Genomic DNA, 56,627 nt, shown 5'->3' on the forward strand with positions numbered 1-56,627 from the left:
TGCACCTCGGCGTAGAAACGTGGCCAGTCGCGGCCCTGGCGCTCGAACAGGCGCTCGAAATCGCCGACCTGCGCGTTGTAGGCCGCCAGCACGCCGATGCGGGCGTTGTTGATGCCGGCAAACCAGCCGTCGTAGCCGGCAAAACCGCCCCACGCGCCGGCCTTCAGCGCGGCATGTTCGGCGCGCGCGCGCTCGATCAGCTCGGCCTTGCGGCGGCGCTTCTCGTCGTCGCCGATCGGGCTGCGGTACATCGCGTCGAGGTCCTGGCGCAGCGCCATCGTGAGGCGCCGGAAGTCGTCGCGCCGCGCGTCCGCCTGCGCGCTCTGGGTGCGGATGCGCTCCTGCTGCGCCGCCGGCTGTTCGGCCAGCCAGCGGGCGCTGCCGATGCGCTCGACCGCGGTGGCGAACGACTCGTTGAAGGTGGTGTCGCCCGACGCATACGCCACCTGGTGCGACAGCTCGTGGAAGATCAGCCGCGCCAGCTCGATCTCGCTGTAGCTGGTGACAAAGGTGTTGAGCAGCGGATCGGCAAAGAAACGGCCCGGGATCTTGCCGAGCGTCGAATACGCGGGCACGCCGTAGACCATCGTTTCAAGGCCCTGCGCCTTCAACTCATCAGCCTCGACCTGCGCATCAGCCTGGGCGTAATAACCGCGGTAGCCGACGCAGCCCACCACCGGGAAACACCAGGTCTTGAGCTGCAGGCTCAGCTCGGGCGCGGCCACCACGTTCCAGACCGCGGCGCTGCGGCCGAGATCGGCGTAGCGGCGGTAGCTGGCGTTGTCGGGCAGGTGCAGCGCGGTGACGGCGTAATCGCGCAGGCGCTGGCTGAGTTCGAGCCGCTCGCGCAGGGCCGGCGCCAGGCCGGGCTCGGCCAGCACCTCGTCGACCGGCTTGGCGGCGTTCAGCAGCTTGAGGTGGCCGCCGGTCGACTGCCACAGATAGCCGATCTGCGCGCAGCCGCTCAAAGCCACGGCGGCAACTACGACCAATGCGACCCGGGCGGCACGCGCACTCATGCCGCCTCGACCTCCACCAGCACGTCGTAGAAACACGGCGCCGCGCCGATGTCGGTCAGGCGCTGGTGCGTCAGCTCGTTGACGTTGGTGCCGCGTGGCCCGAGCTTGCGCCACCACACGCCCAGGCCGTTGACCACGCCCGGCCGCGCCCGGTTGCTGATGCGCGCGGCGCAGTGGTAGCTGCCGCGGTCGTTGAACACCCGCACCAACGCGCCGTCGACCAGGCGGCGTGCGACCGCGTCATCGGGATGGATCTCGACGATCGGCTCGCCCTCGATGTCGCGCAGGCTCTTGACGTTGACGAAGCTGGAGTTGAGGAAGTTGCGCGCCGGCGGCGAGATCATCGCCAGCGGGAAACGCTGCGCCAGCTCCGGCGCCGAGGCCGCGCTTTCGTAGGGCGGCAGATGTGTCGGCAGGCCGAGGCCGGGCACGCTGACCTGGACGCGGCCGTCGGCGGTCGGGAAACCGCCGTCGGCAAACGGCGCCAGCGCGATCGGCAGGCGCTGCCAGCCGTGGCGGCGCAGCGCGTCGAAGTCGATGCTGTCGACGAAAGCCTGGCGGGCGAGCTGCTCGTCGCTGTCGGTGAAACACGCGTCATCGAAACCCATCGCGGCGGCCAGGCGGCGGAAGATCTCGGTGTTGGGCAGCGCCTCGCCGAGCGGCGCGATCGCCCGCTCGTTGATCAGCACGTCGGTGTGGCCGTAGCTGGTGTGCACGTCGAGGTGTTCGAGCTGCGTGGTGGCGGGCAGCACGTAGTCGGCGTGGTCGGCGGTGTCGGTCAGGAAGTGTTCGAGCACGACGGTGAACAGGTCCTCGCGCGCAAAGCCCGCCACCACCTCGCGCGACTGCGGCGCCACCGCCACCGGGTTGCTGTTGTAGACGATCAGCGCCTCGATCTGCGGGCCGAAATCCGGCGACGACGGGCGCTGCAGATCGGCGCCGATGGTGCTCATGTTGATGGTGCGCGGGCGGCGGCCGGCGAGCAGGTCGGGGCGCTGCAGCGCGGCGTCGTTGCGCACGTTGCGATACCAGCCCGAGCTCGACAACAGCAGGCCGCCGGCCGGCTCGCGCCACGCGCCGGTCAGGCACGGCAGCAGCGCGATCAGCCGCACCGCGTTGCCGCCTCCGCGCACGCGCTGCATGCCGTAGTTGAGACGGATCGCGGCCGGGCGCGTCTGGCCGTAATCGGCGGCGAGCTGGCGGATCTGTTCGACCGGCAGGCCGCAGACCTGCGCCGCACGCTCGGGCGGCCATTGCAGCGCCTGCGCGCGCAGCGCCTCCCAGCCGTCGGGGCCGGCCTGCACGTGGCGGGCGATGTAGTCGGCGTCGAGCCAGTCGTTGACGATCAGCTCGTGCATCAGCGCCAGCGCGAGTGCGGCGTCGGTGCCGGGCAAGAGCGCGAGGTGCTCGTGGCAGCGGTCGGCGGTGTCGGTGCGGCGCGGATCGATGCAGACCAGCCGGGCGCCGGCCCGTTTGGCGCGCTGGGCGTAGGTCCAGAAATGCAGGTTCGACGCGATCGAGTTGCTGCCCCAGATCACGATCAGCCGGGCGTGCTCGAACTGCTGCACGTGCATGCCGACCTTGGCGCCGTAGGTGGCGGCGAGTGCGGCGCCACCGGCCGAGGCGCAGATGGTGCGGTCGAGCAGCGAGGCGCCCAGCTTGTGGAAGAACCGCGCCGCCATGCTCTCGCCCTGCAGCAGGCCCATCGTGCCGGCGTAGCTGTAGGGCACGATGGCCTGCGGGTCTCGCGCGGCGATCTCGCGCAGGCGGTTGGCGATGTCGGCCAGCGCCTCGTCCCAGCCCACGCGCACGAACTGGCCGCTGCCTTTGGGGCCGACACGCTTGAGCGGATGCAGCACCCGCTCGGCGTGATGCGTGCGCTCGGCGTAACGAGAGACCTTGGTGCACAGCGCGCCGTGGGTGGTCTCGTGTTCGTGCCAGCCCTGCACGTGGATGACACGCTCGGCGCCCGGCTCGCCCTGCACCGTGACCTTGAGGGCGCAGGTGTCGGGGCAGTCGTGCGGGCAGGCGCCATGCACGATGCGGGTCGGCTGGCCCGTGGTGATCGGGGTGGGATCGGCGGCGGGGCCGAGGGTCGAAACGGTGGCTGTGGCGCTCATGCCGTCATCATGGCATGGGCGTCGCATGCCCCGATGGGCTCAGGCTGAACGCCCGGCTAAGATGATTCGACTGCCTTTTGGTGCGCGCCCACGGAGTCTCCGCATGTCCCCGACCGAACCCCGCCTGATCGCCTCGCTGGTCGAGCAAGCCCCCGGCCTCGCCCGCATCCGGCGCGACATCCACGCCCATCCCGAGCTGTGTTTCGAGGAGGTGCGCACCGCCGACGTGGTGGCGCGCCAGCTCACCGAATGGGGCATCCCGATCCACCGCGGGCTGGGCAAGACCGGCGTGGTCGGCATCATCAAGAGTGGCACGTCGGACCGCGCCATCGGCCTGCGCGCCGACATGGACGCGCTGCCGATGACCGAGCACAACCGCTTCGAACACGCCAGCCGCCACCCCGGCAAGATGCACGCCTGCGGCCACGACGGCCACACCGCGATGCTGCTGGCCGCGGCCCAGCACCTGGCGAAACACCGCGATTTCGACGGCACCGTCTACCTCGTCTTCCAGCCCGCCGAAGAAGGCGGCGGCGGCGCGCGCGAGATGATGCGCGACGGCCTGTTCGAGCGTTTTCCGATGCAGGCGATCTTCGGCATGCACAACTGGCCGGGCATGGCGGCGGGGCAGTTCGCGGTCTGCAAGGGGCCGACGATGGCGTCGAGCAACGAGTTCCACATCACCATCACCGGAAAGGGCTCGCACGCCGCGCTGCCGCACAACGGCGTCGACCCGGTGCCGATCGCCTGCCAGATGGTGATGGCCTTCCAGACCATCGTGACGCGCAACAAGCGCCCGACCGACGCGGCGGTGATCTCGGTGACGATGATCCACACCGGCGAGGCCACCAACGTGGTGCCCGACAGCTGCGTGATCCAGGGCACGGTGCGCACCTTCACGCTCGACGTGCTGGACATGATCGAGCAGCGCATGCGCACGGTGGCCGAGCACACCTGCACGGCGTTCGGGGCGAGCTGCGAGTTCGACTTCAAGCGCAACTACCCGCCCACCGTGAACCATCCCGACGAGGCCGAGTTCGTGCGCGGCGTGATGCAGCAGGTGGTGGGCAAGGCCGACACGCTGGAGTTCCAGCCGACCATGGGCGCGGAGGATTTCAGCTTCTTCCTGCTCGAAAAACCGGGCGCCTATTTTGTGATCGGCAATGGCGATGGCGATCACCGCGAGCAGGGCCACGGCCTGGGCCCGTGCAACCTGCACAACCCGAACTACGACTTCAACGACACGCTGATCCCGCTCGGCGCCACCTTGTGGGTGCGGCTGGCCGAGCGCTGGCTGGCGGTGCAGAAATGAACCCGACCCCGACCCGCCTCATCGGCCTGCTGATCTACGACGGCGTCGAGCTGCTCGACCACGCCGGGCCCTACGAGGTCTTCACCACCGCCAGCCGCATGCACGCGCGGTTGCACGGCGCGGGCCTGCCGCCACCGTTCGAGGTGCTGTCGATCGCCGCCAGCCAGGCGCCGATACGCGCCCGCGCCGGCCTGCAACTGCTGCCCGACCAGACCATCGACGCGCATCCGCCGCTGGACCTGCTGATGATCCCCGGCGGCGTGGTCGATGCACCGCTGGCCGACGCGCGCACGCTGGCCTGGGTGGCCGATCAGGCGACGCAGGTGGAAACGGTGGCGTCGGTCTGCACCGGCGTGTTCGTGCTCGCCGCCGCAGGCGTGCTGCCCGAGGGCTGCAGCTGCACGACGCACTGGGAGGACATCGACGACCTGCAGCGGGCGCACCCGACGCTGAAGATCCACAGCAGCATGCGCTGGGTCAACGCGCAGCTGCCCGCCACCGACGAGGCGCCGCCGCGGCCGCTCTACACCTCGGCGGGCATCTCGGCCGGCATCGACCTGGCGCTGCACCTGGTGGCGGTGTTCGCCGGTCAGGCGCTGGCCGAACGGACCGCGCGGCAGATGGATTACCGCTGGATCAGCACCCCGCACGACGGCACGCCGCACGTGCTGTGAGGCGGACGGCTCAGGCCAGCACGCCCATCTCGCGCAGCTCGGCCTCGGCCTGGGCCGCGTCGCTGAACAGCACGGCGTCGATGCCGAGCGCGCGCGCCGCCTCGACATTGGCCGGGTGGTCGTCGAGAAAGATGCAGTCGCCCGCGGGCACGCCGAACCTTTCGAGCGCGTGCACAAAGATCGCCGGCTCGGGTTTGCTCAGCTGCACGCGGCCGGAGAACACGCCGTCGTCGAACCAGCTCAGGAAGTGATGCGACTGCTCCAGATGCGTTGCCAACGGGCGAGGCATGTTGGAGAGGTAGAACAGCCGGTGGCCGGCATCGCGCAAGCGGCCCAGCAGCTCGACGGTGGGCCCGATCGGCGCCAGCTCGGCCGGCACCGCGTCGACCACCGCCGCCACCTCGTCGGCGTGCAGACCGGTCTGCGCCACCAGCCCCTCGATGAGCTCGGGGCGTTCGATGGTGCCTCGGTCGTAGCGGCCCCAGGCGCCGCCGTAACCCTGGAAAAAATCGCGTTGCAGCGCCTGCGTGCTGGCCTCGTCATGCGCGCGTTGCGGCAGCACACGCGCCAGCAAGGCGGCCGGCTGCCACTGGAACACCACGGCGCCGAAATCGAAGATCAGGTGTTTCACATCAAGACCGGTTAACAGCTAACCGCACGGGCTGCGCTCAAGCGAGCCCGTGCCTTCATCGCGTCAGCCGCGCAGACGCGCCAGCAGGCCGGCGGTCGACGCATCGAGCCCGGCCGATTCACCGCTCGCGAAACGCGGCAGCAGCTGGTTGCACAGCGCCTTGCCCAGCTCCACGCCCCACTGGTCGAAGCTGTTGATGCCCCATAGCGCGCCGCTGGTGTAGACGCGGTGTTCGTAGAGCGCGATCAGCGCGCCCAGCGACGCCGGGCTCAACCGGTCCAGCACCAGCGTGCTGCTCGGCCGGTTGCCGGGGAAGGTGCGGTGGCGCGCCACGGTCAGCGCGTCGAGTGCGGTCGAGGCGGTGGGCGCCTTGTCGGTCAGCGCGTCGTCGGTGGTCTTGCCCAGCATCAGCGCCTGGCTCTGTGCCAGGCAGTTGGCGAGCAGCTTGACGTGCTGGTCGGCCAGGCCGGCCTTCAACTCGTCGGCGACGTCGGGGCCGTGGTTGGGCGTCTTGACGGCGATGAACTCGACCGGGATCACGTCGGTGCCCTGGTGCAGCATCTGGAAGTAGGCGTGCTGGCCGTTGGTGCCGGCCTCGCCCCAGACCACCGGGCAGGTGCCGTAGGGCAGCGAGGCGCCGTCGAGGTCGACGCACTTGCCGTTGCTCTCCATCTCCAGCTGCTGCAGGTAGGCCGGCAGGCGGCGCAGACCCTGGTGATAGGGCGCGATGCTGCGGCTGGTGTAGCCGAGGAAGTTGCGGTACCAGACGTCGAGCAGACCGAGCTGGATCGGCAGGTTCGATTCGAGCGGCGCGGTGGCGAAATGGCGGTCCATCGCGTGCGCACCGGCCAGCAGGGCGCGGAAGTTCTCGGCGCCCACGGCCAGCGCGATCGGCAGGCCGATGGCGCTCCACAGCGAATAGCGCCCGCCGACCCAGTCCCAGAAACCGAAGGTGGTGGTGATGCCGAACTTGGCGGCCGCCGCCACGTTGGTGGTGCTGGCCGCGAAGTGCTTGGCGATCGCCGCCTCGCCACCCTCGCCGTAACCGGCCAGGAACCAGGTGCGCGCGACTTGCGCGTTGGCCATCGTTTCCTGGGTGGTGAAGGTCTTGGAGGCGACGATCACCAGCGTCTCGCGCGGGTTCAGGTCGCGCAGCACCGGGGCGATGTCGTGGCCGTCGACGTTGGAGACGAAGTGCAGCTGCAGGCCGCGCTGCGCGTAGGCGTCGAGCGCGGGCACGACCATCTGCGGGCCCAGATCCGAGCCGCCGATGCCGATGTTGACCACGTGCTTGATGCCGCTGGTGGCGGTGTCGCGCACCTGCTCGACGTAGGCCAGCATCGCGTCGAGCACGCCGTGGACGTCGTCCGAAAAAGGTGCGGCGCCACGCGGCGCGCGCAAGGCGGTGTGCAGCACCGCGCGGCCTTCGGTGTGGTTGATCGGCTCGCCGGCCAGCATGGCATCGCGGCGCGATTCGATCTGGCACTGGCGCGCCAGGCCGAGCAGCAGGCCGCGGGTGGTGGCGTCCCAGTGGTTCTTCGACAGGTCGGCGAACACCTCGGGCGCCTGCAGGCTGAAGGCGTCGAAGCGGCCGGCGTCGGCGCCGAAGGCGGTGCGCAGGTCGAACTGGCGGCCGGCGCCCTGGTGGTGCGCGGCAAGCGCGGCCCAGGCCGCGGTCTGGTCACAGCGGGGTGTGTTCATCGGTATCTCCTGCGGTGGGGCGGCGCGGGCTCAGAGCGCCAGGATCATCTTGTCGAGCTTGGCGGCATCGGCCGCGAAGGCGCGGATGCCTTCGGCAAGCTTCTCGGTGGCCATCGCGTCTTCGTTGAGCGCGAAACGGAAACCGGGCTCGTCGTAGCGGACCGCGTCGATCGCGGCGTCGCGGGCCGCGGCGGCGTCGAGGGCGGCGCTGATCGGCTCCTCGCTGGCCTGCAATTGCGCCAGCAGGTCGGGGCTGATGGTCAGCAGGTCGCAGCCGGCCAGCGCGGTGATCTGGCCGACGTTGCGGAAGCTCGCGCCCATCACCTCGGTGGCGATGCCGAACTTCTTGTAGTAGCTGTAGATCTGCGCCACCGACTTCACGCCGGGGTCGTTGGCACCGGCCATCGCGGCCTCGTCCCAGTTGGCGCCGGCCGACTTCTTGTACCAGTCGTAGATCCGGCCCACGAACGGCGAGATCAGCTGCACGCCCGCTGCGCCGCAGGCCACCGCCTGCGCGAAGGCGAACAGCAGCGTCAGGTTGCAGTGGATGCCCTCGCGCTCCAGCTCGGCGGCGGCCTGGATGCCTTCCCAGGTGGAGGCGATCTTGATCAGCACCCGCTCGCGGCCGATGCCGGCGTCGTCGTACAGATTGATGATGCGGTGCGCGCGCGCCACGGTGGCGGCGGTGTCGAAGCTCAGGCGGGCGTCGACTTCGGTCGAGACGCGGCCGGGCACGATCTTCAGGATCTCGAGGCCGAAGCGCACCAGCACCTGGTCGACCACCTGGTCGAGCGGCAGGCCGCGGTGGCGGGCGACGGTTTCGGTCAGCAGCGGCGCGTACTCGGCCTGCTGCACCGCCTTGAGGATCAGCGACGGGTTGGTGGTGGCATCTTGCGGCGCGAACTGCGCCAACTGCAGGAAGTTGCCGGTGTCGGCGACCACGGTGGTGAGGCGCTTGAGTTGGTCGAGCTGGTTCATGGCGAGGCGGTTGGCAGGTGGCTACTCGGCGATTAGAACGCAACCACGCGGGCCTGGAGTTCAAGCGAGTTACGGCCGCGAGCAGCGGGCCGGCGAAGGCCGCAAACCCTGTCGATACCAGGGAAAAGCCGCCAAAACGCCAACCGGTATCGATTGCGCTGAAGCCCGGATTGACCCGAAAAAGAAACTCATGCATCATCAATGCTGAAACTCAGTTACAGCCCTGTCGTACAACCGAAAGGCCTTCACCCATGTCCTTCGACCTCGTCTTCTTTGGTGGCACCGGCGACCTCACGTGGCGCAAGCTGATGCCCGCGCTGTTCCAGGCCTTCCGCCACGGCAAGCTGCCTGCGGGCGGGCGCATCCTGGCCGTGGCGCGCGACGAGCGCAGCGACGACGACTACCGGGCCTTCATCAAGGAGCGTTTCCACGAGGTCGAAAGCTCGAAGCGCCCGAGCGACGACGAGTTCGCGCGTTTCGCCGAGCTGCTGCACTACCGCCGCATGGACCTGTCGCAGCCCGACGACTACGCCGGCCTGAAGGCCTGGCTGGACGAACGCGGCGCCGACACCGTGGTGCTCTACCTGGCGACCAGCCCGCACCTGTTCACCGCCATCTGCCAGCAGCTCGGCAACGCCGGCCTGAACGCGCCGCACGTGCGCGTGGTGCTGGAGAAGCCGCTGGGCCACGACCTGAGCAGCGCGCGGGAGATCAACCAGGTGGTCAAGGCGGTGTTCAACGAGCGCCAGGCGTTCCGCATCGACCACTACCTCGGCAAGCCGGCGGTGCAGAACCTGATGGCGCTGCGCTTCGGCAATGCGCTGTTCGAGCCGCTGTGGCGCCGCGAGTCGATCTCCAACATCCAGATCACGCTGGCCGAAGGCCTGGGCGTGGGCACCCGCGGCGACTACTACGACAACACCGGCGCGCTGCGCGACATGATCCAGAACCATGCGCTGCAGCTGCTGACGATGATCGCGATGGAGCCGCCCAGCACCAACGACGCCGACGCGATCCGCGACGAGAAGCTCAAGGTGCTGAAGTCGCTCAAGCCGTTCACGGCCGAGAGCGTGGTGCGCGACGTGGTGCGCGGCCAGTACCGCGCCGGCAACGTCGACGGCAAGAAGGTGCCGGCCTACCTCGACGAGGTCAAGGTGCCGACGGGCAGCCACTGCGAGACCTTCGTCGCCATCCGCACCGAGGTGCAGAACTGGCGCTGGGCCGGCGTGCCGTTCTACCTGCGCACCGGCAAGCGGCTGGCCGCGCGCGACGCGCAGATCGTCGTCAACTTCCGGCCGGTGCCGCACCCGATCTTCCCGGGCACCAACCGCGCCAACAAGCTGGTGATCAAGCTGCAGCCCGAAGACGGCCTGGAACTGCACCTGTCGGCGGCCAAGGGCAGCGGCGTCAGCGACACGCTGGCGCCGGTGTCGCTGGACCTCGATTTCGACAAGGCCTTCCCGACCGAGCGGGTGGGCGCCTACGAGCGCCTGCTGCTCGACGCGATCGCCGGGCGGCTGAACCTGTTCGTGCGCAGCGACGAGCAGGAAGAAGCCTGGCGCTGGGTCGAACCGGTGCTCGAGGCCTGGGATCGCGAGCGCAAGAGCGGCGGCGAAGGCCCGCGCGGTTACGCTGCCGGCAGCTGGGGCCCGGCCGCGGCCAGCGCGCTGGTCGCACGCGACGGCTTCGCTTGGAGCGAAGAGCAGTGAGCTGGCCCGATCCGATCGGGCGTGGCAACCCCTGGCGTGTCGCCCCGGGCACGTCGTCATTGACGCCCGGCCCTGAAACGGCCGGTGTCACACGGAACGCACCCAACATGCTCGATCGAATCCGCGCCTCGCTGCCCGCACTCTCGCCTGCCGAACAGCGGGTGGCCAAACTGGTGCTCGCCGATGCCCGCAGCTTTTCAAGCCTGCCGGTGGCCGAACTGGCCGACCGGGCGCACGTCAGCAAGCCGACGGTGGTGCGCTTCTGCCGCAGCGTCGGCTATGACGGTCTGGCGGACTTCAAGCTGAAGCTGGCCGGCACCGTCAACGAGGGCGTGCCCTTCGTGCACCGCGCGGTCGACGAGGACGACAAGCCCAACGACCTGATCGTCAAGGTGATCGACAACACGGTCAGCGCGCTGCTGAAGTTCCGCAACGACCTCGCCACGCACGCGATGGAGCGCGCGATCGAGGCGCTCACCGCCACCGCGCGTGCCGGCAAGCGCATCCAGTTCTACGGGGTCGGCAATTCGGGCATCGTGGCGCAGGACGCGCAGCACAAGTTCTTTCGCCTGGGCGTGCATGCCGTCGCCTTCAGCGACGGCCACGTGCAGGTGATGGCCGCGACGATGCTGGAGCCCGGCGATTGCGCCGTGATGATCTCCAACTCGGGCCGCACCCGCGATCTGCTCGATGCCGCCGAGATCGCCCGACGCAAGGGCGCGAACACCATCGTGATCGGCGCCAGCGGTTCACCCCTGGCGCACCAGGCGCAGATCCTGCTGGCGGTCGATCACCCGGAAGACTACGACCGCTACAGCCCGATGGTCAGCCGCCTGCTGCACCTGACGGTGATCGACATCCTGACCACCGCCGTGTCGCTGCGACTCGGGCCGGAGCTGCGCCCGATGCTGCAGGAGATCAAGAAGAACCTGCGCGCCAAGCGCTACGCATCGCCGGAATGAGCGCCGCCGCAGCGACGCGCAAGCGGCAGGCTCAGATGCAGCCGGACAGGCCGTAGAGCGAGGCCAGGCGCACCAGGCGCTGCGGCAGGGCCTGGGTCGAAAACCCGCGTCCGTGCGTCTGGGCGTGGCGGCGACACGACAGCAGCAGGCCCAGGGCACTCGAATCGAAGCGCCCCAGCTGATGGCCATCGATGACGACCGACGTGCCCGCGGGCAAGGCGTCCATCTCGGCAAAAAGACTGCGCAACGTCGGTGGCGTTTCGACGTGGGTCAGGCGTTCAGGCAGGCTCAGCATGGATGCACTTTTCTGTCGGACCGTTATCAGCTCTTGGCGGCCGGTGCCTTGTTGCGCTCGGCCAATTTGCTGATGAGGCCATCGATTCCTGACGCGGAAATTTCTTGTGCGAAGCTGGAGCGGTAGGTTTCGACCAACCACACGCCGAGCACGTTGACGTCGTAGATCTTCCAGGTGTCACCGGATTTTTCGAGGCGGTAGTCGAGCTGGATCGGATCGCCCTTGCCCTTGACCTCGGTACGCACCAGCACTTCGGTGTCGGCAGGCTGGGCACGCAGGGGCTTCATCACCACCGACTGGTCGCGCACCTGGCTGAGCGCGCCCGAATAGGTGCGCACCAGCAGCACCTTGAACTCGTCCTGCAGCCGGCTCTTCTGCTCCGGCGTGGCCTGGCGCCAGTAGCGGCCGACCGCCATCGAGGTCATGCGCTGGAAGTTCACGTGCGGCAGCACCTTGGAGTCGACCAGCGCGATGACCTTGCGCACGTCGCCGGCCTGGATCTCCTTGTCGGCCTTGACGGTGTCGATCACCTCGGTCGAGAGCTGCTTGACCAGCGCATCGGGCGCCGTTTCGGCGTGCGCGGCAGAGCCCAGGAGCAGGAAGACAGTGGCCACGAGGGCCGTCCAATAACGCATCAGCATTGTGTTGTTCCTAGTGACAGGCCGGATGGCTGCGCTGCTTCAACGGCCCATGACGGGCTGAGGAGGACAGGCGGCTGGATCGGGCCCGGTTGGCAGGTCGCTTCAGCGCGGAGCCGAGGCGGGATTCGCAACCGCGGAGGCGGCGCCTTCGGCAGGCACCACGGCACCCTGGGGCGCGGGCGGAGACGGCAGATCGCCGTCGTCGGAAGGATCGAGATACGGTTCCTCGTCGTCCGATTCGGGCGGGTTGCCGTTGTAGACCAGATTGAGGCGGCGTTGCAGATGGGCATCTCGCACGAAGGTGTACTTGTCGAGCGCGATCTGGTCGATCAGGTCGGTGGCCTTGATCAGGTCGGCGCGCAGGTTGATGACGCGCACGCCCGTGAGCGCATAGGCCGCGGATTCGGGCGAGACGAAACCGGACGGACTCAGGACGGTATCGAACGGGATGTCGAGCGAATCGCGCAGGGTCGACGGCCCGAACACGGGCCAGACGATGTAGGCGCCCGCCGGCACGCCCCAGTGGCCGAGGGTCTGGCCGAGGTCCTCGCCGTGGCGCTCGAGACCGATTTCGCTGGCCACGTCGAACAGGCCCAGCGCCCCGAACACGGTGTTGGTGCCGAAGCGCGCCACATCCGAAAACCCGTCGCGCACCCGGCCCTGCATGAACAGGTTGGTGGCCGACCAGATGTCGTGGATGTTGCTGAAGAAGTTGGTGACACCGCGGCGCACCGGCGCCGGCAGCACGTCGCGATAGACCGTGGCCACCGGCTTGATCACGGCGGCATCGACCGCCTCGTTGAAGGCGAAGACACCGCGGTTCCAGGGCTCGATCGGATCGGGCTTGTGCGCCGTGGCACACCCGGCGAACAGGGTCGACGCCAGCAGGGCGGATGTCAGGAGCCGTCTCACTTGGCGGCTCCGTCACCGCTTCCTGCGTCGGCCGCCTTGTTGTAGAGGAACTGGCTGAGCAGAGTCTCGAGCACCACGGCCGACTGGGTCTGGCTGATGACGTCGCCGGCGGCCAGGTTGTTCTCGGCCGGGCCGGGCTCGAGGCCGATGTACTGCTCGCCCAGCAGGCCGGCGGTCAGGATCTTGGCCGAGCTGTCCTTCGGGAAGGCGAAGCGCCGTTCGAGATCGAGGTGCACGCTGGCCTGGTAGCTCTTGTCGTCGAAGGTGATGCTGGCCACCCGCCCCACCACCACGCCGGCGCTCTTGACCGCCGCACGCGGTTTCAGGCCGCCGATGTTGTCGAAGCGGGCGACGACCTGGTAGGTGGGCTCGAACGAGATCGCCAGCAGATTGCCGGCCTTCAGCGCGAGGAACAGCAGGGCGGCCGCGCCGATGGCGACGAACAGGCCGACCCAGAGGTCATGACGGGATTTTTGCAAGGGTTCCTCCGTGCATCTTCAAATCGAGAACATCAGCGCGGTGAGCACGAAGTCGAACGCCAGCACCGCCAGCGACGACACCACCACGGTGCGGGTGGTCGCTCGCGCGACCCCTTCGGGCGTGGGCTGGCATTCGTAGCCCTGCAACAGGGCGATGAACGTGACGATGAGCGCGAACACCACGCTCTTGATGACGCCGTTGCCGATGTCCTTGAAGACATCGACGCCGCCTTGCATCTGCGACCAGAACGAGCCGGCGTCGACACCGATCATCACGACGCCGACCAGCCAGCCGCCGATGATGCCGACCGCGCTGAACACCGCGGCCAGCAAGGGCATCGCCACCATGCCGCCGATGAAACGCGGCGCCAGCACGCGCTGGATCGGGTCGACGGCCATCATCTCCATCGCGGCGAGCTGTTCGCCCGACTTCATCAGGCCGATCTCGGCCGTCAACGCGGTGCCGGCCCGACCGGCAAACAGCAGCGCCGTCACCACCGGCCCGAGTTCACGCACCAGCGACAGCGCCACCAGCAGGCCGAGCGCCTCGGACGAGCCGTAGCGCTGCAGCGTGTAATACCCCTGCAGCCCGAGCACGAAACCGACGAACAGCCCCGACACGCCGATGATCGCCAGCGAATGGTTGCCGAGGAAATGGATCTGGTCGAACACCAGCCGCCAGCGCCGCAGGGCCACCGGCGTGAGCACCAGCAGGCGCAGCAGCAGGCGCGTCGCCAGGCCGATGTCGGCCAGCTTGCAGCGCACCGAATAACCCAGATCCGACAGTCCCCAGCTCATCGCGGCACCCCCAGTCGGTAATCGTCGAGTGCAGGCACCGCGGGGTAATGGAAGCGCACCGGGCCATCGGCCGCGGCGCTGACGAACTGCCGGACCAGCGGATCGTCGCTGGCGCGCATCTCGTCGGGCGTGCCCTGCGCGGCGATGCTGCCGTTGGCGATGAAGACGATGTGGTCGGCGATCAGGAAGGTCTCGTCGACATCGTGGGAGACGACGATGCTGGTCACACCCAGCGCATCGTTGAGCTCGCGGATCAGGCGCGCGGCCACGCCCATCGAGATCGGGTCGAGGCCGGCGAAAGGCTCGTCGTACATGATCAGTTCGGGGTCGAGCGCGATCGCGCGGGCCAGCGCCACGCGCCGGCTCATGCCGCCCGAGATCTGGCTGGGCATCAGGTCACGGGCGCCGCGCAGGCCGACCGCATCGAGCTTCATCAGCACCAGGTCGCGGATCATTTCCTCGCCGAGCCGGGTGTGCTCGCGCAACGGAAAGGCGACGTTGTCGAACACCGACAGGTCGGTGAACAGCGCGCCGAACTGGAACAGCATGCCCATGCGCCGACGCGCCTCGTGCAGGCCCTGGCGATCGAGCCTGGCGATGTCCACGCCATCGAACAGCACCTGGCCCGACATCGCGCCGAGCTGTCGCCCGATCAGGCGCAGCACCGTCGTCTTGCCGCCACCCGAAGTGCCCATCAGGCCGACCACCGAACCGCGCGGCACCGTCAGGTTCACGTCGCGCAGGATGACCCGATCGCCGTATCCGCAAGTGACCGAACGCAGTTCGACCAGCGGGGCGACCGAAGGGGCATCGAGTGAAGCAGTGGCGTGCAATTCGGGTTCCGATCCGGGCCGGGACGGGGGATCCGTCACGGCAAAAACGGGCAAATGATAGGGGAAAGCACCAGGGCGCGTTTTTCCGGGTTGCAAAGTCGGCAAGCAAAAAGCCGCCCGCAGGCGGCTTCGGACCGAGCGCAGGGGCTCAGCGCGGCAGCGTCGTCGCCCCCATCAGGAACTCGTCGACCGCGCGCGCGGCCTGGCGGCCTTCGCGGATCGCCCACACCACCAGCGACTGGCCGCGGCGCATGTCACCGGCGACGAACACCTTGGCGACATTGGTCTTGTAGCCGCCGACCTCGTCGACGCCGGCCTTGGCATTGCCGCGGCCATCCTTCTCGACGCCGAAGGCATCGAGCACGGTCGCCACCGGATTGACGAAGCCCATCGCCAGCAGCACCAGGTCGGCCTTGTATTCCTTCTCGGTGCCGGGGATGTCGACCAGCTTGCCGTCCTTGAACTCGACATGCACGGTCTTCAGGCCGGTGACGCGGCCCTTTTCGCCGATGAACTCCTTGGTGGAGATCGCGAACTCGCGGCTGCAGCCTTCTTCGTGGCTCGACGAGGTGCGCAGCTTGAGCGGCCAGTACGGCCAGGTCAGCGGGCGGTTCTCTTCGACCGGCGGCTGCGGCATGACCTCGAACTGCGTCACGCTGACCGCACCGTGGCGGTTGCTGGTGCCCACGCAATCGCTGCCGGTGTCGCCGCCACCGATCACGATCACGTTCTTGCCATCGGCACGCAGCTGGCCCTTGAGCTTGTCGCCCGCGTTGAGCTTGTTCTGCTGCGGCAGGAATTCCATCGCGAAATGGATGCCGTCCAGATCACGGCCCGGCACCGGCAGGTCGCGGCTCTGCTCGGAGCCACCGGTCAGCAGCACGGCATCGAACTCGGCCTTGAGCTGGTCGGCGCTGATGCTTTCCTTGGCCCAGTTGGTGACCTTGCTGGCGGGTCCGTCTTTCGGCCACTCGCCCACCAGCACGCCGGTGCGGAAGACCACACCCTCGGCCTCCATCTGCTTGACGCGGCGGTCGATGTGGGTCTTCTCCATCTTGAAGTCGGGGATGCCGTAACGCAGCAGGCCGCCGACGCGGTCGTTCTTCTCGAACAGCGTCACGGCATGACCGGCACGCGCGAGCTGCTGCGCCGCCGCCATGCCCGCGGGGCCGGAGCCGACCACGGCGATCTTCTTGCCGGTCTTGACCTTGGGCGGCTGCGGCACGACCCAGCCCTCTTCCCAGGCGCGGTCGATGATCGCGTGCTCGATCGACTTGATGCCCACCGCGTCGTCGTTGACGTTGAGCGTGCAAGCCGCTTCGCAGGGTGCCGGGCAGATGCGGCCGGTGAACTCGGGGAAGTTGTTGGTGCTGTGCAGGATGGTGATGGCGTTTTGCCAGTCGCCGCGATACACCAGATCGTTGAAGTCCGGGATGATGTTGTTGACCGGGCAGCCGTTGTTGCAGAACGGCGTGCCGCAGTCCATGCAGCGCGCAGCCTGCACCTTGGAATCGTCAGCCTTCAGGCCGATGACGAATTCCTTGTAGTTCTTGACGCGTTTCTCGACCGGCTCGTAGCCCTCTTCGAGCCGCTCGTATTCGAGAAAACCAGTGACCTTGCCCATGGTGAATCTTCAATCTTTAGGTTGATCGGCGTTCGCCGCGCGCCCGGCGCGCGGCGGGGGCTCGCTTTACTTGGCCGGGACGACCTTGGTCGTGCCCTTCTTGTCGCCCTTGTCACCGCCCTTGGCCTTGGCGATCGTGGCATCGGCCGCCTGCGTGGCACCCATCTCGCCCAGCGCGCGCTTGTACTCGTGCGGGAACACCTTCACGAAGCGGCCACGCGCCTCGGTCCAGTTGTCGAGGATGTCGCGGGCGCGCAGCGAGCCGGTCCAGCGGTGATGGTCCTCGATCAGCTTCTTGAGCAAGGCCTCGTCGGTCTGGCCCTTGTGCCAAGTGGCGAGATCGACCGTCTTCTCCTGCTCGGCGGCCGACAGCACCTTGTCGAGCGCCACCATCGCGGTGTTGCAGCGGCTGGCGAAGCTGCCGTCCTCGTCGTAGACGTAGGCGATGCCACCCGACATGCCGGCGGCGAAGTTGCGCCCGGTCCTGCCCAGCACGACCGCCGTGCCGCCGGTCATGTACTCGCAGCCGTGGTCGCCGGTGCCTTCGACCACCGTGGTCGCGCCCGACAGACGCACCGCGAAGCGCTCGCCGCCCACGCCGCGGAAGAAGGCCTCGCCGCTGGTGGCGCCGAACAGCGCGGTGTTGCCGATGATGATGTTCTTCGACGCATCGCCGCGGAACTCGATCGACGGACGCACCACGATGCGGCCACCCGACAGGCCCTTGCCGGTGTAGTCGTTGGCCTCGCCGATCAGGTAAAAGGTGATGCCGTTGGCCAGGAAGGCGCCGTAGCTCTGGCCGCCGGTGCCTTCCATCTGCACGAAGATCGACTGGTCGGGCAGGCCGTCCGGATGGTGCTTGATCAGCTCGCCCGACAGCATCGCGCCGACCGAGCGGTTGACGTTGCGCGCGTCCTCCATGAACTGGACCTTCTCGCCCTTCTCGATCGCGGCTTTCGCCTTCGTGATGAGCTTGTTGTCGAGCGCCTTCTCGAGCCCGTGATCCTGGTTCGACACATGCAGGCGCGGCACATCGGCCGGCACCGCCGGCAGGTGGAAGACTCGGCTGAAGTCCAGGCCGCGGGCCTTCCAGTGCTGGATCGCCTTCTTGGTGTCGAGCAGGTCGGCGCGGCCGATCAGCTGGTCGAACTTGCGGATGCCCAGCTGCGCCATGATCTGGCGCGCTTCTTCGGCGATGAAGAAGAAGAAGTTGACGACGTGCTCGGGCTTGCCGGTGAACTTGGCGCGCAGCACCGGGTCCTGCGTGGCCACGCCCACCGGGCAGGTGTTGAGGTGGCACTTGCGCATCATGATGCAGCCCTCGACCACCAGCGGCGCGGTCGCGAAGCCGAATTCGTCGGCGCCCAGCAGCGCGCCGATGACGACGTCGCGGCCGGTCTTCATCTGGCCGTCGGCCTGCACACGCACACGGCCGCGCAGGCGGTTCAGCACCAGGGTCTGCTGGGTTTCGGCCAGACCCAGTTCCCACGGCGTGCCCGCGTGCTTGATCGACGACCAGGGCGAGGCGCCCGTGCCGCCGTCATGGCCGGCGATCACGATGTGGTCGGCCTTGCACTTGGTCACGCCCGCGGCGATGGTGCCCACGCCCACTTCCGACACCAGCTTGACGCTGATCGACGAGGCCGGATTGACGTTCTTCAGGTCGTGGATCAGCTGCGCCAGATCCTCGATCGAGTAGATGTCGTGGTGCGGCGGCGGGCTGATGAGGCCCACGCCCGGCACCGAGTGACGCAGACGGCCGATGTACTCGGACACCTTGCCGCCCGGCAGCTGGCCGCCCTCGCCCGGCTTGGCGCCCTGGGCCATCTTGATCTGGATCTGGTCGGCCGACACCAGGTACTCGGTCGTGACGCCGAAACGGCCCGACGCCACCTGCTTGATCTTCGAGCGCAGGCTGTCGCCGTCCTTCATCGTGTAGTCGGCTTCGATCACCTTGGCGCCGATCACGTCCGACACCTTGGTGCCGTCGGTGATCTTGATGCCCTTGAGCTCGTTGCGATAACGCGCCGGATCCTCGCCGCCTTCGCCGGTGTTGGACTTGCCGCCGATGCGGTTCATCGCGATCGCCAGCGTCGAGTGCGCCTCGGAGCTGATCGAGCCCAGCGACATCGCGCCGGTGGCGAAACGCTTGACGATCTCGGCCGCCGATTCGACTTCTTCCAGCGGGATCGCCTTGCTCGGGTCGAGCTTGAACTCGAACAGGCCGCGCAGCGTCAGGTGACGCTTGTTCTGATCGTTGACGATCTGCGCGTATTCCTTGTAGGTGTCGAACTTGTTGGCGCGCGTGCTGTGCTGCAGCTTGGCGATCGCGTCGGGCGTCCACATGTGCTCTTCACCGCGGCTGCGCCAGGCGTATTCGCCGCCAGCGTCGAGCATGTTGGCCAGCACCGGGTCGTCGCCGAACGCGGCGCGGTGGTTGCGGATCGCCTCTTCGGCGACCTGGAACACGCCGATGCCCTCGACCTGCGTGGGCGTGCCGCGGAAGTACTTGGCGATCAGGTCCTTGTTGAGGCCGATCGCCTCGAACAGCTGCGCACCGCAGTACGACATGTAGGTCGACACGCCCATCTTGGACATGATCTTCGACAGACCCTTGCCGACCGCCTTGACGTAGTTGTAGATCGCCTTGTCGGCGCTCAGGTTGCCCGGCAGTTCCTTGTGCAGGTCGGCCAGGGTCTCGAGCGCCAGGTAGGGGTGCACGGCTTCGGCACCGTAGCCGGCCAGCACCGCGAAGTGATGCACCTCGCGCGCCGAGCCGGTCTCGACCACCAGGCCGGCGGTCGTGCGCAGGCCTTCACGCACCAGGTGATGGTGGACAGCCGACAGCGCCAGCAGCGCGGGGATCGCCACCAGCTCGCGGTCCATCCAGCGGTCGGTGATGATCAGGATGTTGTGGCCGCTCTTGATCGCGTCCACGGCTTCGGCGCACAGCGACGCCAGCTTGGCCTCGACGCCTTCGGCGCCCCAGGCCAGCGGATAGACGATGTTGAGCTCGTACGACTTGAACTTGCCGCCGGTGTGGCGCTCGATGCCGCGCAGGCGCGCCATGTCGGCGAAGTCGAGCACCGGCTGGCTGACCTCGAGCCGCATCGGCGGGTTCACCGCGTTGATGTCGAGCAGGTTCGGCTTGGGGCCGATGAAGCTGTCGAGCGACATCACGATCGCTTCGCGGATCGGGTCGATCGGCGGGTTGGTGACCTGCGCGAACAGCTGCTTGAAGTAGTTGAACAGCGGCTTGTTCTTGTCCGACAGCACCGCCAGCGGCGAGTCGTTGCCCATCGAGCCGATGCCTTCTTCGCCGTTGGCGGCCATCGGCGCGAGCAGGAACTTGATGTCCTCCTGCGTGTAGCCGAAGGCCTGCTGGCGGTCGAGCAGCGACTCGGCAAACACCGGCGCCTGCGTCTCGCCGGCCGGGATGGTGCCGAGCTTGATGCGCACGTTCTCGATCCACTGCCGATACGGCTTGGCCGACGCGAACTGGTTCTTCAGCTCCTCGTCGTCGACGATGCGGCCCTGCTCGAAGTCGATCAGGAACATCTTGCCCGGCTGCAGGCGCCACTTGCGCACGATCTTGTTCTCGGGGATCGGCAGCACGCCGGCCTCGGAGGCCATCACGACCAGGTCGTCGTCGGTGACGATGTAGCGCGCCGGGCGCAGGCCGTTGCGGTCCAGCGTGGCGCCGATCTGCTTGCCGTCGGTGAAGACCATTGCGGCCGGGCCGTCCCACGGTTCGATCATCGCGGCGTGGTACTCGTAGAACGCGCGACGCCGCTCGTCCATCGTGGTGTGCTGTTCCCAGGCCTCCGGGATCATCATCATCGCGGCGTGCGCCAGCGAGTAGCCCGACATCGTCAGCAGCTCGAGCGCGTTGTCGAAGGTGGCGGTGTCGGACTGGCCCTCGAAGCTGATCGGGTAGAGCTTCTTCAGGTCGTCACCCAGCACCGGCGACTTCATGACGCCTTCGCGGGCGCGCATCCAGTTGAAGTTGCCCTTGACGGTGTTGATCTCGCCGTTGTGCGCCACCATCCGGTACGGGTGGGCCAGCGGCCACTCGGGGAAGGTGTTGGTCGAGAAACGCTGGTGCACCAGCGCCAGCGCCGAGGTGCAGGCCGGGTTCTGCAGGTCGAGGTAGTACTTGCCGACCTGGTCGGCCAGCAGCAGGCCCTTGTAGATGATCGTGCGGCACGACATGCTGGGCACGTAGTACTCGCGGCTGTGCGTCAGCTTGAGCGCCTGGATCGCGGCCGAGGCGGTCTTGCGGATGACGTAGAGCTTGCGCTCGAGCGCATCGGGCACGATCACGTCGGCGCCACGGCCGATGAAGATCTGGCGGATCACCGGCTCGGTGGTGCGCACGGTGGGCGACATCGGCATCGCCGCGTCGACCGGCACGTCGCGCCAGCCCAGCAGCACCTGGCCCTCGGCCTTGACGGCGCGCTCGAGCTCCTGCTCGCAGGCCAGGCGGGAGGCGTGTTCCTTGGGCAGGAAGATCATGCCGACGCCGTATTCGCCCAGCGGCGGCAGCTCGACGCCCTGCGCGGCCATCTCGGCGCGAAACAGTTCATCGGGCACCTGGAGCAGGATGCCCGCACCGTCGCCCATCAGCGCATCGGCGCCGACGGCGCCGCGATGGTCGAGGTTCTCGAGGATCTTCAGGCCCTGCTCGACGATCGAGTGCGCCTTGGTGCCCTTGATGTGCGCGACGAAACCGACGCCGCAGGCGTCTTTCTCGTGGGCCGGGTCGTACAGACCGTGGGCAGCAAGGGATTGGATTTCAGCTTGGGACGCGGGTCCCGAGGCAGCCTGACTCATGGCGCACTCCTGGCAATTTCATGAAAACGCACGCAATTTACTGCAGTGCAGCGTGAAGTCAACCTCAATTAAATGGGGTCAGACTCCATTTAAAGATCCGAACTCAAATCAGCACAATTAAATAGGGACATATCAACAAGCCCTTCCACGCACCAACAGTGTTCACGCAGCCGGCAACTTGTCCCGCTTCGGTGCGCCGGGCGGGCGGCCCCGAGGCCTGGGGGCCAAGGGACGCGCGGTCGAATGGGCCATCGAGGCAAGAAATGCACCCGATCCGATCGCCCAGCCCTGATTGACGGCGTGGACGATCTGTTGCCGCGATGCCGCGGGCAGCGGCTCGTCGAGCAGGCGCTGCCAGGCGAGTTCGCGCTCGAAAGGGGTATTGCCGAGCGCCCAGTAGCGCCGATGCACCGTCAGCAGCGGATCACGCCGGCTGCCGACATGGTGGGCGGCGCTCGACCACGGCCAGTCGATCGCCCGGCCCACCCGGCCGGCGACTTGCGGGCTCTGCTCGATCGCCCGCGCGCAAGCCAGCAGGTGACTCTGCTCGTCGAGCACCGCGGCCCGGAACCGGCCGTCCCACAAGGTGCCGGCGCGCTGGTGGCGGCGGTTGTAGGCACTCACGTAGCGCCGGCCGACCGCCTGCATCAGGCGGCTCAGCGCCTGCGCACTCGGCGGCGTCAGCAGCAGCTGCACCTGATCGTCGAGCAGCACGTAGGCGTGCACGGCCACGCGCAGGTTGGCAGCCGCCTCCTGCAAGGCCTGCAGATAGGCGCGGCGGTCGTCGTCGTCGACAAAGACCGGCTGGTGGTGATGGCCGCGCTGCAGCACGTGGTGCGGCATGCCGGCGAGAGCGAGGCGGGGCAGGCGAGCCATGGCAAGGCGTCAGTGAAACGGCGATTGTCAGCCGCGGCGCATCCTGCGTCGATGCGACAGAATCTGCAACACCCCACAACGGAGACCCCCACCCATGAGAGCCGCAGACGTCCTCGCCACCATCGGCAACACCCCGCACATCCGCGTCAATCGCCTGTACGGCGCGGCGGCGGAAGTCTGGATCAAGTCCGAGCGCAGCAACCCCGGCGGCTCGATCAAGGACCGCATCGCCCTGTCGATGATCGAAGCCGCCGAAGCCGGCGGCGCGCTCAAGCCGGGCAGCACGATCATCGAGCCGACCTCCGGCAACACCGGCGTCGGCCTGGCGATGGTGGCCGCGGTCAAGGGTTATCAGCTGGTGCTGGTGATGCCCGACAGCATGAGCGTCGAGCGCCGCCGCCTGATGCTGGCCTACGGTGCGAAGTTCGTGCTGACACCGCGCGCCGAAGGCATGAAGGGCGCGATCGCCAAGGCGCAGGAGCTGGTCGAGACCACGCCCGGCGGCTGGATGCCGCAGCAGTTCGAGAACGAGGCCAACATCGCCGTGCACGTGCGCACCACGGCGCAGGAAATCCTGGCCGATTTTCCCGAAGGGCTCGACGCGCTGATCACCGGCGTGGGCACCGGCGGCCACATCACCGGCTGCGCGCAGGTGCTCAAGGCCGCCTGGCCGAACCTGAAGGTCTACGCCGTCGAGCCCACCGCGTCGCCGGTGATCAGCGGCGGCAAGCCGGCGCCGCACCCGATCCAGGGCATCGGCGCGGGTTTCATCCCGAAGAACCTGCACACCGCGCTGCTCGACGGCGTGATCCAGGTCGAAGCCGAGGCGGCGCGCGAGATGGCACGCCGCTGCGCCCGCGAAGAAGGCCTGCTGGTGGGCATCTCCAGCGGCGCCACGCTGGCCGCCATCGCCCAGAAACTGCCCGAACTGCCGGCCGGCGCACGCGTGCTGGGCTTCAACTACGACACCGGTGAGCGTTACCTGTCGATCGAAGGTTTCCTGCCGACCGAAGCCTGAGCCACCGCGCTCAGCCCGGCACGCGCTCGAACAGGCGCGCGCCGGTCAGCCGCTCGTGTTCGCGGATCGCGAAACGGTCGGTCATGCCAGCGATGTAGTCAGACACCGAGCGGTGCAGCAGCGGGGCACCGGCGTAGTCGGCCGGCATTTCGCTCGGCCGGGCCACGTAGGCGTCGAACAGTTCCGCCACGATGCGCTTTGCCGGCTCGGTGCTGGCCATGACCTGCGGGTGGCGGTACAGCGAGCGGTACAGCCAGCGTTTCAGATCGGTGCTGGCCGCGCGCATGGCGGGGCTGAACTGCACCAGCGGCGGCAGCTGCCGAACCTCGTCGGCGCTGCGCGGGGCGTGACGGCGCAGCGCCGCGGCGGTGGCGTCGATGACGTCGTAGACCTGCGCCGACAGCATGCGCCGCAGCGTCTCGAACAGCAGCCGGCGCTGCTTGCCCTGCGCCAGCGACGGGTGCTCGCGCAGTGCCGCGTCGCGATGACGGGCCAGCAGCGGCAGGCTGCAGGCCTGATCGAGCGTGATCAGGCCCGAGCGCACGCCGTCGTCGACGTCGTGGGCGTTGTAGGCGATCTCGTCGGCCAGGTTGGCCAGTTGCGCCTCCAGGCTCGGCTGGCTGCGCTCGATGAAGCGCCGGCCGATGCCACCGGGTTCGTGCTGGTCGATCCAGCGCGCCACCCGCAGCGGGCAGTGCTTGAGGATGCCTTCGCGGGTCTCGAAGCTCAGGTTCAGGCCGTCGAAGGCGGGGTAACGCTCCTCGAGCACGTCGACCACCCGCAGGCTCTGCAGGTTGTGCTCGAAGCCGCCGTGGCCGCGCATGCGCTCGTGCAAGGCATCCTGGCCGGCATGGCCGAAGGGCGTGTGGCCGAGATCGTGGGCGAGCGCGATCGCCTCGATCAGATCCTCGTGCAGACCGAGCGCGCGCCCGATCGAGCGGCCGAGTTGCGCCACCTCGAGCGTGTGCGTCAGGCGGGTGCGGAACAGGTCGCCCTCGTGGTTGAGGAACACCTGCGTCTTGTAGACCAGCCGCCGGAACGCCGTGCTGTGCACGATGCGATCGCGGTCGCGCTGAAACGGGTTGCGTGTCGGCGCCGGCTCTTCGGCGTGACGCCGGCCGCGGCTGATGGCCGGATCGCTGGCGTAGACCGCCATCGCCGTGGCCGGCCGCGTCAGCAGATGCGGGCCTGCCGCGCCTGCGGGCCGATCGTGCCCGATCGGGCGAGTGCGGTGCCTGGCGAGCGGCTTCGGATCGTTCGGCACGGCCTCAGGCGCAAGCCGCCTCGATGACCTGGCGCACCAGTGCCTCGGGTGCCGCCTGCATGCGTGCGCTGCCCATGGCGTCGATCACGACGAAGCGGATCTGGCCGTCCTCGGCCTTCTTGTCGACCTGCATCAGCTCCAGGTAACGCTCGACGTTGTGCGTGGCATCGAGCCGCGGTGCCCGCACCGGCAGGCCGGCCCGCTCGCAGATGTGACGCAGGCGCGACACGAACGCCGCGGGCATCAGGCCCAGCCGCGCCGACAGATCGGCCGCCATCACCATGCCGCAACCGACCGCCTCGCCGTGCAGCCAGGCGCCATACCCCATGCCCGCCTCGATCGCGTGGCCGAAGGTGTGGCCGAAATTGAGGATGGCACGCCGGCCACTCTCGCGCTCGTCGCCACCCACCACCTCGGCCTTGATCTCGCAGGAGCGCCGCACGGCGTGTGCGAGCGCAGCCTTGTCACGGGCCAGCAGCGCATCGAGATTCACCTCGATCCAGTCGAGAAAACCGCCGTCCGCAATCGGCCCGTACTTGATCACCTCGGCCAGTCCGGCAGCGAGTTCGCGCGGCGGCAGGGTGTCGAGCGTGTCGAGGTCGCAGATCACGCGCACCGGCTGGTAGAACGCGCCGATCATGTTCTTGCCCAGCGGATGGTTGACGGCGGTCTTGCCGCCCACCGACGAATCGACCTGCGCCAGCAGCGTGGTCGGCACCTGCACGAAGGGCACGCCGCGCATGTAGCAGGCGGCGGCGAAGCCGGTCATGTCGCCGATCACACCGCCGCCCAGCGCCACCAGCACGGTCTTGCGGTCGCAGGCGTTGGCCAGCAGGTGATCGAAGATCAGGTTGAGCGTCTGCCAGTCCTTGTGGACCTCGCCGTCGGGCAACTCGACGCACAGCACGCGCCGGTAATGCGACTGCAGCGCCTCGCGCACCCGCGCGGCATGGAGCGGCGCCACGGTGGTGTTGCTCACGATCACCGCCGTGCTCGCGGCCGGCAGGCCGGCCCAGCTGGCCTGCCAGGCGATCAGCCCGCTGCCGATCAGGATGTCGTAACTGCGGTCGGCCAGCGCGACCGGGACCAGGGCAAAGGGCAAGGAGGTTGGCGTTGCAGCATTCATGCAGCCAGTGTACCGGCGGGGTCGGCCCGCACGACCCGCCGGCTGGCGCGCTCAGGTCGGCGTGCGCGGCTGGCGCGGCAGCACGCTCGACGGCACCTGGTTCGGATCGACCAGCCCGGCCAGTTCGAGCTGCATCAGCACCATGTTGACCAGCGAGGCCACCGACGGACGACCGGTGTCGATGACGAACTGGGCGGTTTCGCGGTACAGCGGATCGCGGTCGCGGTAGAGGTCCCGCAGCTTGCGCAGCGGATCGGCCACCTGCAGCAGCGGCCGGTGGGTGTCGTGGCGCAGGCGGCGAAACAGTTCTTCGGGCGTGGCGCGCAGATAGAGCACCGTGCTGCCCTCGCGCAAGGCCCGGCGATTGGCTTCGCGCAGCACCGTGCCACCGCCGGTGGCGATGACATGGGGCTCGCGCTGCACGAGTTCGCACACCACTTCCTGCTCGAGATCGCGAAAGGCCGCTTCGCCCTCGCGCTCGAAGAAAGAGCGGATGGAACAGCCGATCCGACGCTCGATCTCGTGATCGGTGTCGATGAAGGGCACATCCAAGGCGTGTGCAAGATGACGGCCGGCGGTGGATTTGCCGGCGCCTGGCATGGCGACCAGGCTGATCGAGCGTGTCAGCGCCTCTGCAGGCGCCTCTGCGGGTGATCGCCCACTAGTTGATGGTTCCAATCTCGAACGTGTATTTCTGACCAGCCGGCATTGTGACCGTCAAATCGAGCAATCTGGCCACGTTCAGAAAAAGCGCCACCTTGCGCACCAAGGGACTCCACATGAAGTGCCAGAACAGGGACTCAATTTGCTACCGTACATTCCTCAACAGCCGTACGACTTGGATCACCAGCACCATATGGACTGACTACAAATGAGGGGGGCGTCTCCGCTGTGAATTCAGACGCTGCGGCCCCGAGCGTGTCGCTCCACGTGGCACGTCCTTCAGTGCCCGATACACCAGCGGTGACCAGAATCTTGTAGTCGACCCACGTTGCAACGTTCTTCGGATAGAGGATCTGCAAAGTCGCGACCCCGCTGCTATCGGTGATGCCTGTACCGATCATGCTGATGGCAACATCTGACTTACGAGGATCCAGTTGCAAATTGCCGTTGACATCCTCACCTGTTTCGAGCACACCATTGCGATTGACGTCCTCATTGATACATGAAGCCGACAAATAACCCCCGGCACCCGTCGAGCGTGTCCATGCCCCAGGATTGACATAAAAGCCTTTGGCATAGGAAACCAAGTCGATCGATGGGGTAATCTGCACACCGGCCTTTGCTTGGCCGGCTGAATCAACGACCAATACAACGTATTTCTTGATGTAGGCGAGACCACCCGCCCCGTCGGAAATGGTGTTATCAGTGCCAATGGAAATCGCAAGCGGTTCCGAATTGACCGTCAATTGCGTGATGGCCGACGCCGCGCAAGCACCCGCCGACGCGTCGCTGTCGTTGACGTAGTAGCAAGCTCGTATTGTCACGCCGTCAGTCGGACTCTGTCGCGCACCGGGGATGTAGGACGTCGTAGCCAAGCCGTTCACGTCGGAATAGACCACATTGCTACCTGAGGACAGCGTTCCGCCAATGCTGTTCACGTCACCGTTCAGGTCGAACCGCACTCTGACGTTGGCAAGCGGGGCATTGCCTGCGCCGAGGAACTGCGCCCTGACCTCGGAGCGGTTGTTGGACGACGTACTGTTGACCGACACGACACTGGGATTGGCCTTGACGTCAGCTGACAAGATCGGCGTCGAAACAGCCGGAATCGTGCCAACTCCGGATTGGACAATCACGGTCTGCACCGACGTCACCCCGCCCGCATTGGCCGTGATGGTCAGATTGCCTGCCGTTGTCGGTGCCACATAGTTGAAGGCATAGGAACCGTTGGCATCTGTCGTTGCCGAGGCCGACGTGATGCCGGGGCCCGTCACAACGATAGGTAGCCCGACCATCGGATTGCTGTTGACATCGGTTAGCCGGTATTGGATCTGTCCACTTGCACCCGGTGCCAACACGGCCTGCAAAACACTCGCGTCGATCTTGGAGCCGATAATGAAAAACGACGCAGACTTGCTAATGCTGCCGCTCGTAGCCGTAACCGTGACGATGCGGTTCGATCGATCCGTGCCGGTCTGAACCGTCGCAGTGAGTTTTCCATCCGCACCAGTGGCGCTGCCACCGACAACTGCCACGGCATTGTTATCAACCGAAATGGTCACAGGCACATTGGCCACGGCTACCCGTGAGGCATTGACTGCCGTCACTGTTACAGAGACCGTGTTTGTGCCTGAATTACTCAAACTGGTGTTGCTCAGCGACACCAGTAAATCTGCTGCGGTCGCACTCGCGGTCGCATCCGTTCCTCCGGACGTCGGTGGAGTGAACGGAGTACTGCCGGCATCCCCACCGCCACCGCCACACGCGATCAGCAGCACAGAAGCCAGAACGCAGCCACACATCTTCACCAAATTTTTCAGGCGCATCGCCACCCTCCCAAACTTATTGTTCATGCTCAATCCAGCAAATCTGGACTTCACCGCCCCAGCGCCGTATTCCGATCCGTGATCACCTTCGGCGTCAGGAACACCAGCAACTCGGTCTTGTTCGCCACCCGCGTCTTGTTGCGGAACAGCACGCCGAGGAACGGGATGTCACCCAGCACCGGCACCTTGTTGACCGATTCGGTCTCGGTGGTCTCGAAGATGCCGCCGATCACGACCGTGCCGCCGTTTTCGACCAGCACCTGCGTCTTGACATGCTTGGTGTTGATCGCGAAACCCGCCAGGGTCTGCTGGCCGACGCTGTCCTTGTTGACGTCGACGTCCATGATGATGTTGCCCTCGGGCGTGATCTGGGGCGTGACTTCGAGTTTCAGCGTGGCCTTGCGGAAGGCGATCGACGGTGCGGTCTGCTGGTTGCCGCCGGTCTGATAGGGCAGTTCGGTGCCCTGCTCGATCAGCGCCTTGACCTGGTCGGCGGTGACCACTCGCGGGCTCGAGACCAGCTTGCCCTTGCCTTCGGCCTCGAGCGCCGACAGTTCGAGGTTCAGGAAACGGTTGGACGACGCGCCGAACAGCGACAGCGCAAAGGTCGCCGCCGTGGCCCCGCCGAGCGAACTGGTGTTGGCCGGCAGGTTGACGAACTGCGAGTTGGCGTAGATCGAGCCGGTGGCTTGCTGCAGCGTGGTGTCGCCGATCGACGAATAGTTGCCACCCAGCGCGATGCGGGTGTTGTTGCCACCCCAGCCCGGCACGCCGCCGTTGATGCCGCGCAGGTCGGTCGCGCCGAGCTTGACGCCCAGCGTGCGGCCGAAGCTGTCTTCGGCCTCGACGATGCGGGCCTCGATCATCACCTGGCGCACCGGCACGTCGATCTTGGCGATCATCTGCGCCACTTCTTCGAGCTTGGACGGGAGGTCCGAGACGAAGAGCTGGTTGGTGCGCGACTCGTACGCGGCGCTGCCGCGCTGCGACAGGATGCGCGTGACGTTGCCACCCTGGCCGGTGCCGGCGCTGCCTTGCTGCTGGCCGGTCAGGCTCTTCACCACTTCCTCGGCCTTGGTGTAGTTGAGCTGGAACGACTGCGTGCGCAGCGGTTCGAGGTCGGCGATCTGCTTGCGCGCCTCGAGTTCCTGCTTTTCCTTGGCCGCCAGCTCATCCTTGGGCGCGATCCACAGCACGTTGCCGGCCTTCTTCACGCCCAGGCTCTTGGCCTGCATGATGATGTCGAGCGCCTGGTCCCACGGCACGTCCTTCAGGCGCAGCGTGACGTTGCCGGTGACGCTGTCGCTGGTGACGATGTTGAAGTTGGTGAAGTCGGCGATCACCTGCAGCAGCGAGCGCACCTCGATGCTCTGGAAGTTCAGCGACAGCTTGTCGCCCGTGAAACCCGGGCCTTGCGTCAGCTTCTGCGGATCGACCTTCTGCGGCCGCACTTCCAGCACGAACTGGTTGTCGGTCTGGTAGGCGCTGTGCTCCCAGCTGCCACGCGGCTCGACCACCATGCGCACGCGGTCGCCGTTCTGGGTGGTCGAGATCGAATGCACCGGCGTACCGAAATCGGTGACGTCGAGGCGGCGCACCAGCGATTCAGGCACGTTCGAGCGCAGGAACTCGATCACCAGGTTCTGGCCCTGCTGCTTGATGTCCACGCCGACCTGGGTGCTGGGCAGATCGACCACCACCCGACCGGCGCCGTCACGGCCGCGGCGGAAATCGATGTCGCGGATGCGCTCGGGCTGGTTGTTCTGGCTCTCGGAAAAATGCACCGGCTCGCTCGGCGCCGTGGCCAGCGCGGCGGCCACCGGCACCGGCTCGAGGATCACCAGCAGCACCTTGCCCTGCTGCTCGGTGCGGTACTGGGTGGCCTGGCGCAGGTTCAGCACCAGCCGCGTGCGGTCGCCGGCCTGCGCCAGCGCGAGCGATCGCAGGTTGCCGAGATTGACCTCCTGCGAAGGCCGCACCGTGCCGCTGACGACGCCCAGCAGATCGAGCGCGATGCGCGCCGGCGTCTGCAGCACGAAACCGCGCGGCGCGTTGATCAGGGGCTCGTTGAGCTCGATGCGGATCGTCTCGCTGCCAGCTTGCTGGCTGCTCGTGATCGACTGGATGACGGTCTGCGCCCAGGCCACCGACGGCAGGACCGTGGCGACGAAGAGCGCCACCAACGGCGCACGCCATCTGTTCATGGATGCAATCTCCTGGGCGTACTTCATCGACTCTTCTCCTGGGCACCACGCTCCTGGAGCGTGAGCGTGCTCATGCGCTCGACCCACTCTCCGATGGCGTCTTGCACGATTTCTCGCAACGAAATTTCGGTTTCGGTGATGCGGGTGATGCGGCCGTAGTTCTGGCCGATGTAGTCACCCACCTTGATCTGGTAGAGCAGGTTGTCCGCGCTCAGCAGCGCATAGGGGCGGCCGCTGCGCACCACGCTGCCCACCATCGTCAGCGCGTCGAGCGGGTAGGCTTCGAGCGGTTCGCGGCGGCGGTTCAGCTCGGCCGCCAGCAGCGAGTTGGGCTGACGGGTCTCCTGCTTGATCGCCACCTGCAGCTTCTGACCGCTGAAGGGCTCGACCACGCTGATGGCGGTGTAGGGCTGGGGATCGAACTTGCGTGGCGGCAGCAGCGGCGGCACACGCGGCTTGGCCTCGCGGCGCTGCTGGTCCATCCAAGACTGCAGTTCTTCATGCGGGTTGCCGCAGCCGCTCAACAGCGTGCTGGCGGCCAGCCCGGTGGCCAGCGCCGCCAGCGTCAGGCGTCGGGGGAGCATCACTTCGCGCCTCCGTTGGTTTTCTTGGCATCGGCCGCCGACTGGCGCCGCATCTCCATTTCGGCCGGATCGAGATACCGGTAGGTGCGCGCGGTGGCCTCCATCGCCAGCTGGCCGGTGGCCGCGGCCGAGCTGGCCGTGTTGGGCGGATTCAGTCCCGAGATGACCAGGTTGTGCAGCGTGACGATGCGAGACAGGTTGGCCACGTCGGAGGCGAAAGCGCCGATGTCGTGATAGCGACCGGTCACGCGCACCGCGATCGGCAGCTCGGCGTAATAGTCCTTGACGATCACCTGGCCGGGCCGGAACAGCTCGAACTGCAGGCCACGCCCGAGTCCGGCCTGGTTGATGTCCGACAGCAGGGCATCCATCTCGGCCTTGCCCGGCAGCTGGCGTTCGAGCTGGGTGACGTACTCCTGGACCTGCAGCTTCTGCTTGCGCAACTCGTCGAGGTTGATGGCCTGGGCCAGCTTGGAACGGTACTCGTCCTTGAGCGTCTGCTCGCGCATGCTTTCGGCGTTGAGCTCGTCCATGACGCCCGACAGCAGGCCGAACCAGGCCAGCACGACCACGAAGACCGCCGTGACCAGCCCGGCGACCAGCTTGGGCAGCAGCGGCCACTGACCGGGCTCGTTGAAATTGAGATCACGAAACTGCGCGGCGACCTGCGCCATCACGCTTTCGAGATCGATGTTGATGGAACGGGACGTGGCCATGGTCTTTACCTCAAGACGCCGACGCGGCGCGCGCAGGCACCAGGGCACCGGCCGGCCCTGACGCGGCCGCAGCGGCAGCCTCCAGGTCCTGCGGTCGCTTGAGCGTCAGGCGCACCGAAAAATCGAACAGGCGCTTCTGGTCGCGGGCGTTGGGCGTCGCGGCAGTCACCTTGATCTCGACCAGCTCGGGCCGCTCCAGCCAGGCCGAGTTGTAGGCGGTGTTGCGCAGGAACTCGGAGACCCGCTCGTTGGTCTGGGCGATGCCGCTGACCAGCACGGCCTGGCCTTCCTGCTTGACCAGCGTCAGGTACACGCCTTCAGGCGTGCGTGCGGCCAGCTCGTTGAGCATGTGCACGGGCATGTTGCGGTCGATCTGGAAATCCTCGACCACCTTCTGGCGCGCCTTGAGCGCCTCGATCTCGCCCTTGAGCGAGGCGATGTCCTTGATCTGCATCTCGAGGCGCCGGATCTCGGTCTGCAGGAACTCGTTGCGCGACTGCTGGGTGCCCATCATTTCCATCAGCGCCAGATAACCGACGCCCGCCAGCGCGGCGCCGATCAGCGCAGACAGGAACAGCCCGGCAAAAAACGCCTGCTTGCGACGCTTGCGACGCTCTTCCCGGTGCGGCAGGAGGTTGATCAGGATCATTGCAGAAACCTCCGCATCGCCAGCCCGCACGCGGTCAGGTAGGACGGCGACTCACGCCGCAGCTTGCTCTCGCGCACCGCGCTGCCGAGTTTCATGCCTTCGAAGGGATTGATGACCATCGACGCAAAACCGGTCAGCTCGGTGACCCTGTCCTTGAGCCCCTGCAAGGTGGCCGTACCGCCCGACAGCATCACGTAATGCACGCGGTGATGGGGGGTGCTGGTGAAGAAATACTGCAAGGCACGGCCGATCTCCTGCGACAGGCTGTCGACGAACGGCGACAGCAGCGAGCTCTCGTAGTCCTCGGGCAGATCGCCGGCCAGTTTCTTGATCTCGGCTTCCTCGAACGACAGGCCGTACTGGCGCGAGATCAGCTGGGTCAGCTGGGCACCGCCGAACGCCTGGTCGCGGTCGTAGAGGATCTCGTCGTCCCGCAGCACCTTGAGGCTGGTGGTGTCGGCGCCGATCTCGAACAGGGCGACCAGCGCGTCGCGGCCCTGATTGGGCAGGGAGGCGATGACACGGCTGATGGCCAGGCGCGAGGCGTTGGACTCGATGTCGAGCACCACCGGCTTCAGGCCGGCGGCTTCGGCCAGGCCCTGGCGATCCTGGACGCGGTCCTTGCGCGAGGCGGCGATCAGCACCTCGACATCGCCGACCGCGTCCGGGCTCGGGCCGATGACGCAGAAGTCGAGGCTCACTTCGTCGAGCGAAAACGGGATGTACTGGTTGGCCTCGGCCTCGACCTGGATCTCCATCTCCTCTTCACGCAGGCCGCCCGGGAGGATGATCTTCTTGGTGATCACGGACGACTGCGGCATCGCCATCGCCACGTACTTGGTCCGGGTGCCGCTCTTGATGACCACGCGGCGCACCGCATCGGCCACTTCGTCGAACTTCTCGATCTGACCGTCGGTGATCCAGCCCTTTTCGAACGACTCGCTGGCGAAGCGCTCGACCACGTACTCGCCCGTGGCGGTTTGACCCAACTCGACCAGCTTCACACTCGACGAGCTGATGTCCAGTCCGATCAGCGACGCATGCTTGCGACCCATCAGGATGTCAAGAACACTCACGCGCTTCCCCAAAAACCGCACATCCACTCGTGGCGGACTGTTAACAACTTACTTCAATGCTAGCAACAAAGTCGTTGACGCACAAAGATTTTTCCCTGTTCGCACCCCCCCGCTCGTTGCGCCCGGCAGACGTGCCGGACCCCCGAGCGGTGGCGTGACGGTTGTCACATCGGCACCTTGCGCCAATCGGTGACAAGCGTATCGACCGGTAGCCGCAACCCACCGAAGCCCCTTCCTATAATCTCGCGCACCCTGCAGTCCCGCCCTCCCGGCGCCCCCATGAACGCCTCCAAGACCGCCCCTTCCGATTCGCCAGCGCGCCCGCCCGAGAGCTGGCCGCGGATGATCCTGCGGATCGTCGCCTGGGTCGCGGGCGTGGGACTGGCCGGCGCGATGGCCGCCGCCCTGCTGCTCGGCGTTGCCCTGGCGACAGCCTATCCCAACCTGCCCAAGATCGACAGTCTGATCGACTACAGGCCCAAGCTGCCGATGCGCATCATCTCGGCCGAGGGCACGCTGCTGGGCGAGTTCGGCGAGGAGCGGCGCAACTACCTGTCGATCCGGGAAATCCCGAAGGTCATGCAGGACGCCGTGCTGGCGATCGAGGACTCGCGCTTCTACGAACACGGCGGCATCGACTACCGCGGCGCCCTGCGCGCCGCGCTCGGCAATCTGCGCGAGGCACGCAGCCAGGGCGCCTCGACGATCACGATGCAGGTCGCGCGCAACTTCTACCTTTCGACCGAAAAGACGCTCACCCGCAAGATCTACGAGATCCTGCTGTCGCTCAAGATCGAAAGCCAGCTGAGCAAGCAGCAGATTCTCGAGGTCTACATGAACCAGATCTACCTCGGACAACGCGCCTACGGGTTTGCGGCGGCCAGCGAGATCTATTTCGGCAAGCCGCTCAAGGACATCACGGTTGCCGAGGCGGCGATGCTCGCCGGCCTGCCCAAGGCGCCGTCGGCCTACAACCCGATCAGCAACCGCACGCGCGCCGAACAGCGCCAGCGCTACATCATCGAGCGCATGCGCGAAAACGGCTTCATCTCGGCCGAGCAGCACGACCAGGCGCTGGCGCAACCCCTGAAGTACCACCCGGCGCGCAGCAATTCATCGCACGCCGGCTATGTGGCGGAAACCGCCCGGCAACTGATCTTTGCGCAGTATGGCGACGATGCCTATACCCGCGGCCTGAATGTCCACCTGTCGGTACGGGCCGAGGACCAGGCGGTGGCCTACCGGGCCCTGCGGCGCGCCATCCTGGATTTCGAGCGCCGCAAGACCTATCGCGGCCCGGAGGCCTACGTCGATCTGCCCAAGGATCAGCAGGGCATCGACACCCGCGCCGCGGAGGCGCTCGAAGACCATCCCGACAACGACGAACTGCGCAGCGCCGTGGTCACCCAGGCCGCACCCAAGAAGGTGACCGCCTTGCTGCAAAGCGGCGAGAGCATCTCGATCACCGGCTCCGGGCTGCGCAATGTCAGCACGGCGCTGTCGGACAAGGCGCCGCCGAAGGTGCAGATTCGTCCAGGCGCCGTCATCCGGGTCAGCAAGGACAGCCGCAACGAATGGTCGATCGGGCAACTGCCCGAGGTCGAGGGCGCGTTCGTCTCGCTCGACCCCTATACCGGCGAAATCCGCGCGCTGGTGGGCGGATTCGACTACGCCAAGAACAAGTTCAATCACGTCACCCAGGCCTGGCGACAGCCCGGCTCGAGTTTCAAGCCGTTCATCTATTCGGCCGCACTCGAAAAAGGCATCGGCCCCGCCACGGTGGTGGACGATGCCCCCCTGTTCTTCGACGCCGACGCCACCGGCAGCCAGCCGTGGGAACCGAAGAACTACGACGGCCAGTTCGAAGGCCCGATGTCGCTGCGACGCGGGCTGGCCAAATCGAAGAACATGGTGTCGATCCGCGTGCTCGAGCACGTCGGCCCGGCGTTCGCGCAGGACTGGGTTTCGCGCTTCGGCTTCGAGCCCGAAAAACACCCGGCCTACCTGACGATGGCGCTCGGCGCCGGCACCGTCACGCCGATGCAGATGGCGAGCGCCTACTCGGTGTTTGCCAACGGCGGCCATCGCGTCAATCCGATGCTCATCACGCGCGTCACCGACAACCGCGGCCGCATCCTGGCGCAGACGCAGCCGGTGCCGCTGGACGACAGCATGCGCGTCATCACGGCACGCAACGCCTTCATGATGGACAGCCTGCTGCAGGAGATCACGCGCAGCGGCACGGCGGCGCGGGCGCAGTCGACCCTGAAACGCCCCGACCTGTACGGCAAGACCGGCACCACCAACGACTCGAACGACGCCTGGTTTGCCGGCTTCCAGCCGAGCCTGGTGGCGGTGGTCTGGGTCGGCTACGACCAGCCGCGCAAGCTCGGTGACCGCGAGACCGGCGGCGGCCTGGCGCTGCCGGTGTGGATCGAATACATGGCGCAGGCGCTGCGCGGCGTCGCCGTCAACGAGATCGCACCACCCGAGGGCGTAACCAACGTCGGCGGCGAGTGGTACTACAGCGAAAACGCCAACGGCGAAGGCGTCTCGACACTCGGCATCGCCAGCCACGCGCCCGACGCGGCATCGGCCCCCACCGAAGAGCGCAAGAGCATCCTCGACCTGTTCCGGAACTGATCCGGACCTGAACATCGGCGCGGCCCGTGTGGCCGGCCGCGTGACCTGTTCAGGCGATGCCTGCGGGCGGCTCGAAGGTCAGGGCCCGGCCCCCTTGTGCGCTGGCCTGCGCCGACAGGACGGCAAAGAAGTCATCGCCGCTGCGGGTGTCGCACCAGCGGCCGTCGACATGGCGGAAGTGGAATCCACCCGCCCGCGCAGCCAGCCACAGCTCCTGCAGCGGCGGCTGCGTGTTGATGATGAGCTTGCTGCCGCCGGGAAAGCTCAGCTCGAGCAACCCGCCGGTGCGATGGCTGTCGATGTCGATCACGTCGGCCTCCAGCCAGCGATCGACGGTGGCCTCCAGGCTGGCCAGGATGGCGGACGTGATGCGGTGATAGTCGGCGTCGCTCAGGCGAGCGCAGGCGGCCGGATCGGAGGCGGGCGTCGGGTTCATGGTCGGTAGAATCTCGCGATGTTCAAGGCACTGCGAACGAGTTTAGCGCCGGGCTTGCAGCCCTACCGACCCACCTCGACATGGCCTTCAGGGTGGGTCTGCGTGCTCGTCCTCGCATCGGCCGGCCTGGCCGGATGCGGCCAGAAGGGCCCGCTCAGCCGGCCCGCCAGACCGGCCGCCGCGCAGCAGCCCGCACCCACCGCGCCACCGGCCGCTGCTGCGCCGGCGCCCGCCACACCATCGTCCGCTTCCGACACCGACACCCGACCATGACCCTTCCTGGCGCCCCTCACCTCGCCCGCCGCGGCCGCGACCTCTATCTCGAAGACTGCCAGCTGGCCACGCTGGCGCAGCAGCACGGCACGCCGCTGTACGTCTACTCGCAGGCCTCGATGCTCGATGCGCTGGCCGCCTACCAGCGCGCACTCGCCGGCCGGCCGCACCTGATCTGCTATGCGATGAAGGCCAATTCGAGCCTCGCCGTGCTGCAGACCTTCGCCCGCGCCGGCTGCGGCTTCGACATCGTCTCCGGCGGTGAACTGCAGCGCGTGCTGGCGGCTGGCGCGAGCGCCTCGAAGGTGGTGTTCTCGGGCGTCGGCAAGACCCGCACCGAGATGCGCCAGGCGCTCGAAGCCGGCGTGCGCTGCTTCAACGTCGAAAGCGAAAGCGAACTGGCGCTGCTGTCGCAGGTGGCGGTCGAGCTGGGCGTGCGTGCGCCGGTCAGCCTGCGCGTCAACCCCGATGTCGACGCCGGCACTCACCCCTACATCTCGACCGGCCTGAAGGGCAACAAGTTCGGCATCGCGCACGAGCAGGCGCTGGCGGTCTATCGGCACGCCGCGCAACTGCCCGGCATCGCGGTGCGCGGCATCGACTGCCACATCGGCTCGCAGCTCACCGAGGTGGCGCCGTTTCTCGATGCACTCGACCGCATCCTGGATCTGGTCGAGGCCATCGAGGCCGCCGGCATCACGCTGCACCACCTCGATCTGGGCGGCGGCCTGGGCATCACCTACACCGACGAAACCCCGCCCAGCGCCGACGAACTGATCGCCCAGCTGCTCGCTCGCATCGACGCCCGTGGCCACGGCCACCGAGAAATCGTCTTCGAACCTGGCCGCTCGCTGGTCGGCAACGCCGGCGTGCTGCTCACCGAGGTGCTTTATCTCAAGCCGGGCGAGACCAAAAACTTCTGCATCGTCGACGCCGCCATGAACGACCTGATGCGCCCGGCCATGTACGAGGCCTGGATGGGCATCGTGCCGTGCACCGAACGCGACGCCCCTGCCGTCACCTGGGACGTGGTCGGCCCGGTCTGCGAGTCGGGCGACTGGCTGGGACGCGAGCGCGAACTGGCGGTCGCGCCCGGCGATCACCTGGCGATCCTGTCGGCCGGCGCCTACGGCATGGCGATGGCCAGCAACTACAACACCCGCGGCCGCGCCGCCGAGGTGATGGTGCGCGGCCACCAGGCCACGCTGATCCGGCGCCGCGAATCGGCCGCCGAGCTGTACGCCAACGAGCGCCTGATCGACTGAAACTCGGCCGGCACCGCCGCGGGTCCGGTCAGAACAGCGGCTGCCCGGCCTTGCCGATCAGCTCGATGTCGCCGTAATAGGCGTCGATCTGGCTGCCGGTGTTGTCGCTGTCGGTCATGAACGCGACACCGACCAGCGGCCCGGGGTCTTCGCCGAACATGTGGCGATAGTCGGCCACCACGTCGCGCTCGTAGCTCAGCCAGCGCTGCACCCGCTGGGCGCCCGACTCGACCACCAGCTTGCGCACCCGGTCGGTGCGGGCTGCCGGGATCACGCTGCCGACCGCCGCGCGGGTGTCCCACACGTACATCAGCGTGGCGTAGGGCGGCCGCTCGCCGGTGAGGGTTTCGGCCAGGTCGAACATCATGCGGTTGCGCAGCGACAGGCGGGCGTGATCGCCCTCGAAGGCCAGCACGATGCGCACCGGCGTGTCCTCGGCATCGCGATCCGACAGGTCGGCGTGCTCGATCAGCCGCGGCACGTTCCAGCTGAAGCGCACCCGCCCGAGGTCGTGCGCATCGACCTTGACCGGCCGGCGCCACATGCTGGCCGAGGTGTCGGCGCGCGCATGCAGCGCCGTGCGGCCGTCATGCTGGAGCGGCCGGTAATGGGTGCTGCGCTTGCCCGGAAACGGCACGCCGCGCCAGGCCGGGCCTTGCGCCTGCAGGGCCTGCACCTGGTCGGGGCGGGGCTGCGGCGGCTCTGGCGGCACACCCGGCACCTGCGCGCAGCCCCACAGCAAGACCGCCGCGGCCACCGCACAAGCCCGCGCGAGCCGCCCCGTCACGCCGGTCGCAACCGATGGACCGAGCGCCTGAAAAGCATGCCGACGCGCCCCCGGGGCGGAGCGGGATTCTGTTGGATTCATCACCTCGACACGCGGCAGGTCCGCGCGCTCCTCGACGGTTCGTGGGCAGCGGACATCCGATGCCTTCATGAAAAAGGCCACCCGAAGGCGGCCTGCGTGGATGCGCGTGAGCGCGCCCGAATCGTACTCAGAAACGATGGCGGATGCCCAGCGCGACGTTGTTCGAGTCGGTCCCGGCGGTGGCCGTGAAACCGCCCAGAAACCCGCCCCCCCCCGGCGCCGCCTGCGCCAGGCCCTTGTTCTCGAAACGGGTCAGCACCGCGTTGATGTCGGTGCGCTTGGACAGCGCGTAGCTGTAGGTGACGCCGTAGGACGAGACATCGGCGTCGAACGACCGGCGGTCGTCGTACCTGGAGTAGGCGACGGTGGACGTCAACGCCCCGGTCACGAGCGTGTAGCCGATGTTGAACAGGCGGGCATCCTGCTTCAGGCCGGTGACGAAAGCGGCTTGAATGGCGTCGGCCACGAAGGCCGGTGTGGGCGTCGGTGCGGCCTGCAACTGGGCGCTCAGGGTCGACAGCCCCGCGGGATGATCGTCCTTGATGGCCGCCGCCAGGCCCGACAGCGTGCCCGGCCCCAGGGCGAGCGAAGCCCCCACCAGGCCGGACTTGAGCGCCGTCTGGCCCAGCTCGTTGTTGTGCGTGTTGTAGCCCGCGCCGACCGAAAACCGCTCGCTCTTGTAGGTGACGCCCAGGCCCATCAGGCGGTTGGCCTTCGAGATCGTGCCGCCGTCGAAGGTGCGCATCAGCGAGGCCGTCAGGCCACCGGACTGGATGCGATAGGCCAGCGCGTTGTCGGCACGGATGTCCACGCCGGTCGGCGTCGAGTTGATCTGGCCGGCCGACAGGCTCGACGAGGTGTGCGTGGCGTCGAAGGTGGCGAACACCTCGTAGGCCGGCGTGTACTGGTGGCCGGCCAGCAGGGCGCCGACCGGCGTCACCAGACCGACATAGACCTGCCGGTCCCAGATGCTGTTGGCCAGGTTCACGCCGATGCGGCTGCCGATCGCATTGGCCGCACCCGTGACCGGCAGTTGCGGGAGGGGGGCCGACGGACTCAGCAAGCCCGCCTGGGCCAGGCGATCGGGCAACTGGCTGCCCGAGGCCGGCCGGTTGGAGAAGGTGCCGCTGTTGACCTCGACCCGGCTCTCGAGCACGAACAGGCTGCGCCAGCCGCCGCCGATGTCCTCGTTGCCCCGCACGCCCAGGCGCGAGCCGTCCATGATGCCGCTGGCCAGGCTCGTCTTGCTGCCGCCGGCGATGCCGGTGACGTGGTTGATGCCGACATCCAGCAGACCATAGACCTCGAGCGTGCCCGGCGCCTGCGCGAAGGCGGAGGCACATGAAAGCGCGAGCGCGGTGACAGCGAGTTCAGTCTTCATCGGGCATCCTTGAAAATAAAACGGTCGTGCTATTTTCGAGTGATTCAATTCACATGTGCGGCGGTCGTTGCCATCGGGACACGCAGGCTTACCCTAGGCATCTCTCAACGAAAAAGCCGCCCCAAGGGGCGGCTTTCAGCTTGAAGGCAGATGAGTCTGCGATCAGAACTTGTGGTTGACGCCGATGTCGAAGCGAACCTTCTTGTTGTTGGTGGTCAGGCCTTCGTCGCCACGCAGCTTGGCCACGTCGGTGTAAACCGTCGTGCGCTTGGACAGACCGAAGTCGAAGCCAGCACCGAACTTGCTCTGCGTACCAGCCTTGGTGGTGTCGTCGATGTGCAGGTAGCCGACCTTGGCCTTGCTCAGTGCACCGACCGGAATCGTCGCGCTGAACGAGTAACGCTTGTCAGATGCAGTCTGAGCAACGTTCACGTCGGTCTTTTCGTACTGAGCCATCAGCTTCGCAACGCCCAGGTCATAGGAACCGTACAGGGCCTTGGTGGTCAGCTCGGCACCGTTGCTGTCGTATGCCAGAGCAACAGACATCGGGCCAGTGGCAAACACGGCTGCTGCGCCAACCGGAGCCTTGGTGTTGGCAACCGTCACGAAGCCAGTTGCGGGCGGTGTGGCGGCGACGACTTGGTTCGTCTGGCCGTTGTTCTTGAAGCCGGTAGCCAGGTGAAGCTGGAAGCCAGCGAAATTTGCCGAGCGCAGGTAAGCCGAGCTGTTGGTACGCAGGTTGGCCTTCAGGCCGCCGGTGTGGGTCGAACCGACGGTGTCGGTGCCGAACGCATCGTAGTTGCCGTTCAGCTCTTGCACCGGGTACAGGAAACGACCCAGGCGCAGATCGCCGATGGCGTTGTTCTTCAGACCAACCCACACGTTGCGGTAGAACTGAGCAGCCGGGTCGGCCGCGTTGGGCAGGCCAGCGGCGGTCGTGCTGACAACGCTATTCTGGCCGTTCTGGGTGCCGCTCTGCACGTTGAAACGATGGTTCAGCGTGAAGAAGGCGCTGTTGCCGCCACCCAGGTCTTCAACACCCGAGAACGTCAGGTTGTTGCGCGACGAACCGGCACCGGCCATGTCGTTCACGCCGTCGATGCGGCGCACACCTGCGTCGATGCTGCCCGACAGAGTCACCGAGGATTGAGCCGACGCAACGCCAGCGAAACCGGCGAGAACCGCCAGGGCAATCATGGACTTGTTCATATATCAAACTCCTAGGTTGGAAGCGAATCGTCTTGGCCCCGTCACAAGCTGTCTCGATCATCTTGAGCCGCTTGTGTGACCAGGCTCCTGTTCGAAGCTGACGCTATTCCAACAGAGCGCGCAAAGGCTTGCCAAGCGGGAGAACGCCGAATTCGTCCCACACGTTGCCTGAATGCAACAGGATATTTCAACACGCTTTACGCTGCTTTACACGGGGTGGGATGCAAGATGAGAGCCGTCTGTAACTCGTTGGCTAGACTTCGGGCATGACACAAATGCAACACCCCATCGATCGCCTGCTCGCCACGGCCGAGATCGGATTGCGCACAGTGTGGGGGCATCACCACGCTCGGCGCCCTCACCCGACGCCCGAAGCGTCAGGCCAGATGCCCGCCGTCGAGCTGAGCCCGGCCGAGCAGCAGCTCGCCGGTGCGCTGATGCGGGTCAACCATGTGGGCGAGGTGTGCGCGCAGGCGCTCTACAACGCGCAGGCGCTGGCCACGCCCGATCCGGCCTTGCGGGCGCATTTCGATGCCGCCGCCGCCGAAGAGGTCGACCACCTGGCCTGGACCGAGCAGCGCCTCAAGGAACTCGGCAGCCGGCCGTCGCTGCTCAACCCGCTGTGGTACGCCGGCGCCTTCGCGATCGGCCTGGCCGCAGGCCGCATGGGCGAGCGCACCAGCCTCGGTTTCGTGATCGAGACCGAGCGCCAGGTCGAGCAGCATCTGCAGAGCCATCTCGACCGCCTGCCCGCGCAGGACAGCGCCTCACGCGCGATCGTCACGCAGATGCGCGACGACGAAGCCCGCCACGCCCGGGATGCCGAATCCGCCGGGGGCGTGCGCCCGCCCGCGCCGGTGCGCTGGCTGATGCGCGCCGCGGCCAAGGTCATGACGGGCACGGCACACCACATCTGAGCCTGGCCGCGGGCTGCGTCAGGCCTCGACCACCTCGATCTTCAATTCGATCTCGGCGGTCTTGGCGAGCATGGCGGTGGCCGAGCAGTACTTGTCGTGCGACATCTGCACCGCACGCTGCACCGCCACCTCGGGCAGCTTGATGCCGCTGACGATGAAATGCATGACGATGCGGGTGAACACCTTGGGGTCGGTGTCGGCCCGGTCGGCCTGCACCTTGACCTGGCAGCCCTGCACCTGATGGCGGCCGCGCTTGAGGATCAGCACCACGTCGTAGGCGGCGCAGGCACCGGCGCCGGCCAGCAGGGTTTCCATCGGCCGCGGCGCCAGATTGCGCCCGCCGCCTTCGGGCGCACCGTCCATCGTCAGGAGATGACCGCTGCCGGTTTCAGCCGAAAACGCCATGCCGGAGGATGGCAACCAGTTGATCGTGCATTCCATGATGTCGATGGGCGCGGACCGCCGAGCGTTGAAGATCGCGGATTGTCGCTGTCGCCACGCTGCCGCCCGGAGCGTGACTTGATGCGCGCCTGCCACATCCAGGCATCTCGAAGGCCTCGTTGCATCGCACCATCGAGCCGTAATAGAATCGCGTCACGGAAGAGAAATCGCAGTCCCCAGGAAAGTCAATAGACGACAGCCCTGATGCCGGATGCGGACTTCCACCAGTTGTCTCCTCCACCCTCCTCTAAAGGTGGATTAAACCCGGGGTTCATCCCCCGGGTTTTTTTTCGTCTGCCGCAGCGCGGTGCAGGCGTTCAGGGGCCGCCGAGGGGCTGACTTATGATCCTCCGCCCCCACCCGACCGCCTGCCGCCACCATGCCCACCGCGCGCCGCCCGCGAACCCCGGCCTCGAGCCCGGCCCCTCGCTCCGCCAAATCCACTGCCACGTCCGCCGCCCGGCAGGCGATCGCGATGCCCTATCTGCAGCGCATCCTGAACGCCAAGGTCTACGACGTCGCGCGCGAGACCGAACTCGAACTGGCACGCAGCCTGTCGACCCGGCTGGGCAACACGGTGCTGCTCAAGCGAGAGGACAACCAGCCGGTGTTCAGCTTCAAGCTGCGCGGCGCGTACAACAAGATGGTGAACCTGAGCGCCGAACAGCGCGCTCGCGGCGTGATCTGCGCCTCGGCCGGCAACCATGCCCAGGGCGTGGCACTGAGTGCGCGGCGCCTCGGCTGCCGGGCCGTGATCGTGATGCCGGTGACCACCCCGGCGCTCAAGGTCGACGCCGTGCGCACCCTCGGCGGCGAGGTGCTGCTGCATGGCGACAGCTACTCCGACGCCTACGACCAGGCGGTGAAAGTGGCCGCGGACCAGGGCCTGACGTTCGTGCACCCGTTCGACGACCCGGACGTGATCGCCGGCCAGGGCACCATCGGCATGGAGATCCTGCGCCAGCATCAGGGCCCGATCGACGCCGTGTTCGTCGCCATCGGCGGCGGCGGCCTGATCTCGGGCGTGGCGGCCTATCTGAAGTCGGTGCGGCCGGGAATCAAGGTGATCGGCGTGCAGACCACCGACTCGGACGCGATGGCGCGTTCGGTCGAAGCCGGCAAGCGGGTGCGCCTGACCGATGTCGGGCTGTTTTCCGATGGCACGGCGGTCAAGCAGGTCGGCAAGGAGACGTTCCGGCTGACGCGGGTGCTGGTCGACGAGTTCATCCGGGTCGACACCGACGCGATCTGCGCGGCCATGAAGGACGTCTTCCAGGACACCCGCTCGATCCTCGAGCCCGCCGGCGCGCTGGGCGTGGCGGCGGTCAAGCAGTACGTCGAGCGCACCGGCTGCCGCGACCAGACGCTGATCGCCATCACCTGCGGCGCCAACATGAACTTCGACCGGCTGCGCTTCGTCGCCGAGCGCGCCGAGATGGGTGAGGAGCGTGAAGCCCTGTTCGCCGTCACGATCCCCGAGGAGCGCGGTTCGTTCAAGCGTTTCTGCGAGCTGATCGGCCCGCGCAGCGTGACCGAGTTCAACTACCGCATCTCCGACGAGCAGAAGGCCCACCTCTTCGTCGGCCTGAGCACCCGCACGCACGGCGAATCGGCGCAGATCGGCGAGCTGTTCCGCGGCCAGGGCTTCGACGCGATCGACCTCAGCCACGACGAACTGGCCATCGATCACATCCGCCACCAGGTCGGCGGGCGCTCGGAGCTGGCGGCCAACGAACGGCTGTTCCGCTTCGAGTTCCCGGAGCGGCCGGGGGCGCTGATGCGCTTCCTGTCGAGCATGCACCCGGGCTGGAACATCAGCCTGTTCCACTACCGCAACCAGGGCGCCGACTACGGCCGCATCCTGGTGGGCATCCAGGTGCCCAAGGCGGATCGGTCCCGGTTCCGCCAATTTCTCGACACGCTCGCGTATCCCTGCATCGAAGAGACCGACAACCCGGTGTACCGTTTGTTTCTTCGCTGAACCAGACGGCTCGCAGCGCCGAGCCGACAACAACACATGTTCACCGACACCCCGCCATTGGTCGCTTCCACCGCCCGGCCCTCGCTGGAGCAGGCACTGCAACTCAAGCTGACACGTCGGGTGGCGCTGGCCGGCCGGATGGGTGAGCTCGAACCGCTGGCGGTACGCATCGGCCTGATCCAGAACGCCCTGCGGCCGCGCCTGCGCCAGCCGCAGCTGCTGGTCTTTGCGGGCGATCACGGGCTGGCGGTCGACGTGTCGTCGCCGAGCGGCCGCCGCACCGTCAGCGTGGTCGACGACGTGCTCAACGGCCGGGTGCCGTTGCCGGTGTTTGCACATCAGCAGGGCCTGACGCTCAACGTGGTCGACTGCGGCCTGACCACGCCGCTGCGGGTGCGCCCCGGCATCATGGCGCGCAAGATCGCCCACGGCACGCGCAACTGCCGCGTCACGCAGGCGATGTCGCTCGACCAGCTGCACGCGGCCATCCGCGCCGGCATGGAGATCGCCGACGCCCTGCCCGGCAACGTGCTGGGCTGCGCGGGGCTGGGCGTGGGGTCGATCGAGGCGGCCGCGCTGGTGATCTCGCGCATCACCGGCCTGTCGCTGCGCACCATCCTGCATGCCGGCGACAAGATGCCGTCGATGACGCTCGAACACCTGATGGTGGTGCTGCAGGGCGCCCAGACGCGTCACAGCCAGGTCGAGGATCCGGTCGAGGTGCTGGCCGCGTTCGGCGGCTTCGAGACCGCGATGATGGTCGGCGCGATGCTCAAGGCGGCCGAAAAACGCCACCTGATCATGATCGACGGCATCGCGGCCTGCGCCGCGTTGCTGGTCGCCAGCCACATCGCCGGGCCGGTGGCCGACTACTGCGTGTTCTGCCGCAGCACCGACCATGCCGGACTCGACGCGGTGCTGGCCGGCTTCCACGCCACGGCACTGCTCGCGCTGGGCATGGACAGCCTCGACGGCACCGGCATCACGGTCAGCTGGCCGCTGGTCGCCGCGGCTGCGGCGCTGTTGTCCGACGTGGCCGATGGCCCGGAGGCGCCACCCGCCAGCGAAGAACCGGCCGAAGCGGTGCTGACCGCCGCGGTGCGCGAGTTCATCAACCTGCCCAACCGCTGAACGGCGGCCCGCGCAGCGACGGGCCGACAGCAACCGGCGCGTCAGCGCGCCACGTCGACCGGCGCCGGGGACGGCTCAGCCGGCAGCCCTTGCGTGCCCGGCCGCTCGGCCATCGCGGGCGGTGGCGGGGGCGGCATGTTTTCCGGCAGCGCCCGCGCAGGTGGCGTCAGCACCGCGGTGGCACCCACGGCCAGGGGCATCGCCGTCGGCAGCTGACCGGTCGCGGCAGGCGCCGGCAACGGCAGTTCGAGCACCGCGACGGCCGGTGCGCCGGACGGCCCGATCTCGACGCGCCGGTTCGTCACGGTCTGCACCACCCAGTCGCCGTCGACCTGAGCGCCGACCTGGATCGTGCGGGCCGGCTGGCCGTCGATGCTCAGCACCACCCAGCCGCGCGCGTCGTCATCGGCACCGGCGACCACCCCGAGCAGGCGCATGCGGCTCGATGCCGTGGCCTGCATCGCGGGCGTGGCGCCGGCGGCCACCGGATTTGCAAACAAACGCAAGATCTCGCCACGGGTGGACTGGTCGGAAGCGACGGTCTGCACCCGCGCAGGCAACGGTTCGGGTCGTGCGCCCAGACGCAAAACCCAGAAAACGAGGCTGGCCGCGAGTGCGGCCCAGACCATCCATGCTGTCCAACGTGCTGCCATGATCCGACGATTATGATGGACAGCCCCACCCAGCTGGGTGTTTGCACGGTGTCCAACCGTTCCAACCGGACTTCCTGATGATGCGTCCCGAGCGTTTGAAATCCATGACCCGAGCCCTGCGCGCCAGCCGCGGCTTCACGCTGATCGAGCTGATGGTGGTGCTGGTGATCATCGGCGTGCTGGCCGCGCTGGTGGTGCCCAACGTGCTCGACCGCGCCGACGACGCCCGCGTGACCGCCGCCAAGACCGACATCAACAACCTGATGCAGGCACTCAAGCTCTACAAGCTCGACAACCAGCGCTACCCGACCAGCGAGCAGAACCTGCAGGCGCTGGTGGCCAGGCCGAGCGCCGGCCCGAACCCGCCCAACTGGAAGCCCTATCTCGAGAAGCTGCCCAACGACCCGTGGGGTCGGCCCTACCAGTACGCCAACCCGGGCGTGAAGGGCGAGATCGACGTGTTCAGTTTCGGCGCCGACGGCCAATCCGGAGGCGAAGGCAAGGATGCCGATCTGGGCTCGTGGCAATGATCCTCGGCGCAGCGCTCCAGGCGGCCACGCACCGCCGCGCGGCTTCACGCTGCTGGAACTGCTGATCGTCGTGGCCATCATCGCGCTGGCCAGCGCGGTGGTCTCGCTCGCGCTGCCCGACCCGGCCCACACCCGCCTCGAACACGAAGCCGCGCGCCTGGCCACGCTGCTCGAGGCCGGCCGCGCGCAATCGCGTGCGCTGGGCGTGCCGGTGGCCTGGGTGCCGGGGCCGGCGCCCGAACCGATCGGCGACGGCGGCGATCCGGCCGACTTCCACTTCGAAGGCCTGCCCGAGGGCAACGGCCTGCCTGTGCGCTGGCTGGCCGCACCCGGCGACACGCCGATCAGCGTGCAGCTGCCGGCACAGCTGCGCGGCTTGCCGCTCGGCCCGGAGCCCATCATCGGCGCGATGCGGCTGGTACTGCGGCTCGACCAGCAGCAGATCACGCTCGCCACCGACGGGCTCGGCCCCTTCCAGGTGATCAACGATGCGCCCGCGCCCTGAACCGGCCGCGTGCCGCCCTCTCGGCATGACGCTGATCGAGGTGCTGGTGGCGCTGGTGATCGTCGCCATCACGCTGGCGGCGGGCATCAAGGCCGCCGCGGCGCTGACGGCCAACACCCAGCGCCTGGCCGATACCCTGGCGGCGCAGTGGTGCGCTGACAACCAGCTCACCGAGCTGCGCCTGCAGCGCCAGTTCCCGCCGGTCGGCGACCTCGAATTCAGCTGCGAGCAGCTCGGCCAGAGCTACCGCGGCACGCTGGTGGTGCGGCCGACGCCGAACCCGAACTTCCGACGCGTCGATGCCCGCATCGCCGACGCCCAAGGCCGGCCGCTGCTGCAGCTGTCGACCATCCTGCCGCGCATCTGATCGAGCCGCGTGATCCCCATGCCCGCGCGCCGCCCCCCGTCCACGCCCCGTCCGATCCGGTCGGCACAGCGCGGCTTCACGCTGATCGAGGTGCTGGTCGCCCTGTTCATCCTGGCGCTGATGGCCGGCATGGCGTGGCAGGGTGTCGACATGGTGGTGCGCAGCCGCGAGAGCACGCAGACTCGCATGGACGCGCTGCTGCGCCTGCAGTCGACCGTGGCGCAGTGGGAGGCCGACCTGCAATCGTGCATCGACACCCAGCTGGTGCCGGGCCTGTCGTTCGACGGCGCCACCTTGCGGCTGACGCGGCGCCAGAACGAAGGCGTGCAGGTGATCGCCTGGACCGTGCGCGGCCAGCAGCTGCAGCGCTGGGCCGCGCCACCGGTGCGCCAGGCCGAGCTGCTGCAGGAGGCCTGGATGCGCAGCTACCAGCTGCTCGGCAACGAGCCCGGCAGCCTGACGATGCTCGAGCGCGTGTCGGGCTGGCAGCTGCACGTCTTCCATAACAGCAGCAACGCCTGGAGCAACGCCCAGTCCAGCGGCGACGTGGCCGCCAAGGCCGCCTCACCCGACCCGGCGACCGGCGACGCCACCGCCGTGGTCGCCACCGGCAACCGCGAGCAGCTGCCCGACGGCGTGCGCATGCTGCTGACCTTCGCCGAGGGCGGCTCGGCGGTCGGCACGCTGGTGCGCGACCTGCGGCTGGTGCACCCATGACAGCCGCTCGCACGAGGACGGCGCCGATGCACCGCCAGCGCGGCGCCGCGCTGCTGACCGCGATGATCATCGTCACGCTGATCGCCACGCTGGCCAGCGGCATGGTCTGGCAGCAGTGGCGCGCGGTGCAGGTCGAGGTGGCCGAGCGCGGCCAGGTGCAGGCGCAGTGGATCCTCAACGGCGCGCTCGACTGGGCCCGGCTGATCCTGCGCGAGGACGGCCGCACCAGCAACGTCGACCACCTCGGCGAACCCTGGGCGGTGCCGCTGGCCGAGTCGCGGCTGTCGACCTTCCTGGCCGCCGACCGCAACGCCAGCACCGACGACGCGCCCGACGCCTTCCTGTCGGGCACCATCCGCGACGCTCAGGCGCGCTACAACCTGCGCAACCTGGTGCGCGACGGCAAGGTCCAGCCGGTCGAACTACAGACGCTGCAGCGCCTGTGTGCGCTGGTCGGCGTGAGCGACAGCGTGGCGGTGCAGATCGGCGAGGCGCTGCGCCTGGCCTCGCCCGGCAACAGCGCCGACGTCGGCGCCGACACCGGCGACACCGGCCGATCGGGCGGCATCCCGGTGCTGCCGGCCAGCATCGACGACCTCGGCTGGCTCGGCCTGGACGCCATCAGCGTGCGGCGCCTGCAGCCCTTCGTGACCTGGCTGCCCGGCATCACGCCGGTCAACCTGAACACCGCGCCCAAGGAAGTGATCGCCGCAGTCGTCAGCTCGATCGACCTGGCCAGCGCCGAGCGGCTGGTGCAGTCGCGCCTGCGCAACCACCTGCGCCAGGTCGAGGACGCGCGCCCCCTGCTCGGCCCCGGCGCCGGGCTGGACAGCGCCCGCATGAGCGTGAACACCCGCTACTTCGAGGTCGATGGCAGCATGCGGCTCGAGCAGATGCTGGTCGCGCAACGTTCGCTGATCGAGCGCACGCCGCAGACCCGCGAAGTCCGGGTCTTGCGCAGCGTGCGCATCCGGCCGACCGCAACTGTTGGGACATCACTCCAGCAATGATTTGTAAGCCCATGATTCATCAAGAAATCTGAGCCCCGACACTTACAATCGAACCCGCCCGAACCGGTCATTCATGAGCCTGCTGATCGTCCAACTGCCACCACGCAACCGCCTGGGCGCCAACGCCGCCGGGAGCACTGCGCCTGCGCCGGCCGAACTGGCCTACGTGCTCAGCGCCGACGGCCAGAGCGTCGACGGCGAAGGCCGTTGCGCCGCGGCGCTGCTGCCGCGCGCCACCAGCCTGAGCGTGGTGATGGCCGGCGCCGACGTCAGCTTTCACCGCCTGCTGTACCCCAAGGCACCGGCCTCGCGGCTGCGCGCGGCGCTGCGCGGCGTGCTCGAAGAACGCCTGCTCGACGACCCCGACCTGGTGCACGTGGCGCTGGCGCCCGACGCCCACGCCGGCACCGAATGCTGGGTCGCGGTCACCGACCGGGCCTGGCTGGCCATCCAGATCGAGCTGATCGAGCGCACCGGCCGCGCGGTCGACCGCGTCATCTGCGCCGCCAGCCCCGCGGCCGAGGGCAGCGTCGGCGAACTCGACGTGCAGACCCTCGCCAGCGGCGTCGGCGAAGCCGGCAACGAACTGGCCGGCGTCACCTTCAGCAGCGCCGAGGGCGTCGCCTGCTGGCCCTGGGACACCCAGACCCGCCCCGGCGGCCTGGCCACCGCGCTGCTGCCCAGCCCGCTGCCGGCCGAACTGCGCTGCAGCGCCAGCCCGGCCTTCGTGCTGGCCACCGAGGCCTGGCTCGGCCGGCCGGTGGCGGTGCGCAGCCAGGCCCAGCGCCTGCTGGCCGCCGCACACGGCGGCTGGAACCTGCGCCAGTTCGATCTGGCCCCGCGCCACCGCGGCGCCACCCTGCTGCGCGATGCCTGGACGCAACTGCGCACGCCCGCGTGGCGGCCCGCGCGCTGGGGCCTGGTCGGCCTGCTGGCCGCGCAGCTGATCGGCCTGAACGCCTGGGCCTGGATGCAGCGCAGCGAACTGCAGGAGCGCCGCACCGCCATGACTAACCTGATGCGCAGCACCCATCCGCAGGTGCGCGCCATCCTCGACGCGCCACTGCAGATGCAGCGCGAGAACGAGGCCCTGCGCGCCGCCGCCGGCCGCGCCGGTGACACCGACCTCGAACCGATGCTGCAAGCCGCCGCCAGCGCCTGGCCCGACAACCTCGCGGTGCAGACGCTGCGCTACGAAAACGCCCAGCTCAGCCTCGGCGCCACGCAGCTCGGTGCCGAACAGATCGAGCGCCTGCGCAGCAGCCTGCAGCCGGCTGGCTGGCGGGTCGAAGGTGGCGCCGGCCTGCTGACGCTGCGCCGTGGCAGCGCACCCGCCGCCAACCCGGGCGGCCAGCCATGAGCCGCGCCCCCACCCTGCCGCCGGCCCTGCAGCAGGCCCGTGCCCAGCTGGCGCAGCGCTGGCAGGCGCTGGCGCCGCGCGAGCGCACCGGCGCCAGCCTGGCGATCGCCGCGCTGACGCTGCTGCTGGTCTGGAGCGTCGCCATCCAGCCGGCCCTCAGGACGCTGCGCACGGTGCCGGCCCAGCGCGCCGAACTCGATGCGCAACTGGCCCGGATGCAGGCGCTGGCACAAGAAGCGCGTGAGCTGCGCGCGTTGCCGCCGGTCGCGCCCGAACAATCCGAAAACGCCTTGCGTGGCGCCACCACGCGACTGGGCGCGGGCGCCCGGCTCAACCTGAGCGGCGATCGCGCCACCGTCACGCTCAACGCGGTCGATCCGGCCGCCCTGACCGCCTGGCTGGCCGAGGTGCGCAGCGCCGCCCGCGCCCGGGTGGTCGAACTGCAGCTCAACCGCAGCGGCGCGGGCTACAGCGGCACCGTGGTGCTGACCCTCGGTCGTCCGAGCTGATGCCATGAGCCGACTCGATGTCTTCACCCGACGCCGCAGCGCCACGCAGCCGCTGGCCCGGGGCTCGGCACTCAACACCGCCGGCCGCGGCTCGCGGCGGACGCGCCAGGCGCTCGACAACGGCTGGGCGATCGCTGCGGCGGCGAGCCGGCGCTGGGCGCTGTTCGGCGCCCTGTTCGGCGGCCTGCTGGCGTTGATCGTGTTCGCGCCGGCCAGCTGGCTGGCGCAGGCGGTGAGCACGGCCACCGGTGAACGGGTGCAGCTGGCCGATGCCCGCGGCACGGTCTGGAGCGGCGACGCGATCCTGGTCCTTAGCGCGGGTGTCGGCAGCCGCGACGCCCGCGCCCTGCCCGGCCGCATCGACTGGACGCTGCGCCCGCAGGCGAGCCTGGCCGGCCTGGGCCTGCAGCTCGGCCTGCGCCAGGACTGCTGCATCAACGGCCAGACCCGCATCGCCCTGCAGCCCGGCTGGGGCCGGCTGCGCGCCAGCGTCGCCAGCAGCGCCGTCGGCGCGGCGGCCGGAGCCGACGCCAGCTGGCTGGGCCAGTGGCCGGCCGCGCTGCTGACCGGCCTGGGCACGCCCTGGAACACCCTGCAACCCGGCGGCGCGCTGCGCCTGTCGACCCGGGACCTGGCCTTCGAGTGGGTCGCCGGACGTTTTGCCCTGACCGGCAGCGCCGGCCTCGAACTGCGCGATTTCTCGTCGCGCATCACCACGCTGCCGCGCCTGGGCAGCTACCGGGTGACGATCAGCGGCGACACGGCCCAGGCCGGCACCGCCCAGGTCGGCCTCAGCACGCTCGACGGCGCCCTGCAGCTCAGCGGCAGCGGCAGCTGGAGCGCCAGCGGCCTGCGCCTGCGCGGTGAAGCCACCGCCGCCGAAGCCGATCAGCCGGCGCTCGACAACCTGCTCAACATCATCGGGCGGCGCGACGGCGCGCGGTCCGTGCTCACGATCGGATGACCATGACGCAGCGCTCACGCCCCGAGGCGACCCGCCGCACGAAGCTCCACGCCTTGCAGCGATGCACCGCGTCCGTCCTGGCCTGTGCGCTGCTGGCCAGCGCGCTGCCGGTGGTGCAGGCCCAGCAGCCGGCAGCCAGCCAGGGCAGCCGCAAGGGCAAGGAAACAGTCACGATCAACTTCGTCAACGCCGAAGTCGAGGCGGTGTCGCGGGCGATGGCCACCATCGTGAACCGCCAGATCATCGTCGACCCGCGCGTCAAGGGCACGATGACGCTCTACAGCGAGCAGCCGCTGACGCAGCGCGAGGCCTTCCTGAACTACCTGGCGGCGCTGCGCGGCCTGGGCTTCGCGGTGGTCGACGTGGCCGGGCTGCTGAAGGTGGTGCCCGAGGCCGAGGCCAAGCTGCAGACCGGCACGGTGTCGGTCGGCTCGGTGCTGCGCAAGGGCGACCAGATCGTCACCCAGGTGTTCAAGGTCCAGCACGAGAACGTCAACAACCTGGTGACGGTGCTGCGCCCACTGATCACGCCCAACAACACCATCAACGCCAACCCGGGCAACAACAGCCTGGTGATCACCGACTACGCCGACAACCTGCAGCGGCTGGCCAAGATCATCGGCGCGCTGGACGTGCCGTCCAGCACCGGTGTCGAGGTGATCGCGCTGCAGCACGGCGTGGCGTCCGACCTGGCGCCGCTGGTGCAGCGTTTTGCCGACACCTCCGGCGTGACCGCGGCCGGTGCGGTGCCCAGTGCCGGCGCGGTGTCGGTGGTGGCCGATCCGCGCACCAACTCGCTGCTGGTGCGCGCGCCCAACGCGGCCCGGCTGGCCGCGGTGATGGCGGTGATCGACAAGCTCGACCGGCCCAGCGCCAACGGCGGGCCGGGCGGCAACATCTATGTCGTCTACCTGAAGAACGCCGACGCCACCAAGCTGGCGCAGGTGCTGCGCGCGGCCTATGGCGGCGCCGGTGGCGGCTCGAGCGGCGGCTCGGCGGCCACCGGTTCGCTCGCCAGCGCCGGCCAGGCCAATACCGCCGCGGGCGGCACGGCCACCGGCATGAGCTCGGTGCAGGCCACCACGCCGGTGGCGGCGTCGGCCAGCCCGTCGACCGGCGGTTTCATCCAGGCCGACCCGGCCACCAACTCGCTGATCATCAGCGCGCCCGAGCCGGTCTACCGCCAGCTGCGCGGCGTCATCGACCAGCTCGACGCACGCCGTGCGCAGGTCTACGTGGAGTCGATGATCGTCAAGATGGACGCCACCCAGGCGGCCGAATTCGGCTTCCAGTGGCAGGGCCTGCTGGGCCAGAGCGGCGACAGGTACGGGCTGGTCGCCGGCACCAACTTCGGCACCGGCGGCAACAACATCGTCAACCTGTCGGTGGGCGCGGCCACCGGCGCCGCGCTGCCCGGCGCGGGCCTGAACGTGGGCCTGCTGAAAGCCATCAACGGCGTCTACACGCTCGGCGCGCTGGCGCGTTTCCTCGAATCGAACACCGGCGCCAACGTGCTGTCGACGCCGAATCTGATCGCGCTCGACAACGAGGAGGCCAAGATCGTGATCGGCCAGAACGTGCCCTTCGTGACCGGCAGCTTCACCAACACCGGCACCAGCAACGGCTCGGCCAACCCGTTCCAGACCATCGAGCGCAAGGACGTCGGCCTGACCCTGCGCGTCAAGCCGCAGATCGGCGAAGGCGGCACGGTGCGCATGGTGATCTACCAGGAAAACTCCAGCGTGGTCGCCAACACCACCACCAACAGCGCCGGCCCGACCACCGACAAGAGCGCGATCGAGACCACCGTGGTGGTCGACGACGGCAGCATCATGGTGCTCGGCGGCCTGTTGAAGGACGACTACGGCAGCGGCGAAGACCGCGTGCCCGGCCTGGCCAGCATCCCGCTGATCGGCGGCCTGTTCCGCAGCGAGAACCGCAAGCGCACCAAGAGCAACCTGCTGGTGTTCCTGCGCCCGGTGGTGATGCGCAGCCAGCAGGACGCCAACGCGCTCACGCTCGACCGCTACGACGCCATCCGCGCCCAGCAGATGAACGAGCAGCCCAAGCCGTCGACGGTGCTGGGCATCAACGAGTCGCCGGTGCTGCCCGAGCGCAAGCCGGTGGCTGCGCCGCCCGCCGCGGTGCCATCGTCGAGGGCCGCACCGGCCCAGCAGGCGGCCCCCGCAGCCGTGCGCGCACCGACGGCCACCGAGGGGCCGCTCGCGCCGGTGGAATGGGGCACGCCGGCCTCCGGCCGCTGACCGACCGGACCGCCGCATGCGCCACCCGCTGCCCTACGCCTGGGCCAAGACCCAGCAGATCCTGCTCGAAGACGACAACGACCGGCTGGTGCTGTGGGCCGCCGCCGGCGTCAACCGCAGCGCGCTGGCCGAGGTGCAGCGCGTCTACGCCGTCGACGCGCTCGAGATCGAGGAGCCCGCCCGCCTGGCGCAGCGCCTGGCCGCGGCCTACGCGGGCGGCGAGTCGAGCGCCGCGGCCGTGGTCGGCGAGGTCGAGAGCGCCGTCGATCTGAGCCGCATCATGCAGGACCTGCCGGCGGTCGAAGACTTGCTGGAGGCCAGCAACGACGCGCCGATCATCCGCATGCTCAACGCGCTGCTGACGCAGGCCGCGAAAGACGGCGCCAGCGACATCCACATCGAGCCCTACGAGCGTTCGTCGGCGGTGCGTTTCCGCGTCGACGGCACGCTGCGCGAGGTGGTGCAGCCCAACCGCGCGCTGCACGCCGCGCTGATCAGCCGGCTGAAGATCATGGCCGAGCTCGACATCGCCGAAAAACGCCTGCCGCAGGACGGCCGCATCAGCCTGCGCATCGGCGGGCGGGCGATCGACGTGCGGGTCTCGACGCTGCCGGGCGTGCACGGTGAACGCGCGGTGCTGCGCCTCCTGGACAAGGGCGAGGCCAAGTTCTCGCTCGAAGGCCTGGGCATGGCCGGCGACACGCTGGCCCGCTTTCAGAAACTGCTGGCGCAGCCGCACGGCATCGTGCTCGTCACCGGCCCGACCGGCTCGGGCAAGACCACCACGCTCTACGCCGGGCTGGGCGAGGTAGACACCAGCACCACCAACATCCTGACGGTGGAAGACCCGGTCGAATACGAGCTGCCGGGCATCGGCCAGACCCAGGTCAACGCCAAGATCGACCTGACCTTCGCAAAAGCCCTGCGCGCGATCCTGCGGCAGGACCCGGACGTCATCATGATCGGCGAGATCCGCGACCACGAGACCGCGCAGATCGCCGTGCAGGCCTCGCTCACCGGCCACCTGGTGCTGGCCACGCTGCACACCAACGACGCGCCGAGCGCCGTCACCCGGCTGACCGACATGGGCATCGAGCCCTTCCTGCTCAGCTCCAGCCTGATCGGCGTGCTGGCGCAGCGGCTGGTGCGCAAGCTCTGCAACGACTGCAAGCGCCAGGACGAGCGCGGGCGCTGGCACCCGGTCGGCTGCACCGCCTGCGGCATGACCGGCTACCGCGGCCGCACCGGCATCTACGAACTGATGGTGGCCGACGACAAGCTGCGCGCGCTGATCCACAACCGCGCCGCCGAGTCGCAGATCTTCGTGGCCGCTGAACAAGGTGGCATGAAGACCATGCGCGAGGACGGCACCCGGCTGGTGGCGGACGGCATCACGTCCAGCGAAGAGCTGCTGCGGGTCACCCGAGAATGATGTGCCGCCAGGCTTGTGTCTTCGACCCTTCGCCACCCCCCGTGGGGGCTCAGCCCGCCTTGGGGCGGCCCGGCGGCGGGCTGGCCACACGCTGATCGACACCGATGCCAGCCTACAAGTTTGAAGCCCTCGACGCCGACGGCAAGACCCAGACCGGCCTGCTCGACGGCGACAACGCCAAGGCCGTGCGCTCGATGCTGCGTGCGCGCGCGCTGGTGCCGCTGGACGTGCAGGCGGTGGCGTCCGAA

The 56,627-nt window shown here is 68.2% G+C and carries 51 protein-coding genes (2 of these 51 only partly in view); 22 read left to right on the top strand and 29 right to left on the bottom strand.

Annotation, left to right across the window (positions count from 1 at the left end; genetic code table 11):
• Both LCHO_RS16850 and LCHO_RS16855 read right to left on the bottom strand, forming a co-directional pair.
• On the bottom strand, window positions 1-1,019 hold the 5' portion of the coding sequence (locus LCHO_RS16850; protein WP_012348385.1) for an aminopeptidase. Its footprint begins 55 nt before the window's first position; 1,019 of the gene's 1,074 nt are visible here — the first part of the coding sequence; its start codon is at window positions 1,017-1,019; the stop codon falls past the left edge of the window.
• Entirely contained in the window at window positions 1,016-3,139 is a 2,124-nt protein-coding gene (locus tag LCHO_RS16855) for a molybdopterin-containing oxidoreductase family protein (protein ID WP_012348386.1), read from the bottom strand. Before LCHO_RS16855 ends, LCHO_RS16850 begins: the two co-directional genes overlap by 4 nt.
• A gap of 103 nt (window positions 3,140-3,242) precedes the next feature.
• On the opposite strand from LCHO_RS16855, the gene LCHO_RS16860 reads away from it, so the two are divergent.
• Window positions 3,243-4,451, top strand: a complete 1,209-nt coding sequence (locus LCHO_RS16860) for a M20 aminoacylase family protein (RefSeq protein WP_012348387.1) — start codon at window positions 3,243-3,245, stop codon at window positions 4,449-4,451.
• On the top strand, window positions 4,448-5,125 hold the full coding sequence (locus LCHO_RS16865; protein WP_012348388.1) for a DJ-1/PfpI family protein: 678 nt from the start codon (window positions 4,448-4,450) through the stop codon (window positions 5,123-5,125). Before LCHO_RS16860 ends, LCHO_RS16865 begins: the two co-directional genes overlap by 4 nt.
• A 10-nt stretch (window positions 5,126-5,135) precedes the next feature.
• On the opposite strand, the gene LCHO_RS16870 is transcribed toward LCHO_RS16865, so the two are convergent.
• The 3 genes from LCHO_RS16870 to tal form a co-directional block, all read right to left on the bottom strand.
• On the bottom strand, window positions 5,136-5,756 hold the full coding sequence (locus LCHO_RS16870; protein ID WP_012348389.1) for an HAD family hydrolase: 621 nt from the start codon (window positions 5,754-5,756) through the stop codon (window positions 5,136-5,138).
• Window positions 5,757-5,819: 63 nt separating this feature from the next.
• The gene (gene pgi / locus LCHO_RS16875; protein WP_012348390.1) at window positions 5,820-7,457 is read right to left on the bottom strand and encodes a glucose-6-phosphate isomerase; all 1,638 of its coding nucleotides are present in this window, start codon (window positions 7,455-7,457) and stop codon (window positions 5,820-5,822) included.
• A gap of 30 nt (window positions 7,458-7,487) precedes the next feature.
• On the bottom strand, window positions 7,488-8,435 hold the full coding sequence (gene tal, locus LCHO_RS16880; protein WP_012348391.1) for a transaldolase: 948 nt from the start codon (window positions 8,433-8,435) through the stop codon (window positions 7,488-7,490).
• A 251-nt stretch (window positions 8,436-8,686) separates the two neighbouring features.
• Between tal and zwf the strand changes: the two genes are divergently transcribed.
• Both zwf and LCHO_RS16890 read left to right on the top strand, forming a co-directional pair.
• Complete coding sequence (gene zwf / locus LCHO_RS16885) at window positions 8,687-10,144, top strand: glucose-6-phosphate dehydrogenase (protein ID WP_012348392.1); 1,458 nt, start codon at window positions 8,687-8,689, stop codon at window positions 10,142-10,144.
• A 107-nt stretch (window positions 10,145-10,251) separates the two neighbouring features.
• Entirely contained in the window at window positions 10,252-11,106 is an 855-nt protein-coding gene (locus LCHO_RS16890) for an SIS domain-containing protein (protein WP_012348393.1), read from the top strand.
• A 31-nt stretch (window positions 11,107-11,137) separates the two neighbouring features.
• Here LCHO_RS16890 and LCHO_RS16895 read toward each other — a convergent pair whose 3' ends face one another.
• The 9 genes from LCHO_RS16895 to LCHO_RS16935 form a co-directional block, all read right to left on the bottom strand.
• Window positions 11,138-11,401 carry an STAS domain-containing protein gene (locus tag LCHO_RS16895; protein ID WP_012348394.1) on the bottom strand — a complete coding sequence of 88 codons (264 nt, stop codon included), beginning with the start codon at window positions 11,399-11,401 and terminating at the stop codon, window positions 11,138-11,140.
• A gap of 26 nt (window positions 11,402-11,427) precedes the next feature.
• The gene (locus LCHO_RS16900; protein WP_012348395.1) at window positions 11,428-12,042 is read right to left on the bottom strand and encodes an MlaC/ttg2D family ABC transporter substrate-binding protein; all 615 of its coding nucleotides are present in this window, start codon (window positions 12,040-12,042) and stop codon (window positions 11,428-11,430) included.
• Between the two features lie 102 nt (window positions 12,043-12,144).
• Window positions 12,145-12,954: an MlaA family lipoprotein gene (locus tag LCHO_RS16905; protein ID WP_012348396.1), complete on the bottom strand. Its 810-nt coding sequence runs from the start codon at window positions 12,952-12,954 to the stop codon at window positions 12,145-12,147.
• On the bottom strand, window positions 12,951-13,433 hold the full coding sequence (mlaD, locus tag LCHO_RS16910) for an outer membrane lipid asymmetry maintenance protein MlaD (RefSeq protein WP_012348397.1): 483 nt from the start codon (window positions 13,431-13,433) through the stop codon (window positions 12,951-12,953). Before mlaD ends, LCHO_RS16905 begins: the two co-directional genes overlap by 4 nt.
• 18 nt (window positions 13,434-13,451) lie before the next feature.
• A complete protein-coding gene (mlaE, locus tag LCHO_RS16915; RefSeq protein WP_012348398.1) occupies window positions 13,452-14,231 on the bottom strand; it encodes a lipid asymmetry maintenance ABC transporter permease subunit MlaE in 780 nt (259 codons plus the stop codon).
• The gene (locus LCHO_RS16920; protein ID WP_012348399.1) at window positions 14,228-15,064 is read right to left on the bottom strand and encodes an ABC transporter ATP-binding protein; all 837 of its coding nucleotides are present in this window, start codon (window positions 15,062-15,064) and stop codon (window positions 14,228-14,230) included. Before LCHO_RS16920 ends, mlaE begins: the two co-directional genes overlap by 4 nt.
• A gap of 148 nt (window positions 15,065-15,212) precedes the next feature.
• Window positions 15,213-16,688: a glutamate synthase subunit beta gene (locus LCHO_RS16925; RefSeq protein WP_012348400.1), complete on the bottom strand. Its 1,476-nt coding sequence runs from the start codon at window positions 16,686-16,688 to the stop codon at window positions 15,213-15,215.
• A gap of 66 nt (window positions 16,689-16,754) precedes the next feature.
• Window positions 16,755-21,521 carry a glutamate synthase-related protein gene (locus LCHO_RS16930; protein WP_012348401.1) on the bottom strand — a complete coding sequence of 1,589 codons (4,767 nt, stop codon included), beginning with the start codon at window positions 21,519-21,521 and terminating at the stop codon, window positions 16,755-16,757.
• 162 nt (window positions 21,522-21,683) lie between these two features.
• Window positions 21,684-22,397: a transposase gene (locus LCHO_RS16935; RefSeq protein WP_012348402.1), complete on the bottom strand. Its 714-nt coding sequence runs from the start codon at window positions 22,395-22,397 to the stop codon at window positions 21,684-21,686.
• 94 nt (window positions 22,398-22,491) lie between these two features.
• On the opposite strand from LCHO_RS16935, the gene cysK reads away from it, so the two are divergent.
• Window positions 22,492-23,415 carry a cysteine synthase A gene (gene cysK, locus LCHO_RS16940; protein WP_012348403.1) on the top strand — a complete coding sequence of 308 codons (924 nt, stop codon included), beginning with the start codon at window positions 22,492-22,494 and terminating at the stop codon, window positions 23,413-23,415.
• Between the two features lie 10 nt (window positions 23,416-23,425).
• On the opposite strand, the gene LCHO_RS16945 is transcribed toward cysK, so the two are convergent.
• The 9 genes from LCHO_RS16945 to LCHO_RS16985 form a co-directional block, all read right to left on the bottom strand.
• A complete protein-coding gene (locus LCHO_RS16945; protein ID WP_012348404.1) occupies window positions 23,426-24,571 on the bottom strand; it encodes a deoxyguanosinetriphosphate triphosphohydrolase in 1,146 nt (381 codons plus the stop codon).
• Window positions 24,572-24,683: 112 nt separating this feature from the next.
• Window positions 24,684-25,805 carry a 3-dehydroquinate synthase gene (gene aroB / locus LCHO_RS16950; RefSeq protein ID WP_012348405.1) on the bottom strand — a complete coding sequence of 374 codons (1,122 nt, stop codon included), beginning with the start codon at window positions 25,803-25,805 and terminating at the stop codon, window positions 24,684-24,686.
• Window positions 25,806-25,856: 51 nt separating this feature from the next.
• Complete coding sequence (locus LCHO_RS16955; RefSeq protein ID WP_262925508.1) at window positions 25,857-26,432, bottom strand: shikimate kinase; 576 nt, start codon at window positions 26,430-26,432, stop codon at window positions 25,857-25,859.
• A 173-nt stretch (window positions 26,433-26,605) separates the two neighbouring features.
• Complete coding sequence (locus tag LCHO_RS23485; protein ID WP_150105507.1) at window positions 26,606-28,321, bottom strand: Ig-like domain-containing protein; 1,716 nt, start codon at window positions 28,319-28,321, stop codon at window positions 26,606-26,608.
• 23 nt (window positions 28,322-28,344) lie between these two features.
• Entirely contained in the window at window positions 28,345-30,498 is a 2,154-nt protein-coding gene (locus LCHO_RS16965; protein ID WP_150105508.1) for a type IV pilus secretin PilQ, read from the bottom strand.
• 23 nt (window positions 30,499-30,521) lie between these two features.
• Complete coding sequence (locus tag LCHO_RS16970) at window positions 30,522-31,082, bottom strand: pilus assembly protein PilP (protein WP_012348409.1); 561 nt, start codon at window positions 31,080-31,082, stop codon at window positions 30,522-30,524.
• Window positions 31,082-31,798 carry a type IV pilus inner membrane component PilO gene (locus tag LCHO_RS16975; protein WP_012348410.1) on the bottom strand — a complete coding sequence of 239 codons (717 nt, stop codon included), beginning with the start codon at window positions 31,796-31,798 and terminating at the stop codon, window positions 31,082-31,084. Before LCHO_RS16975 ends, LCHO_RS16970 begins: the two co-directional genes overlap by 1 nt.
• 10 nt (window positions 31,799-31,808) lie before the next feature.
• Window positions 31,809-32,447, bottom strand: coding sequence for a PilN domain-containing protein (locus tag LCHO_RS16980; RefSeq protein ID WP_012348411.1), 639 nt, complete (start codon window positions 32,445-32,447; stop codon window positions 31,809-31,811).
• Window positions 32,444-33,502 (bottom strand): pilus assembly protein PilM, encoded by a 1,059-nt coding sequence (locus LCHO_RS16985; protein WP_012348412.1) that lies wholly within the window; start codon window positions 33,500-33,502, stop codon window positions 32,444-32,446. Before LCHO_RS16985 ends, LCHO_RS16980 begins: the two co-directional genes overlap by 4 nt.
• A gap of 300 nt (window positions 33,503-33,802) precedes the next feature.
• Between LCHO_RS16985 and LCHO_RS16990 the strand changes: the two genes are divergently transcribed.
• Window positions 33,803-36,166, top strand: a complete 2,364-nt coding sequence (locus tag LCHO_RS16990; RefSeq protein WP_043704421.1) for a penicillin-binding protein 1A — start codon at window positions 33,803-33,805, stop codon at window positions 36,164-36,166.
• A 49-nt stretch (window positions 36,167-36,215) separates the two neighbouring features.
• Here the strand turns inward: LCHO_RS16990 and cyaY are convergent, their stop codons facing one another.
• Window positions 36,216-36,560, bottom strand: a complete 345-nt coding sequence (cyaY, locus tag LCHO_RS16995) for an iron donor protein CyaY (RefSeq protein ID WP_043705699.1) — start codon at window positions 36,558-36,560, stop codon at window positions 36,216-36,218.
• 60 nt (window positions 36,561-36,620) lie between these two features.
• On the opposite strand from cyaY, the gene lptM reads away from it, so the two are divergent.
• The gene (lptM, locus tag LCHO_RS23490; RefSeq protein WP_150105509.1) at window positions 36,621-36,875 is read left to right on the top strand and encodes an LPS translocon maturation chaperone LptM; all 255 of its coding nucleotides are present in this window, start codon (window positions 36,621-36,623) and stop codon (window positions 36,873-36,875) included.
• The gene (lysA, locus tag LCHO_RS17000) at window positions 36,872-38,140 is read left to right on the top strand and encodes a diaminopimelate decarboxylase (RefSeq protein ID WP_012348415.1); all 1,269 of its coding nucleotides are present in this window, start codon (window positions 36,872-36,874) and stop codon (window positions 38,138-38,140) included. The genes lptM and lysA overlap by 4 nt, the downstream gene beginning before the upstream one ends.
• 28 nt (window positions 38,141-38,168) lie before the next feature.
• On the opposite strand, the gene LCHO_RS17005 is transcribed toward lysA, so the two are convergent.
• The 3 genes from LCHO_RS17005 to LCHO_RS17015 form a co-directional block, all read right to left on the bottom strand.
• Window positions 38,169-38,897 (bottom strand): DUF3047 domain-containing protein, encoded by a 729-nt coding sequence (locus LCHO_RS17005; protein ID WP_012348416.1) that lies wholly within the window; start codon window positions 38,895-38,897, stop codon window positions 38,169-38,171.
• Between the two features lie 238 nt (window positions 38,898-39,135).
• Window positions 39,136-40,389, bottom strand: coding sequence for a porin (locus LCHO_RS17010; protein ID WP_012348417.1), 1,254 nt, complete (start codon window positions 40,387-40,389; stop codon window positions 39,136-39,138).
• A 162-nt stretch (window positions 40,390-40,551) separates the two neighbouring features.
• Window positions 40,552-41,598 carry a porin gene (locus LCHO_RS17015; RefSeq protein ID WP_012348418.1) on the bottom strand — a complete coding sequence of 349 codons (1,047 nt, stop codon included), beginning with the start codon at window positions 41,596-41,598 and terminating at the stop codon, window positions 40,552-40,554.
• Between the two features lie 266 nt (window positions 41,599-41,864).
• Between LCHO_RS17015 and coq7 the strand changes: the two genes are divergently transcribed.
• Window positions 41,865-42,515, top strand: coding sequence for a 2-polyprenyl-3-methyl-6-methoxy-1,4-benzoquinone monooxygenase (coq7, locus tag LCHO_RS17020; protein WP_012348419.1), 651 nt, complete (start codon window positions 41,865-41,867; stop codon window positions 42,513-42,515).
• Between the two features lie 18 nt (window positions 42,516-42,533).
• Here coq7 and LCHO_RS17025 read toward each other — a convergent pair whose 3' ends face one another.
• The gene (locus LCHO_RS17025; protein WP_012348420.1) at window positions 42,534-42,956 is read right to left on the bottom strand and encodes an OsmC family protein; all 423 of its coding nucleotides are present in this window, start codon (window positions 42,954-42,956) and stop codon (window positions 42,534-42,536) included.
• Between the two features lie 475 nt (window positions 42,957-43,431).
• On the opposite strand from LCHO_RS17025, the gene ilvA reads away from it, so the two are divergent.
• Both ilvA and LCHO_RS17035 read left to right on the top strand, forming a co-directional pair.
• Window positions 43,432-44,937 (top strand): threonine ammonia-lyase, biosynthetic, encoded by a 1,506-nt coding sequence (gene ilvA, locus LCHO_RS17030; RefSeq protein WP_012348421.1) that lies wholly within the window; start codon window positions 43,432-43,434, stop codon window positions 44,935-44,937.
• 36 nt (window positions 44,938-44,973) lie between these two features.
• The gene (locus LCHO_RS17035) at window positions 44,974-46,068 is read left to right on the top strand and encodes a nicotinate-nucleotide--dimethylbenzimidazole phosphoribosyltransferase (RefSeq protein ID WP_012348422.1); all 1,095 of its coding nucleotides are present in this window, start codon (window positions 44,974-44,976) and stop codon (window positions 46,066-46,068) included.
• Window positions 46,069-46,109: 41 nt separating this feature from the next.
• Here LCHO_RS17035 and LCHO_RS17040 read toward each other — a convergent pair whose 3' ends face one another.
• The gene (locus tag LCHO_RS17040) at window positions 46,110-46,721 is read right to left on the bottom strand and encodes a type II secretion system protein N (RefSeq protein WP_083772767.1); all 612 of its coding nucleotides are present in this window, start codon (window positions 46,719-46,721) and stop codon (window positions 46,110-46,112) included.
• 77 nt (window positions 46,722-46,798) lie between these two features.
• On the opposite strand from LCHO_RS17040, the gene gspG reads away from it, so the two are divergent.
• The 11 genes from gspG to gspF form a co-directional block, all read left to right on the top strand.
• Window positions 46,799-47,251 (top strand): type II secretion system major pseudopilin GspG, encoded by a 453-nt coding sequence (gene gspG, locus LCHO_RS17045; RefSeq protein ID WP_012348424.1) that lies wholly within the window; start codon window positions 46,799-46,801, stop codon window positions 47,249-47,251.
• Entirely contained in the window at window positions 47,226-47,756 is a 531-nt protein-coding gene (locus LCHO_RS17050) for a pilus assembly FimT family protein (RefSeq protein ID WP_012348425.1), read from the top strand. Before gspG ends, LCHO_RS17050 begins: the two co-directional genes overlap by 26 nt.
• A gap of 25 nt (window positions 47,757-47,781) precedes the next feature.
• A complete protein-coding gene (gspI, locus tag LCHO_RS17055) occupies window positions 47,782-48,123 on the top strand; it encodes a type II secretion system minor pseudopilin GspI (protein WP_012348426.1) in 342 nt (113 codons plus the stop codon).
• An 18-nt stretch (window positions 48,124-48,141) separates the two neighbouring features.
• Complete coding sequence (locus LCHO_RS17060; RefSeq protein ID WP_012348427.1) at window positions 48,142-48,840, top strand: PulJ/GspJ family protein; 699 nt, start codon at window positions 48,142-48,144, stop codon at window positions 48,838-48,840.
• Window positions 48,841-48,866: 26 nt separating this feature from the next.
• Window positions 48,867-49,850: a type II secretion system minor pseudopilin GspK gene (gene gspK / locus LCHO_RS17065; RefSeq protein ID WP_012348428.1), complete on the top strand. Its 984-nt coding sequence runs from the start codon at window positions 48,867-48,869 to the stop codon at window positions 49,848-49,850.
• A 73-nt stretch (window positions 49,851-49,923) separates the two neighbouring features.
• Entirely contained in the window at window positions 49,924-51,210 is a 1,287-nt protein-coding gene (gene gspL, locus LCHO_RS17070) for a type II secretion system protein GspL (protein WP_012348429.1), read from the top strand.
• A complete protein-coding gene (gene gspM / locus LCHO_RS17075; RefSeq protein ID WP_012348430.1) occupies window positions 51,207-51,719 on the top strand; it encodes a type II secretion system protein GspM in 513 nt (170 codons plus the stop codon). Before gspL ends, gspM begins: the two co-directional genes overlap by 4 nt.
• 4 nt (window positions 51,720-51,723) lie before the next feature.
• Entirely contained in the window at window positions 51,724-52,683 is a 960-nt protein-coding gene (gene gspN / locus LCHO_RS17080) for a type II secretion system protein N (RefSeq protein WP_012348431.1), read from the top strand.
• Between the two features lie 2 nt (window positions 52,684-52,685).
• Window positions 52,686-54,947 carry a type II secretion system secretin GspD gene (gene gspD / locus LCHO_RS17085; RefSeq protein ID WP_012348432.1) on the top strand — a complete coding sequence of 754 codons (2,262 nt, stop codon included), beginning with the start codon at window positions 52,686-52,688 and terminating at the stop codon, window positions 54,945-54,947.
• A gap of 16 nt (window positions 54,948-54,963) precedes the next feature.
• Window positions 54,964-56,379, top strand: coding sequence for a type II secretion system ATPase GspE (gene gspE, locus LCHO_RS17090; protein ID WP_012348433.1), 1,416 nt, complete (start codon window positions 54,964-54,966; stop codon window positions 56,377-56,379).
• A gap of 104 nt (window positions 56,380-56,483) precedes the next feature.
• Window positions 56,484-56,627: the 5' end (the start) of a type II secretion system inner membrane protein GspF gene (gspF, locus tag LCHO_RS17095; protein ID WP_012348434.1), read on the top strand. Its footprint extends 1,074 nt past the window's final position; only the first 144 of its 1,218 coding nucleotides appear in the window; the start codon lies at window positions 56,484-56,486; its stop codon lies beyond the right edge, outside the window.

This window comes from Leptothrix cholodnii SP-6, assembly GCF_000019785.1.
In the GTDB taxonomy this organism is placed as follows: Bacteria; Pseudomonadota; Gammaproteobacteria; order Burkholderiales; family Burkholderiaceae_C; genus Sphaerotilus; species Sphaerotilus cholodnii.

What these genes read in the sequence shown, in the direction of transcription:
- LCHO_RS16900 (WP_012348395.1), bottom strand. Translation starts at nt 12,042, where the DNA reads ATGCTGATGCGTTATTGGACGGCCCTCGTGGCCACTGTCTTCCTGCTC.
- coq7 (WP_012348419.1), top strand. Translation starts at nt 41,865, where the DNA reads ATGACACAAATGCAACACCCCATCGATCGCCTGCTCGCCACGGCCGAG.
- LCHO_RS16990 (WP_043704421.1), top strand. Translation starts at nt 33,803, where the DNA reads ATGAACGCCTCCAAGACCGCCCCTTCCGATTCGCCAGCGCGCCCGCCC.
- LCHO_RS17040 (WP_083772767.1), bottom strand. Translation starts at nt 46,721, where the DNA reads ATGGCAGCACGTTGGACAGCATGGATGGTCTGGGCCGCACTCGCGGCC.
- mlaE (WP_012348398.1), bottom strand. Translation starts at nt 14,231, where the DNA reads ATGAGCTGGGGACTGTCGGATCTGGGTTATTCGGTGCGCTGCAAGCTG.
- LCHO_RS16930 (WP_012348401.1), bottom strand. Translation starts at nt 21,521, where the DNA reads ATGAGTCAGGCTGCCTCGGGACCCGCGTCCCAAGCTGAAATCCAATCC.
- LCHO_RS17025 (WP_012348420.1), bottom strand. Translation starts at nt 42,956, where the DNA reads ATGGAATGCACGATCAACTGGTTGCCATCCTCCGGCATGGCGTTTTCG.
- LCHO_RS16890 (WP_012348393.1), top strand. Translation starts at nt 10,252, where the DNA reads ATGCTCGATCGAATCCGCGCCTCGCTGCCCGCACTCTCGCCTGCCGAA.
- LCHO_RS16980 (WP_012348411.1), bottom strand. Translation starts at nt 32,447, where the DNA reads ATGATCCTGATCAACCTCCTGCCGCACCGGGAAGAGCGTCGCAAGCGT.
- gspE (WP_012348433.1), top strand. Translation starts at nt 54,964, where the DNA reads ATGCGCCACCCGCTGCCCTACGCCTGGGCCAAGACCCAGCAGATCCTG.
- gspD (WP_012348432.1), top strand. Translation starts at nt 52,686, where the DNA reads ATGACGCAGCGCTCACGCCCCGAGGCGACCCGCCGCACGAAGCTCCAC.
- pgi (WP_012348390.1), bottom strand. Translation starts at nt 7,457, where the DNA reads ATGAACACACCCCGCTGTGACCAGACCGCGGCCTGGGCCGCGCTTGCC.
- LCHO_RS23485 (WP_150105507.1), bottom strand. Translation starts at nt 28,321, where the DNA reads ATGAACAATAAGTTTGGGAGGGTGGCGATGCGCCTGAAAAATTTGGTG.
- zwf (WP_012348392.1), top strand. Translation starts at nt 8,687, where the DNA reads ATGTCCTTCGACCTCGTCTTCTTTGGTGGCACCGGCGACCTCACGTGG.
- LCHO_RS16855 (WP_012348386.1), bottom strand. Translation starts at nt 3,139, where the DNA reads ATGAGCGCCACAGCCACCGTTTCGACCCTCGGCCCCGCCGCCGATCCC.
- gspG (WP_012348424.1), top strand. Translation starts at nt 46,799, where the DNA reads ATGATGCGTCCCGAGCGTTTGAAATCCATGACCCGAGCCCTGCGCGCC.
- LCHO_RS16970 (WP_012348409.1), bottom strand. Translation starts at nt 31,082, where the DNA reads ATGCTCCCCCGACGCCTGACGCTGGCGGCGCTGGCCACCGGGCTGGCC.
- gspM (WP_012348430.1), top strand. Translation starts at nt 51,207, where the DNA reads ATGAGCCGCGCCCCCACCCTGCCGCCGGCCCTGCAGCAGGCCCGTGCC.
- aroB (WP_012348405.1), bottom strand. Translation starts at nt 25,805, where the DNA reads ATGAATGCTGCAACGCCAACCTCCTTGCCCTTTGCCCTGGTCCCGGTC.
- LCHO_RS16860 (WP_012348387.1), top strand. Translation starts at nt 3,243, where the DNA reads ATGTCCCCGACCGAACCCCGCCTGATCGCCTCGCTGGTCGAGCAAGCC.
- tal (WP_012348391.1), bottom strand. Translation starts at nt 8,435, where the DNA reads ATGAACCAGCTCGACCAACTCAAGCGCCTCACCACCGTGGTCGCCGAC.
- LCHO_RS17035 (WP_012348422.1), top strand. Translation starts at nt 44,974, where the DNA reads ATGTTCACCGACACCCCGCCATTGGTCGCTTCCACCGCCCGGCCCTCG.
- LCHO_RS16945 (WP_012348404.1), bottom strand. Translation starts at nt 24,571, where the DNA reads ATGGCGGTCTACGCCAGCGATCCGGCCATCAGCCGCGGCCGGCGTCAC.
- LCHO_RS16895 (WP_012348394.1), bottom strand. Translation starts at nt 11,401, where the DNA reads ATGCTGAGCCTGCCTGAACGCCTGACCCACGTCGAAACGCCACCGACG.
- LCHO_RS16965 (WP_150105508.1), bottom strand. Translation starts at nt 30,498, where the DNA reads ATGAACAGATGGCGTGCGCCGTTGGTGGCGCTCTTCGTCGCCACGGTC.
- LCHO_RS16975 (WP_012348410.1), bottom strand. Translation starts at nt 31,798, where the DNA reads ATGGCCACGTCCCGTTCCATCAACATCGATCTCGAAAGCGTGATGGCG.
- LCHO_RS16985 (WP_012348412.1), bottom strand. Translation starts at nt 33,502, where the DNA reads ATGGGTCGCAAGCATGCGTCGCTGATCGGACTGGACATCAGCTCGTCG.
- LCHO_RS16865 (WP_012348388.1), top strand. Translation starts at nt 4,448, where the DNA reads ATGAACCCGACCCCGACCCGCCTCATCGGCCTGCTGATCTACGACGGC.
- gspN (WP_012348431.1), top strand. Translation starts at nt 51,724, where the DNA reads ATGAGCCGACTCGATGTCTTCACCCGACGCCGCAGCGCCACGCAGCCG.
- LCHO_RS17010 (WP_012348417.1), bottom strand. Translation starts at nt 40,389, where the DNA reads ATGAAGACTGAACTCGCTGTCACCGCGCTCGCGCTTTCATGTGCCTCC.
- LCHO_RS17015 (WP_012348418.1), bottom strand. Translation starts at nt 41,598, where the DNA reads ATGAACAAGTCCATGATTGCCCTGGCGGTTCTCGCCGGTTTCGCTGGC.
- lptM (WP_150105509.1), top strand. Translation starts at nt 36,621, where the DNA reads ATGTTCAAGGCACTGCGAACGAGTTTAGCGCCGGGCTTGCAGCCCTAC.
- LCHO_RS17050 (WP_012348425.1), top strand. Translation starts at nt 47,226, where the DNA reads ATGCCGATCTGGGCTCGTGGCAATGATCCTCGGCGCAGCGCTCCAGGC.
- LCHO_RS16935 (WP_012348402.1), bottom strand. Translation starts at nt 22,397, where the DNA reads ATGGCTCGCCTGCCCCGCCTCGCTCTCGCCGGCATGCCGCACCACGTG.
- LCHO_RS16925 (WP_012348400.1), bottom strand. Translation starts at nt 16,688, where the DNA reads ATGGGCAAGGTCACTGGTTTTCTCGAATACGAGCGGCTCGAAGAGGGC.
- gspK (WP_012348428.1), top strand. Translation starts at nt 48,867, where the DNA reads ATGCACCGCCAGCGCGGCGCCGCGCTGCTGACCGCGATGATCATCGTC.
- lysA (WP_012348415.1), top strand. Translation starts at nt 36,872, where the DNA reads ATGACCCTTCCTGGCGCCCCTCACCTCGCCCGCCGCGGCCGCGACCTC.
- cysK (WP_012348403.1), top strand. Translation starts at nt 22,492, where the DNA reads ATGAGAGCCGCAGACGTCCTCGCCACCATCGGCAACACCCCGCACATC.
- gspI (WP_012348426.1), top strand. Translation starts at nt 47,782, where the DNA reads ATGACGCTGATCGAGGTGCTGGTGGCGCTGGTGATCGTCGCCATCACG.
- LCHO_RS17060 (WP_012348427.1), top strand. Translation starts at nt 48,142, where the DNA reads ATGCCCGCGCGCCGCCCCCCGTCCACGCCCCGTCCGATCCGGTCGGCA.
- gspL (WP_012348429.1), top strand. Translation starts at nt 49,924, where the DNA reads ATGAGCCTGCTGATCGTCCAACTGCCACCACGCAACCGCCTGGGCGCC.
- ilvA (WP_012348421.1), top strand. Translation starts at nt 43,432, where the DNA reads ATGCCCTATCTGCAGCGCATCCTGAACGCCAAGGTCTACGACGTCGCG.